General features: G+C 39.6%; 59 protein-coding genes. 23 read left to right on the top strand and 36 right to left on the bottom strand.

Features of this window, described 5'->3' with window-relative positions:
• Positions 1-73: 73 nt before the first annotated feature.
• A complete protein-coding gene (locus KQI58_RS10820) occupies positions 74-2,131 on the bottom strand; it encodes a heavy metal translocating P-type ATPase (protein WP_216409014.1) in 2,058 nt (685 codons plus the stop codon).
• A gap of 248 nt (positions 2,132-2,379) precedes the next feature.
• Between KQI58_RS10820 and KQI58_RS10815 the strand changes: the two genes are divergently transcribed.
• The 6 genes from KQI58_RS10815 to KQI58_RS10790 all read left to right on the top strand — a co-directional run bounded on the left by KQI58_RS10815 (position 2,380) and on the right by KQI58_RS10790 (position 4,239).
• Positions 2,380-3,018: a TetR/AcrR family transcriptional regulator gene (locus tag KQI58_RS10815; RefSeq protein ID WP_216409013.1), complete on the top strand. Its 639-nt coding sequence runs from the start codon at positions 2,380-2,382 to the stop codon at positions 3,016-3,018.
• Between the two features lie 74 nt (positions 3,019-3,092).
• Positions 3,093-3,341 carry a hypothetical protein gene (locus KQI58_RS10810; RefSeq protein ID WP_216409012.1) on the top strand — a complete coding sequence of 83 codons (249 nt, stop codon included), beginning with the start codon at positions 3,093-3,095 and terminating at the stop codon, positions 3,339-3,341.
• A 27-nt stretch (positions 3,342-3,368) separates the two neighbouring features.
• The gene (locus tag KQI58_RS10805) at positions 3,369-3,566 is read left to right on the top strand and encodes a hypothetical protein (RefSeq protein WP_216409011.1); all 198 of its coding nucleotides are present in this window, start codon (positions 3,369-3,371) and stop codon (positions 3,564-3,566) included.
• Between the two features lie 36 nt (positions 3,567-3,602).
• Positions 3,603-3,803: a hypothetical protein gene (locus KQI58_RS10800; protein ID WP_216409010.1), complete on the top strand. Its 201-nt coding sequence runs from the start codon at positions 3,603-3,605 to the stop codon at positions 3,801-3,803.
• Positions 3,804-3,820: 17 nt separating this feature from the next.
• Positions 3,821-4,021, top strand: a complete 201-nt coding sequence (locus KQI58_RS10795; protein ID WP_216409009.1) for a hypothetical protein — start codon at positions 3,821-3,823, stop codon at positions 4,019-4,021.
• Positions 4,022-4,038: 17 nt separating this feature from the next.
• The gene (locus KQI58_RS10790; protein WP_144325351.1) at positions 4,039-4,239 is read left to right on the top strand and encodes a hypothetical protein; all 201 of its coding nucleotides are present in this window, start codon (positions 4,039-4,041) and stop codon (positions 4,237-4,239) included.
• A 42-nt stretch (positions 4,240-4,281) separates the two neighbouring features.
• Here the strand turns inward: KQI58_RS10790 and asnS are convergent, their stop codons facing one another.
• The 6 genes from asnS to KQI58_RS10760 form a co-directional block, all read right to left on the bottom strand.
• Positions 4,282-5,580, bottom strand: a complete 1,299-nt coding sequence (gene asnS / locus KQI58_RS10785; RefSeq protein ID WP_216409008.1) for an asparagine--tRNA ligase — start codon at positions 5,578-5,580, stop codon at positions 4,282-4,284.
• A gap of 38 nt (positions 5,581-5,618) precedes the next feature.
• On the bottom strand, positions 5,619-6,806 hold the full coding sequence (locus KQI58_RS10780) for a pyridoxal phosphate-dependent aminotransferase (RefSeq protein ID WP_216409007.1): 1,188 nt from the start codon (positions 6,804-6,806) through the stop codon (positions 5,619-5,621).
• Between the two features lie 27 nt (positions 6,807-6,833).
• A complete protein-coding gene (locus KQI58_RS10775; RefSeq protein ID WP_216409006.1) occupies positions 6,834-7,337 on the bottom strand; it encodes a cell wall elongation regulator TseB-like domain-containing protein in 504 nt (167 codons plus the stop codon).
• Between the two features lie 54 nt (positions 7,338-7,391).
• Positions 7,392-10,145 carry a helicase C-terminal domain-containing protein gene (locus KQI58_RS10770; protein ID WP_216409005.1) on the bottom strand — a complete coding sequence of 918 codons (2,754 nt, stop codon included), beginning with the start codon at positions 10,143-10,145 and terminating at the stop codon, positions 7,392-7,394.
• A 262-nt stretch (positions 10,146-10,407) separates the two neighbouring features.
• Positions 10,408-10,608, bottom strand: a complete 201-nt coding sequence (locus KQI58_RS10765) for a cold-shock protein (RefSeq protein WP_010745638.1) — start codon at positions 10,606-10,608, stop codon at positions 10,408-10,410.
• Positions 10,609-10,799: 191 nt separating this feature from the next.
• Entirely contained in the window at positions 10,800-11,903 is a 1,104-nt protein-coding gene (locus KQI58_RS10760) for a baeRF6 domain-containing protein (protein WP_216409004.1), read from the bottom strand.
• A 514-nt stretch (positions 11,904-12,417) separates the two neighbouring features.
• On the opposite strand from KQI58_RS10760, the gene KQI58_RS10755 reads away from it, so the two are divergent.
• Positions 12,418-12,957 (top strand): PH domain-containing protein, encoded by a 540-nt coding sequence (locus tag KQI58_RS10755; RefSeq protein ID WP_216409003.1) that lies wholly within the window; start codon positions 12,418-12,420, stop codon positions 12,955-12,957.
• 45 nt (positions 12,958-13,002) lie between these two features.
• Here KQI58_RS10755 and KQI58_RS10750 read toward each other — a convergent pair whose 3' ends face one another.
• The 11 genes from KQI58_RS10750 to dnaX form a co-directional block, all read right to left on the bottom strand.
• Positions 13,003-13,347, bottom strand: a complete 345-nt coding sequence (locus KQI58_RS10750; RefSeq protein WP_216409002.1) for a P-II family nitrogen regulator — start codon at positions 13,345-13,347, stop codon at positions 13,003-13,005.
• Between the two features lie 21 nt (positions 13,348-13,368).
• Positions 13,369-14,583 (bottom strand): ammonium transporter, encoded by a 1,215-nt coding sequence (locus KQI58_RS10745; RefSeq protein ID WP_216409001.1) that lies wholly within the window; start codon positions 14,581-14,583, stop codon positions 13,369-13,371.
• A gap of 151 nt (positions 14,584-14,734) precedes the next feature.
• A complete protein-coding gene (gene rsmI, locus KQI58_RS10740; RefSeq protein WP_216409000.1) occupies positions 14,735-15,595 on the bottom strand; it encodes a 16S rRNA (cytidine(1402)-2'-O)-methyltransferase in 861 nt (286 codons plus the stop codon).
• A 160-nt stretch (positions 15,596-15,755) separates the two neighbouring features.
• On the bottom strand, positions 15,756-16,103 hold the full coding sequence (locus KQI58_RS10735; protein ID WP_034876619.1) for a DNA replication initiation control protein YabA: 348 nt from the start codon (positions 16,101-16,103) through the stop codon (positions 15,756-15,758).
• Positions 16,103-16,915, bottom strand: a complete 813-nt coding sequence (locus KQI58_RS10730) for a PSP1 domain-containing protein (protein ID WP_216408999.1) — start codon at positions 16,913-16,915, stop codon at positions 16,103-16,105. The genes KQI58_RS10735 and KQI58_RS10730 overlap by 1 nt, the downstream gene beginning before the upstream one ends.
• A 26-nt stretch (positions 16,916-16,941) precedes the next feature.
• Entirely contained in the window at positions 16,942-17,880 is a 939-nt protein-coding gene (gene holB / locus KQI58_RS10725; protein ID WP_216409047.1) for a DNA polymerase III subunit delta', read from the bottom strand.
• A 1-nt stretch (position 17,881) separates the two neighbouring features.
• Complete coding sequence (locus KQI58_RS10720) at positions 17,882-18,211, bottom strand: cyclic-di-AMP receptor (protein WP_010740793.1); 330 nt, start codon at positions 18,209-18,211, stop codon at positions 17,882-17,884.
• A gap of 12 nt (positions 18,212-18,223) precedes the next feature.
• A complete protein-coding gene (gene tmk, locus KQI58_RS10715; RefSeq protein ID WP_016180913.1) occupies positions 18,224-18,868 on the bottom strand; it encodes a dTMP kinase in 645 nt (214 codons plus the stop codon).
• 59 nt (positions 18,869-18,927) lie between these two features.
• Positions 18,928-19,524: a recombination mediator RecR gene (recR, locus tag KQI58_RS10710; RefSeq protein WP_207106848.1), complete on the bottom strand. Its 597-nt coding sequence runs from the start codon at positions 19,522-19,524 to the stop codon at positions 18,928-18,930.
• Positions 19,525-19,552: 28 nt separating this feature from the next.
• Positions 19,553-19,867 carry a YbaB/EbfC family nucleoid-associated protein gene (locus KQI58_RS10705; RefSeq protein WP_216408998.1) on the bottom strand — a complete coding sequence of 105 codons (315 nt, stop codon included), beginning with the start codon at positions 19,865-19,867 and terminating at the stop codon, positions 19,553-19,555.
• Between the two features lie 93 nt (positions 19,868-19,960).
• Positions 19,961-21,709 (bottom strand): DNA polymerase III subunit gamma/tau, encoded by a 1,749-nt coding sequence (gene dnaX / locus KQI58_RS10700; RefSeq protein ID WP_216408997.1) that lies wholly within the window; start codon positions 21,707-21,709, stop codon positions 19,961-19,963.
• Positions 21,710-21,891: 182 nt separating this feature from the next.
• On the opposite strand from dnaX, the gene KQI58_RS10695 reads away from it, so the two are divergent.
• The 4 genes from KQI58_RS10695 to KQI58_RS10680 all read left to right on the top strand — a co-directional run bounded on the left by KQI58_RS10695 (position 21,892) and on the right by KQI58_RS10680 (position 26,454).
• The gene (locus KQI58_RS10695) at positions 21,892-23,127 is read left to right on the top strand and encodes an SPFH domain-containing protein (protein ID WP_216408996.1); all 1,236 of its coding nucleotides are present in this window, start codon (positions 21,892-21,894) and stop codon (positions 23,125-23,127) included.
• Positions 23,128-23,156: 29 nt separating this feature from the next.
• Positions 23,157-24,227, top strand: a complete 1,071-nt coding sequence (locus KQI58_RS10690) for a TFIIB-type zinc ribbon-containing protein (protein ID WP_216408995.1) — start codon at positions 23,157-23,159, stop codon at positions 24,225-24,227.
• Positions 24,224-25,018, top strand: coding sequence for a TPM domain-containing protein (locus KQI58_RS10685; RefSeq protein WP_216408994.1), 795 nt, complete (start codon positions 24,224-24,226; stop codon positions 25,016-25,018). The genes KQI58_RS10690 and KQI58_RS10685 overlap by 4 nt, the downstream gene beginning before the upstream one ends.
• 143 nt (positions 25,019-25,161) lie before the next feature.
• A complete protein-coding gene (locus tag KQI58_RS10680) occupies positions 25,162-26,454 on the top strand; it encodes a serine hydrolase (RefSeq protein WP_216408993.1) in 1,293 nt (430 codons plus the stop codon).
• 32 nt (positions 26,455-26,486) lie between these two features.
• Here KQI58_RS10680 and KQI58_RS10675 read toward each other — a convergent pair whose 3' ends face one another.
• Positions 26,487-26,972: a GyrI-like domain-containing protein gene (locus tag KQI58_RS10675; RefSeq protein WP_216408992.1), complete on the bottom strand. Its 486-nt coding sequence runs from the start codon at positions 26,970-26,972 to the stop codon at positions 26,487-26,489.
• Positions 26,973-27,265: 293 nt separating this feature from the next.
• Between KQI58_RS10675 and KQI58_RS10670 the strand changes: the two genes are divergently transcribed.
• Positions 27,266-28,459 (top strand): YdcF family protein, encoded by a 1,194-nt coding sequence (locus KQI58_RS10670; protein WP_216408991.1) that lies wholly within the window; start codon positions 27,266-27,268, stop codon positions 28,457-28,459.
• Positions 28,460-28,531: 72 nt separating this feature from the next.
• On the opposite strand, the gene KQI58_RS10665 is transcribed toward KQI58_RS10670, so the two are convergent.
• Positions 28,532-30,880, bottom strand: a complete 2,349-nt coding sequence (locus KQI58_RS10665) for an ABC transporter ATP-binding protein/permease (protein ID WP_216408990.1) — start codon at positions 30,878-30,880, stop codon at positions 28,532-28,534.
• A gap of 129 nt (positions 30,881-31,009) precedes the next feature.
• Between KQI58_RS10665 and KQI58_RS10660 the strand changes: the two genes are divergently transcribed.
• The 3 genes from KQI58_RS10660 to KQI58_RS10650 all read left to right on the top strand — a co-directional run bounded on the left by KQI58_RS10660 (position 31,010) and on the right by KQI58_RS10650 (position 33,125).
• On the top strand, positions 31,010-31,684 hold the full coding sequence (locus KQI58_RS10660; protein WP_216408989.1) for a response regulator transcription factor: 675 nt from the start codon (positions 31,010-31,012) through the stop codon (positions 31,682-31,684).
• Positions 31,681-32,730 carry a sensor histidine kinase gene (locus KQI58_RS10655; protein WP_016180925.1) on the top strand — a complete coding sequence of 350 codons (1,050 nt, stop codon included), beginning with the start codon at positions 31,681-31,683 and terminating at the stop codon, positions 32,728-32,730. Before KQI58_RS10660 ends, KQI58_RS10655 begins: the two co-directional genes overlap by 4 nt.
• An 86-nt stretch (positions 32,731-32,816) precedes the next feature.
• Entirely contained in the window at positions 32,817-33,125 is a 309-nt protein-coding gene (locus KQI58_RS10650; RefSeq protein ID WP_102872371.1) for a hypothetical protein, read from the top strand.
• A 169-nt stretch (positions 33,126-33,294) separates the two neighbouring features.
• Here the strand turns inward: KQI58_RS10650 and KQI58_RS10645 are convergent, their stop codons facing one another.
• On the bottom strand, positions 33,295-33,612 hold the full coding sequence (locus KQI58_RS10645) for an AzlD domain-containing protein (protein ID WP_216408988.1): 318 nt from the start codon (positions 33,610-33,612) through the stop codon (positions 33,295-33,297).
• Positions 33,605-34,360: an AzlC family ABC transporter permease gene (locus KQI58_RS10640; protein WP_216408987.1), complete on the bottom strand. Its 756-nt coding sequence runs from the start codon at positions 34,358-34,360 to the stop codon at positions 33,605-33,607. The genes KQI58_RS10645 and KQI58_RS10640 overlap by 8 nt, the downstream gene beginning before the upstream one ends.
• 447 nt (positions 34,361-34,807) lie before the next feature.
• Between KQI58_RS10640 and KQI58_RS10635 the strand changes: the two genes are divergently transcribed.
• Entirely contained in the window at positions 34,808-35,497 is a 690-nt protein-coding gene (locus KQI58_RS10635) for a YoaK family protein (protein WP_216408986.1), read from the top strand.
• 35 nt (positions 35,498-35,532) lie between these two features.
• Here the strand turns inward: KQI58_RS10635 and KQI58_RS10630 are convergent, their stop codons facing one another.
• From KQI58_RS10630 to KQI58_RS10620, 3 genes are all read right to left on the bottom strand, one after another.
• Positions 35,533-36,048 (bottom strand): VanZ family protein, encoded by a 516-nt coding sequence (locus KQI58_RS10630; protein ID WP_216408985.1) that lies wholly within the window; start codon positions 36,046-36,048, stop codon positions 35,533-35,535.
• Between the two features lie 25 nt (positions 36,049-36,073).
• Positions 36,074-36,889 (bottom strand): DUF4097 family beta strand repeat-containing protein, encoded by an 816-nt coding sequence (locus KQI58_RS10625; RefSeq protein ID WP_216408984.1) that lies wholly within the window; start codon positions 36,887-36,889, stop codon positions 36,074-36,076.
• Between the two features lie 86 nt (positions 36,890-36,975).
• Positions 36,976-37,926: an aromatic acid exporter family protein gene (locus KQI58_RS10620; protein WP_216408983.1), complete on the bottom strand. Its 951-nt coding sequence runs from the start codon at positions 37,924-37,926 to the stop codon at positions 36,976-36,978.
• A gap of 152 nt (positions 37,927-38,078) precedes the next feature.
• Between KQI58_RS10620 and KQI58_RS10615 the strand changes: the two genes are divergently transcribed.
• The 5 genes from KQI58_RS10615 to KQI58_RS10595 all read left to right on the top strand — a co-directional run bounded on the left by KQI58_RS10615 (position 38,079) and on the right by KQI58_RS10595 (position 42,039).
• Positions 38,079-38,540 carry a DUF441 domain-containing protein gene (locus KQI58_RS10615; RefSeq protein WP_216408982.1) on the top strand — a complete coding sequence of 154 codons (462 nt, stop codon included), beginning with the start codon at positions 38,079-38,081 and terminating at the stop codon, positions 38,538-38,540.
• 142 nt (positions 38,541-38,682) lie between these two features.
• Complete coding sequence (locus tag KQI58_RS10610; protein WP_216408981.1) at positions 38,683-40,425, top strand: ABC1 kinase family protein; 1,743 nt, start codon at positions 38,683-38,685, stop codon at positions 40,423-40,425.
• A gap of 260 nt (positions 40,426-40,685) precedes the next feature.
• A complete protein-coding gene (amaP, locus tag KQI58_RS10605; protein WP_216408980.1) occupies positions 40,686-41,255 on the top strand; it encodes an alkaline shock response membrane anchor protein AmaP in 570 nt (189 codons plus the stop codon).
• Positions 41,256-41,266: 11 nt separating this feature from the next.
• A complete protein-coding gene (locus tag KQI58_RS10600) occupies positions 41,267-41,455 on the top strand; it encodes a DUF2273 domain-containing protein (protein WP_216408979.1) in 189 nt (62 codons plus the stop codon).
• A 47-nt stretch (positions 41,456-41,502) separates the two neighbouring features.
• Positions 41,503-42,039, top strand: a complete 537-nt coding sequence (locus KQI58_RS10595; protein ID WP_216408978.1) for an Asp23/Gls24 family envelope stress response protein — start codon at positions 41,503-41,505, stop codon at positions 42,037-42,039.
• Between the two features lie 141 nt (positions 42,040-42,180).
• Here the strand turns inward: KQI58_RS10595 and KQI58_RS10590 are convergent, their stop codons facing one another.
• From KQI58_RS10590 to KQI58_RS10575, 4 genes are all read right to left on the bottom strand, one after another.
• Complete coding sequence (locus tag KQI58_RS10590) at positions 42,181-43,131, bottom strand: P1 family peptidase (protein ID WP_216408977.1); 951 nt, start codon at positions 43,129-43,131, stop codon at positions 42,181-42,183.
• 62 nt (positions 43,132-43,193) lie between these two features.
• The gene (locus KQI58_RS10585; protein WP_216408976.1) at positions 43,194-44,198 is read right to left on the bottom strand and encodes a nucleoid-associated protein; all 1,005 of its coding nucleotides are present in this window, start codon (positions 44,196-44,198) and stop codon (positions 43,194-43,196) included.
• Between the two features lie 148 nt (positions 44,199-44,346).
• Entirely contained in the window at positions 44,347-45,018 is a 672-nt protein-coding gene (locus tag KQI58_RS10580; RefSeq protein ID WP_216408975.1) for an ABC transporter ATP-binding protein, read from the bottom strand.
• 1 nt (position 45,019) lies between these two features.
• Positions 45,020-46,090 carry an ABC transporter permease gene (locus KQI58_RS10575; RefSeq protein ID WP_216408974.1) on the bottom strand — a complete coding sequence of 357 codons (1,071 nt, stop codon included), beginning with the start codon at positions 46,088-46,090 and terminating at the stop codon, positions 45,020-45,022.
• Positions 46,091-46,201: 111 nt separating this feature from the next.
• On the opposite strand from KQI58_RS10575, the gene KQI58_RS10570 reads away from it, so the two are divergent.
• Positions 46,202-46,792: a TetR/AcrR family transcriptional regulator gene (locus KQI58_RS10570; protein WP_216408973.1), complete on the top strand. Its 591-nt coding sequence runs from the start codon at positions 46,202-46,204 to the stop codon at positions 46,790-46,792.
• A gap of 32 nt (positions 46,793-46,824) precedes the next feature.
• Here KQI58_RS10570 and thrS read toward each other — a convergent pair whose 3' ends face one another.
• From thrS to KQI58_RS10550, 4 genes are all read right to left on the bottom strand, one after another.
• On the bottom strand, positions 46,825-48,732 hold the full coding sequence (gene thrS, locus KQI58_RS10565; protein ID WP_216408972.1) for a threonine--tRNA ligase: 1,908 nt from the start codon (positions 48,730-48,732) through the stop codon (positions 46,825-46,827).
• A 375-nt stretch (positions 48,733-49,107) separates the two neighbouring features.
• Entirely contained in the window at positions 49,108-51,789 is a 2,682-nt protein-coding gene (locus tag KQI58_RS10560; RefSeq protein WP_216408971.1) for an ABC transporter permease, read from the bottom strand.
• A gap of 147 nt (positions 51,790-51,936) precedes the next feature.
• Positions 51,937-53,280, bottom strand: coding sequence for a PFL family protein (locus KQI58_RS10555; RefSeq protein ID WP_216408970.1), 1,344 nt, complete (start codon positions 53,278-53,280; stop codon positions 51,937-51,939).
• 12 nt (positions 53,281-53,292) lie between these two features.
• Positions 53,293-53,562 carry an ACT domain-containing protein gene (locus tag KQI58_RS10550; protein WP_216408969.1) on the bottom strand — a complete coding sequence of 90 codons (270 nt, stop codon included), beginning with the start codon at positions 53,560-53,562 and terminating at the stop codon, positions 53,293-53,295.
• A gap of 423 nt (positions 53,563-53,985) precedes the next feature.
• Here KQI58_RS10550 and KQI58_RS10545 point away from each other — a divergent pair, with 423 nt between their 5' ends.
• Positions 53,986-54,717 (top strand): NADPH-dependent oxidoreductase, encoded by a 732-nt coding sequence (locus KQI58_RS10545; protein WP_216408968.1) that lies wholly within the window; start codon positions 53,986-53,988, stop codon positions 54,715-54,717.
• 19 nt (positions 54,718-54,736) lie between these two features.
• Here KQI58_RS10545 and KQI58_RS10540 read toward each other — a convergent pair whose 3' ends face one another.
• The 3 genes from KQI58_RS10540 to KQI58_RS10530 form a co-directional block, all read right to left on the bottom strand.
• Positions 54,737-55,480 carry a cyclase family protein gene (locus KQI58_RS10540; RefSeq protein WP_216408967.1) on the bottom strand — a complete coding sequence of 248 codons (744 nt, stop codon included), beginning with the start codon at positions 55,478-55,480 and terminating at the stop codon, positions 54,737-54,739.
• A 287-nt stretch (positions 55,481-55,767) separates the two neighbouring features.
• On the bottom strand, positions 55,768-56,706 hold the full coding sequence (locus tag KQI58_RS10535) for an NADP-dependent oxidoreductase (RefSeq protein WP_216408966.1): 939 nt from the start codon (positions 56,704-56,706) through the stop codon (positions 55,768-55,770).
• 63 nt (positions 56,707-56,769) lie between these two features.
• Positions 56,770-57,132: a DUF1722 domain-containing protein gene (locus KQI58_RS10530; protein WP_216409046.1), complete on the bottom strand. Its 363-nt coding sequence runs from the start codon at positions 57,130-57,132 to the stop codon at positions 56,770-56,772.
• Positions 57,133-57,400 lie beyond the last annotated feature (268 nt).

Here is a 57,400-nt window from a genome sequence, read left to right as displayed (position 1 = left end):
ATGCGAAAGTTTTTTTACACAAGAAAAGCTCTGCAACTAAAAATAGTCGCAAAGCCTTTTCTTTTATATAATCTTATTTCACTCGCAAACAACGCATCGCATTCAGCACAGCGAGCACAGTTACACCAACATCGGCGAAGACTGCCGCGTACATAGTCGCAAAACCTAAAGCACCTAGCAATAGAACGATGACTTTCACTCCGATTGCAAAGACGATATTTTGTTTCACGATGCCCATCGTCTTGCGGGCGATTTGGATTGCAACCGGAATTTTAGCCGGCTGATCGTCCATGATCACGACATCCGCCGCTTCGATCGCTGCATCCGAACCAAGTCCGCCCATGGCGATCCCAATATCTGCTCGGGCTAATACCGGCGCATCGTTCATACCATCACCGACAAAAGCGGTCTTTTGTTCTCGTGACAATTCTGCTTCTAAATGATTGACTTTATCCTCCGGCAATAATTCACTGTAGACTTGATCAATTCCGACTTTTTTCCCAATCGCATCCGCGATCATCCGGTTATCACCTGTCAGCATCACCGTCCGTTTCACACCTAAGCTTTTCACTTCTGATAAGGCTTCTGAGACATTGTCCTTCAGTTCATCAGCGATTAATAGATGTCCAATGTATTTTCCATCCATTGCCACATAAACGATCGTGCCGATTTCATTAACTGCTTGGAAGGAAATATCGTATTTCGCTAACAGCTTTTCATTTCCGACTAAGAAATGATGCCCTTCGATCTCAACCGAAATCCCGAAGCCGGCAATTTCTTCCAGCTGACTAACGGGAGATAACGGTTGGTCGACATATTTGACGATCGATTGTGCGATCGGATGGCTGGAGCTTTGTTCGGCACTGGCAACATAGCGCAAGAAATCCTTTTGATCGATCGTCGTCTCAACATTTTGAACTTCGAAAACGCCTTTGGTCAAGGTTCCTGTTTTATCAAAGACCAGCGTTTCCACATTCGCTAATGTTTCAATGTAGTTACTTCCCTTAATCAAGATCCCGGCCTTACTTGCACCACCGATTCCGCCAAAGAAACTTAGCGGTACGGAGATCACCAAAGCACACGGACAAGAAATAACCAAGAAGGTCAAAGCTCGATACACCCAATCATAAAAAGGTTCGCCGGTAACTAATGGCGGTACTACCGCCAGCAATACAGCCAAACCAACAACGATCGGCGTATAATAGCGGGCAAAACTAGTAATAAAATTTTCCGCCGGTGCCTTTTTACTGCTGGCATTTTCAACTAAGTCTAAAATCTTGCTGACAGTCGATTCACCAAAAGTCGTCGTGACTTCCACTGTCAATTGTCCGCTTTGATTAATAAAGCCGCTAAGAATTTGTTCCCCCGCATTGATACTGCGTGGGACGGATTCACCAGTCAACGCCGAAGTATCCAGCATCGAACGTCCTTCTTTGACGATCCCATCTAATGGAACCTTCTCCCCAGGCTTAACTAAAATCTGATCACCAACACGAATTGTTTCCGGTGCAACCTTTCTTACCTCGCCATTTTGGATCAAGTTCGCTGAATCAGGTCGGATCGCCAATAAGGAGCTGATAGATTTCCTTGATTTTGCCACGGCGTAATCTTGGAAGAATTCCCCGACTTGATAAAACAGCATCACGGCCACAGCCTCAGGATATTCACCGATTGCGATCGCACCGACCGTCGCCACGGCCATCAAAAAGTTTTCATCGAAAATCTCACCATGAAAAATGTTCGTAATCGCGGTCTTCAAAACATCATAACCGATCCATAAGTATAAAATCAGATAAGCAACGAACTCCCAAGGCATTGCCGGCTTCACGATCGCCAGCACGCCTAATGCTAAAACGGCTGTTACGATCTGAATGATTTTCCCTTTAGAACTCTCTTCGACCTTCTCCGTTTGCACACTATTCACTTCAACGTCCGGTTCTAATTTGTTCACAACTTCTTTAGCTTCTTCGCAAACCCGAGCGATTTCCTTTTCAGGCGCATGGATCGTCAGCTTCGTACTCATAAAATCAACCTGTGCACTTTCGACCCCTTTGATTTGTTGGACGGAACGCTCGATTTTTGCTGCACAGTTCGCGCAATCCAATCCATCCAAACGATATACCTTTTCCATGAGATACCCTTCTCTCTAAACTACATATGAATGTTTCTTCATGTATATTATATATGAGTATTCATTCATGTGTCAAGTAGAAAAGAAAGCTTTTTCAAAAATATTTTTACAATATAAACATTGATATGACAGCCTTTCTAAAAATAATGAAAACTTTTTCTAAAAAAGAGTTGACTTCTAGACCCACGGTCGGTATTATTAAGTCAGAAAGAACGACCGACAGTCGGTTGGGAGAAAGGAGATCAGACATGCGTATCGTAAAAGAGCATGATGAACGAAGAAACGAGATCATCACCACCGCCGAAGAATTCTTCTTAACCAAAGGCTTCAACAAAACAACCGTCAATGACATTTTGAAACGAATCGGTATCGCGAAAGGAACCTTCTATCATTACTTCGTTTCAAAAGAAGAGGTTTTAGACGCCGTCATTGGTCAAATCATTGAACAAGAAATTTCAAGAGCAAAAGAAATCCAAGCTTCAAATGGATCAGCACTAGAAAAGCTCATCACCTTTCTTACACAAAATAGTCAAGAAGATGAACGAAAAGAAGAAATCGTCGACAAATTTCAAATGCCGGAGAATTCATTAATGAAACAGCGAGCACTAGCCGGAACCATCAATCAAGTTTGTCCCGTCTTAGCAGAAATCATTGAAGTTGGCAGACAGCAAGGAGAATTCAACACCGCTTACCCGCTTGAAAGCATTCAATTTTTAATCGCTGGAATTCAAACGATGTTTGACGAAATTGAAAAATTACCGCCTGAAACCATTCAAAACCGAGTTATTGCTGCAACGGATTTAATTTACAAAGCCTTGGATGTGAACCCAGAAATCCATCCTTACGATCAAACTACCGCACAATTACAAAAAATCTTTATCCCATAAGCTCAACAAAACCTGTTGAGTTTAACATTTAAAATGAAAATGACCGACAGTCGGTCAAGAAAGAGGAATTTACTATGAATAATACAGAAATGATCGAAACACTCGCTATCCAAACAAACGAAGCCGCTATGACAATCGAAAGTATCTTAAAAAGCTACGAACACTATTGCAACGAAAATATTACCCGCTACTCAAGCAAACACTTAACTGCAATCATCGACTTTATCGCTGCTGAAACTCATTTGCCAGAAGAAACCTGTTCAAAAGTAATGACCCAGTTCTTTGACACAGTAAAAAAACAAATCAAACATAAATTCTTTTAACCTAAAAAATGAAAAGAGGAAAATAAAATGAAAAAACTTACGATCATCGCATTGACACTTATCACTCTAGGAGCAACTTCGCAAATCGTTGAAAAGAATATCGACAAAGAAGAAGTGAAAACTGTCATCACCACTAACCTAAAAGAAAACGATGAAACGAACGAAGACCTTTATTTCCAACATGACGAACAAGAAAATTCTTTACTTGAAAAAATTGGATTCTAAACTAAAAAAAAAAACTCAAAAAAGGAGAAATTTAAAATGAAAAAACTTACTATTATTGCTTTGACACTCATCACTTTAGGGGCTACTTCTCAAATCGTTGAAAAAAACATCGACAAAGAAGAAGTAAAAACTGTTGTTACTGCGAATCTCAAAGAACACGACGAAAAAGACAGTGACATTGATTTTGGTCATGACAACGACGATGAAAATACATTAGCCGAAAAAATCGGATTTTAATTAGGAGGAGATTTACTATGAAAAAACTAACAATTATTGCTTTGACACTTATCACTTTGGGAGCCACTTCTCAGATCGTTGAAAAAAACATCGACAAAGAAGAAGTGAAAACTGTTGTTACTACGAATCTCAAAGAACACGACGAAAAAGACAGTGACATTGATTTTGGTCATGACAACGACGCTGAAAATACATTAGCTGAAAAAATCGGATTTTAATTAGGAGGAGATTTAACATGAAAAAACTTACTATTATCGCATTGACACTGATCACTCTAGGAGCCACTTCGCAAATCGTCGAAAAGAACATCGACAAAGAAGAGGTAAAAACCGTCGTTACTACGAACCTCAAAGAAAATGATTCTGAGAATGAATCAATCTACTTCCAGCATGAAGACGACAAACAAGGCTCATTAATAGAAAAAATTGGATTTTAAAAAAGCGTCGAGGACAGCCTCGACGCTTTTGCTCTATTTCAATTACGGATAAATCCGGTTCAACAAACGTGGGAATGGTATAGCCTCACGCACATGATCGATCCCAGCAATAAAGGTAATCGTTCGTTCAAGACCTAAACCAAAACCTGAGTGTGGAACAGTACCATATCTGCGTAAATCTAAATACCATGAGTATTCTTCTTCACTAAGATTATGCTCACGGATTTGTTCTAACAAGAAATCATAGTCCGTTGCACGCTCTGAACCGCCGATGATTTCACCGTAGCCTTCAGGCGCAATCAAGTCCGCACAGATGACAACATCTTCCCGAGTTGGATGTGGTTTCATGTAGAATGGTTTGATCGCCTTTGGATAATTCAAAATGAAAACAGGACGGTCAAAGGAGTTAGCGATAAAGGTTTCATGCGGTGAACCGAAATCATCGCCCCATTCAATATCGTCAAAACCATTTTTCTTCAATAATTCGATCGCGTCATCATAAGAGATTCGCGGATAAGGAAGTTTTGTATAGTTCTTCAAAATTTCTTTGTCACGGCCCAGTACATCTAACGCGTAATCGCAATTATCCAATACGTTTTGAACTAAGTAAGCAACGTACTGTTCTTGAACCTCTAGGCTATCTTCTTGATGCATGAAGGCCATTTCTGGTTCAATCATCCAAAACTCAATTAAGTGACGGCGTGTTTTTGATTTTTCTGCACGGAAAGTTGGACCAAATGAGAATACTTTGCCTAGTGCCATTGCAGCTGCTTCCATATACAATTGTCCACTTTGAGATAAATAAGCCTTATGGTCAAAATAGTTCGTTTCAAATAAGTCGCTGGTGCCTTCAGGAGCTGAACCTGTCAAAATCGGCGGATCAACTTTCACGAAGCCGTTGTTGTTAAAGAATTCATAGGTCGCACGAATCACTTCGTTACGAATTAGCATGATCGCATGCTGTTGTGACGAACGCAACCATAAGTGACGATGATCCATCAAGAAATCAACACCGTGTTCTTTTGGTGTAATTGGATAGTCATGACTTTCACCGATCACTTCGATCTCTTTCACACCTAGTTCATACCCGAATTTTGAACGAGTATCTTCCCGAATTTCTCCAGTTACGATGATTGATGTTTCTTGCGTCAATTCTTTGGCTAAATGAAAGACCTCTTCTGACACTTCACTTTTTACAACAACTGCTTGGAAATAAGCCGTTCCATCACGTAATTGTAAAAAAGAGATTTTTCCGCTTGAACGCTTATTAGCGACCCAAGCACCGATTTTTACTGTTTCGCCAACATGATTCTTGGCATCAATGATTTGAATTTGTTCCACAAATGTCTCTCCTAACTTATTTATCCCGAATTGATGTTTTACTTCTTACTATTTTCAATAAAGCGGCGAATCCGCACAACAGCTTCTTCTAAATCCTCCATGCTGGCTGAATAACTCATCCGTACACTATCATCAGATCCAAAGCCTTCACCAGTTACCAGCGCTACTTGTTCTTGCTCCAACAGATCGTTAACCCAAGTCGTTACATTATCGTAACCGCCCATCTCCATGGCTCCCTTGATATTTGGAAATAGATAAAATGCCCCTTGCGGTTTTTTTAACTTAAAGCCTGGCAAATCGGCCACCTTCGGATAGATCGTGTTTAAGCGCTCTTCAAAGGCTTGGCGCATTTTTTCTGCCGTTTCTTGTTCGCCAGTTAAAGCTTCAACAGCCGCTACCTGGCTGACAGAGGCTGGGTTACTTGTCGCTTGAGAGGCGATTGACGTCATTCCGCCAATGATCTCAGCATTCCCAATCGCATAACCGATTCGCCAACCGGTCATAGAATAGGTTTTTGATACCCCGTTGATGATCACTGTATGATGGAAAATCTCGTCAGATAAAGAAGCCATATGCGGCGCTTCGTTCCCATTATAAACAAGATGATCATAAATATCATCTGAGACAATCAACAGTTCATGACGGACTGCCCATTCACCAATTTCCCGCAGCTCCTCTTCTGTGTAGATCATACCTGTCGGATTTGACGGTGAATTGATGATAATCGCTTTTGTCTTCTCCGTCCGAGCTGCTTCAAGCTGATCAACCGTTATCTTGTAATCATTGTCCTGAACTCCAGTAACAAAAACTGGCAGCCCCTGCGCTAGTTTAACCTGTTCCCCGTAGCTGACCCAATAAGGCACTGGGATAATCACTTCATCCCCTGCATCCAAAATTGTTTGGAACAAGGTATACAACGCAAATTTCGCACCGCTGGTCACGATGATGTTTTTCGGTTCGATCGTTAAATCATAGTTTTCCTTAGTGAAGTCAACGATCGCGGACTTCAATTCCGGCGTACCGCCAGCTGCGGTGTAAAAGCTAACTTTCCCGCTCTTGATTCCTTCAATCGCAGCTTGCTCGATATTCTCCGGAGTCGTAAAATCTGGTTCTCCGACAGTTAAACTAATGACATCTAAGCCTTGAGCCTTCAACTCTTTGGCTTTGGCGGTGGCGGCTAAAGTGACGGACGGTTCTAGGTTTGTTACACGCTGTGACAATTTCATAACTGATAACTCCCTTACCAAGATTTTTTATATTTTTTTTATCTCTTTGATCGTCTTGCCGTCATTAAATGCCAGCAAGTAATAATAAATCGCGCCCTGTTCGTCTTTCGCAGTAATCTCCCAAGCAGTCTGATCGCGATAGATTCCCAGATTAGCCTTTTCAAAGATTAGCTCTGGGTGAGCACTTTCAAACCGTTTTTCAGCTTGCTGCTCTGTCAGACCATCCTTTTGATTAAGAACGCGGATTTTCTCCCCCGATTCTGGAACGATCACAATAATCGCTTCTCCAGAGTTGCTTTCACCAGTGACGGTGAAATACGTTTTGTCACGGTTAAACCAATAGAATTGATCTACCGTTTTTAAATCGGCATATTTTTCTGCCATTTGAACAGCTTCTCTTTTGGCTTGCTGCATCGGACGATTTGAACGAATGAAAATCATGATCGCCGCCACGATAATGATCAGTAAAAAAGTCACGATTCCTAACAGCCAACGATTGAGTCGCTGTTGTCCTGCACTATTCGTATCCAAAATCATACTCCTCTCAGACAAGCTACATTATACCAAAAGAAGAGCTTCGCCTCATTAATTCTCTGTACTTTTGTCAGAATTTAAAAATTGGTCGGTCTCAAGTAAGATTTCTTCCAACGGTAACTGTTTGATCGGCAACTCCTTTGGCAGTGCTTTGCGTAATTTTTCTCCATAACCTGCCGTGATAAAGCGTTGATCTAATAACAGCATCACACCCTTATCCTTTTCCGAGCGGATCAAGCGTCCCAATGCTTGCCGCAATCTCAGAGCAGCATGAGGAACCGCTTCTTGGAAAAAGGGATTGATTCCTTCTGATGCTAAAAAATCATTGCGCGCTTTTACTTGAAGCCGCTGCGGATTTTCAAATGGTAGACGTGTTACGATTAAAATCTGCAAAATATCTCCTGGTAAATCTATCCCTTCCCAAAAACTATCCGCACCGAACAGCAACGCGTCTTTAGACAATAAGAACCGCTTCAGCAATTTTTCACGACTGCCGCCGATACCTTGAGCTAAGACTTCTCTGCCTTCGTTTAGTAAAGGCACACGCACACGCTGATAAACACGATTCAAGATATCGTGTGAAGTAAACAGAACCAAGATCGGCCGTTTTTGATTTTCTGCCATCTTATATACGACGCTCGCTACGTAATTCGCGTACTGATCAGGCGAGGTCGACTGGATGCTGATACTGTTAGTCGGCAAATACAAACGCGCTTGTTCGGCATAATCATAGGGACTGCTAATAATTTTCAATGCAGTATATGGAATTCCCCAGCGCTTCGCAAAATAATGACGATCACTGCCGATTTTTAGCGTACCACCTAAATAAAGAATCTGTTGATATCGATCATACCATTTTGTCTGGCTGATCAATGAAGCATCTAAATCCTGTACTTGGAAGGTTTTACGTTTCGCATTAAACCAATGAATATAGCGAGCGTCCCATTTTTCGCTAAAGGTCTCAAACGCCTGCTGTTGCTGAGCCAAATTCTCTAACAATAATTGGAGGTCACTCCACTCCGCCTGTTCCTTGATACCAAACGTCTCTTTGTACATCGTAAAATACGTCTGCAACTGATCCCCTAGTGTCAAGGCGTCCTGATAAAGACGACCGATGCGCTGTAAAACTTGTTCTCCAGCTAGAGAAAGCTGATCGATCATATCTTTAGTAATCAACCGCTCATTTTCTGTGGGGTATTCGTCCTTGAAAATTTGATAAAAATCAGTCAAATCCTCGTTCAACTCCTGCAAGACATCTTGAAAAATTTCAAGTAGATGCTGCGTCTGTTGATCCTTTTGTACGAGTGCCTGCCAAACAGAAAATTGCTGATTATCGAACAAATGAGTGATCATACGTTGAATTGCTAAAAGATTAAAATGCTGGGTAGTAACTTTTTCCAACACCCGATTCAAATGATGTGCCTCATCGATGATCAAATAAGGACTCTTCGGCAGCTGAGGCTCTTTTCGTTGGTCTTCTTGCGCTAAGTATGCATGATTTGTCACGATTAGATTACTTTGAGCCAATTTTTCTTGACGGTGACGAATAAAATCAACCGCATAAAAGGGACTATTGGGGTTCAATGTATGCGTTCCTAAATGTGCCACTTCTTGCCAAAAAGGATGCTTTAAACTGGTCATATTCAGTTCATCAAAATCCCCAGTTTCGGTCTGGGTAAGCCAAACGAGCAAAGCCATTTGATAAAAGGTATATTGCTTTTGCTCTGATTTCTTTTCAAAACTTTGATAGAAACGTTCTAAATCAATATAATGTCGACTACTTTTCATTACCACCGCCTGCAAAGGCTGATCCAATAAACGATTGATCAGTGGCAGATCATGATTCAAAATCTGTTCCTGCAACAGTAAAGACACCGTACTAACAATTATCGGCTTTTCTGGTGTTGCTAAAAAACTCATGGGCAACAAGTAGCCCAGTGTCTTGCCGATTCCAGTTGCTGCCTCCACCAAAACATTTTTGTCATCCTTTTTATTAAAGAAATCGTACACCAGGTTCATCAAACGAGCCTGTTCTTTTCGAAAATCCAACTCTCCTTGATAAACCTTTTCCTTAGCCTTTCGTGAGCGTGGATAAGCCTTCGTACCAAAATAATTCTCAGAAAAGAGCGGCACTTGTTTCTTTCGCAAAGCCAAACCATGAATAATGGCTAAATCTTTTGATAATGGTTTAGGATTGGCCTGCATCTCTCTTAAGCAATTTTCCAAATATTTCTTTGTTTGAAAAGCCATCTGATCAGCAGTATCAATTATTTTTTCTAAAGTAATGATTGGCAGCTCTTTTATTTTCGCTTCTAAGTGTAGCAATAATTGCGCTGTCACATCCGCATCGCTGTCCGCCTGATGCGGATTTTCATGAACCAAATGCAATTCCTCTGCCAAATCCTTTAAGCGAAAACTTAAAGATGTTGGCATGAATACTTGCGCTAATTCTACAGTATCAATACCAGGAATCGTCAGCGGCGGCATCCCACAGCGTTCTAATTCATTACTTAAAAAGGGATAGTCAAAATGAATATTGTGAGCCACAAAGATCGTATCTGCTAATAAGTTCGTAATCGTTTGAGCCACATCTTCAAAATAAGGGGCCTTTTTAATTCGCTGATTCGTGATTCCAGTCAACGTCTGAATCTGCGCTGGAATTGATTGATCCGGATTGATATCGGTCGAAAAATGCGTGACGATCTTCCCTTCTTCAATCAGTACACAACCGAATTGAATGATTCGATCCGTCTTAGGGTCCGTTCCAGTCGTTTCAATATCAACAACTGCATAATTCTTTTTCACCTGCGCCCCTCCTTTCTCGGATTAGTGAGTAAATACAAAAAATATACGTAATCAACGGATATCTATGACATCCAGCTTGCTCGTACCTTCCTCACGCATTATATCTGAATAGTACCACTTTCTACAAGAAAGTTCTTTGTTTAAAACGATTCCACTCACTTTTATACTTACAACCAAGTCTTTCATTTGCAAAAAGCGGAGATAAAAAATCACGAAAAAAAAAGCCAGATGCATAAGCATCTGGCATAAAAGTCTACTAAAATTAAGCTTTGTTAACGTTTGTAGCTTGAGGTCCACGTTGGCCTTCTTCAACGTCGAAAGTCACTGCTTGACCTTCTTCTAAAGTTTTGAAGCCGTCGCCTTGGATAGCTGAGAAATGTACGAATACGTCATTTCCGTTTTCAGCAGTGATAAATCCGTAGCCTTTTTCTGAGTTGAACCATTTTACTGTACCTTGTTCCATGTTAAACATCCTCCTAGGATAAAAATTAATTTGTAATTACTTGAATGGTGAAATAGGAAAGATGTTGTCTGAAACAAACTTGCCAATATTACCGTACAAAAACTACAATTAGAAGTATAACATAGATAAAGCGATAACACTAGGTTATCGCTCAAAAATTTTTTTCTTAATATAATTGAAACATTTCTCCTCTAATAGCGTAGGATAGCCAATAAGCTTTTCTCATCCGGTGCATCCTTTTGGTCTAGAACAAAGACCTGTCCGCCATTTTTGATAACATCGTCAGCAATTTCATTCAACACTTGACGACGGTCGTATTCTACATCCGGATCTTCGCCAAAACCATCGACAAGATTAGCTGTCGCAATAAATAGCTGCGATACTTTCCCTTCTTTCGCAGCAGGAACAATATCCACTAATTGATCAATAAACTTGCGATTGATCAATTTTTGATACGTTTGTGTTTCCACTTCTGCTAGCTGATCCGCTATTTTCTGCGTTTCCTTTTTGATATCATTGATATTCATTTGTGCAGGAGACCCGCTGATTGCGGCTTTGTCTGAGTAATAAGGATTTTTCGCAATCTTTTTGAATTGTGATTGATTTTCTGGCAAAGCAAAAAGATACACAGGCAATTGTTCTGGGTTATTCAGTTCCTTCAGAAAGTTATCAACCGCTTGATAATAATTCACCCAATCGATCTCGACTTCCTCATCCTTTGTGCTGACACCGTGAACACTGCCGACTTCTCCACCTCTTGATGAAACGCTTAGATTACCTCCGGTCAATTCGTCGCCTAAGGCCGTTTCGATATCTTTTGGTGCACCTTCTGGAAGCTCAATCATTTCGATTTCTTTGTTGCGAACAAGATAAAGTTTCATAGAATCTCTATTCAAAGCCATTAAATAGTAAGAATAGTTAAATTGCGCGTTTTTTATGATTGCCAATAAATAAGGCAGTTCACTTACATAGTATTGGTCATCAACTGCGATACTTAGGCGATGAATATACGTTTCATCAGCCGTCAAGATGACTGCGACACTTTTTGTTCCGCTACGCCAAAAATCTCCATCTGCTAATAATTGATCGATTTTTTCTTGGAATGGTTCAAAGCTGTGATCAGTGTACTTCTTCTCAAAGCGTCGTTTCGCTTCTTTAGCAAAGTTTTTAAACATGATTTGGTCTTTTTCAACATCCTGATGCGCATGATGAGTATTCAACATAAATGTGATAAAAGGACCGGTTGCTTCTTCTGAAGTCAATTCAGTTAGTAACTTTTTACTGATATTTGCCATAAATGTACCCTCCTATTTAATCTTCCAACCCAAGTGTACCATAGCTCTCAATTTCCTTAAAACGAAACGCAACCCTTACATTATGAAATAATCATAAAAATTTCACTGTAATTTGCATAAGTCTTTTCTAATACATTTCTTAGCGATTAACAAACAGCCATTCATGATTTCATTGATTGAATGCTTTATCATGAACTCATACCAATTATCCCGAATTGGTTTTTCATACTTACTCCTACCAAGAGTAAATAACAACCTTCATTTCCACCATAGTGACGGCTATGGTGGTTTTTTTGCGAGTTCCACTTCGCGCTTTAGCGCGATTAGTGGAATCGTATGCGTGACGAAAATCTAATCCTTTTTCGCGGGCTTCGAAAAAGGATCACCTTTTTTGGAGGTAGCTGTCAGTTCTACTTCATTTGTAAAATCGACTACAAACAAATCACCTAAACAATAATTTGTTTACGTTTCCAAGTTTTGCTAAACTGAAACTAATAAAACAAGGGGGTGGATTATGAAAACTGCCGAGGAAATGTACCAATTCTGTCAAGATACCGGATTTTTCTCTGGTTCTGATCGTCAATGGAGTGTCAGACTTTTTTCTGTCTTAGAAAAGCAGCTTAGGCCGAATGAAGAAGTACTAATTTGCTTTATCGGACTGCACAATCGAACATCTGCTACAAAGAATGATGGTTTTTATGCATACGCCTTGACTGATCAACGTTTTATATTAGGGCAAAAGAAGTTCATCGGTGATGATTTCAAAGTCATCCCTTTAACAAATCTCCAAGATCTTCGATTAACAAAAGAAACCAGCTTAGATATATTAGAAGTTACTTCTTTGGAAGGAACAATTAAAATTGTCCTAACAGAAGAAGAGGCTCCAAAAGTACTGACACAATTAAAGGAAAATATTCAACTCGTCACTAAAGAAAATAACTCTGAGAATCAATTAAGCAAAGCCGAACAACTTCTAAAGATGAAGGAACTACTGGATCAAGGAATTTTAACAGAAGCAGAATTTACAAAAATTAAGGAAGATATTCTTAATTAAAAACACCTGTCTAAGAAAGAACCAAATTCTTAGACAGGTGTTTTATTATTGAATCGCTGCTTTGCCTGTTTCGCGTGTACGAATACGAATTGCTTCTTCAATCGGATAAACAAATATTTTACCTGTTCCGCATTCCTCCGATTGACACATTTCTAAAATCAAGTCAATCACTCGCTCGACATCTTCATCCGCTAAGATGAAACTCACCGACACTTTAGGTAACAATGTGGTAATAACTTCCTGACCGCGAACATGACTTTTTTGACCCTTTTGAAGCCCACAGCCTAATACTTGACTGACTGTCATCCCGTTCACTTCTATTTCTTGATCAAGCGCTGCTTTGATCGTCTCTAATTTTTCTTGTCTAATAATCGCTTCGACTTTTTTCATTGCGTCCTCCTCAGGCTATTTTTAAGAATCCATTCCCATAAATGTCGGATATGCATTTTCATCATGCTCGATTTTATCCAGCCCCAATGCTTCTTCCTGTTGTGATACTCGAATAGGCATAAATGCTCTAATTAATGAAATAATCAAGTAGCTTGCTGCTCCAGCAAATACTAGCGTAAACAGCACACTTTCAATTTGTGCGATGAATAAATGAGTCTCGCCATAAATTAGCCCGACTCTTCCTCCCACAGAAGGATCAGCGAAAATCCCTGTTACGATTCCGCCAAAAATTCCACCGACACCATGACAACCGAAAGCATCCAAAGCATCATCAAACCCAAGCTTTTGCTTAATGACTGAAATGAAGAAGAAACAAAATGGACTTACCAAAGCACCAATTAACAGACTAGACCAAATCGAAACAAATCCAGCCCCAGGTGTAATGGCGACTAAACCTACAACAGCACCTGTACATGCGCCAACAACAGTTGGTTTGCCATTTAAAACTTTCTCAATCAACATCCAAGACAACATTGCACAGGCGGCCGCTGTATTTGTAGTAATTATTGCATGAATCGCCAAGCCATCCGCCGCTAACGCTGACCCGCCATTAAATCCAAACCAGCCAAACCATAAAAGGCCTGTTCCCAAAACAACAAAAGGAACATTATGTGGTCGATAGTCACCAAGATGATACTCGCGACGACGACCTAATACGATTGCTAAAACCAACCCCGAGATTCCTGAACTAATGTGTACAACATTTCCGCCGGCGAAATCGATTGAGCCGATCTTATCGAGGAAGCCGCCGCCCCAAACCATATGCGCCATTGGGAAGTAAACGACGACCAACCAAATCGCGATAAATAGAAAAATCGCAGAAAACCGCATCCGTCCAGCAACTGATCCTGTTAAAATCGCTGTCGTAATCAAAGCAAACATCATTTGAAAGAAAGCGAATAATCCTTCTGGAATTCCATCACCTTTAGTCATAGAGACACCGTTAAAAAGTACTTTGTCCAAATTCCCGATAAAGTCTCCACCACCACTGAAAGATAGCGAGTAGCCAAACACTATCCAGATCAAGGATGCTAATCCCATTGTACAAATAACCATCATCATCGTGTTCAAAATATTTTTCCGTCGTTCTAACCCACCATAGAAAAATGCTAATGCGGGTGTCATGAGAAAAACTAATCCTGAACAAATCAAAATAAATGCAATATTCGCTGCCATCAAACCACTCCATTTCTTTTTATGTTAAGTATTCTAACATCATTTTCGAATAAAAAAAGAGTTTCCACTCATTTTTTTCATATTTTTCTAATTTAATCACTTTCTATGTTAGAAAAACTCACATAAAAAGAGCAGGAATGTAATCCTGCTCTTATAGCTCGTGGTATTCTCTGTAAACATCTTGTTTCTTCAATCCATGTCGTTTGGCTACCGACTTGATCGCTTCTTTAGCAAGCTGTCCTTCTTCAACCAATGCTTCAACCTGTTCTTTCAACGTTCCCTCGAATACTTCCTCTTCCACTACCTCTGTTGTACCAGAAACTAACAAGCAGCACTCTCCTTTTAAGGAATGCTCTGATAGATACTCCATTAATTCCGTTGCCGTCCCTCGCAGGTACTCCTCATAAAGTTTAGTTAATTCCCGACAAATCACCACATCACGGTTGCCAAGAATTTCAGAAATATTTTTGAGTGTTTCTTTTACACGATGAGGCGATTCATAGAAAATCAATGTTGCTGTCTGATTTTTCAACTCTTCTAATTCTTTCTTCTGAGTACTTTTCTTTCGTTGTAAAAATCCATAAAAATAAAAGGGTTGAGGCAACAATCCAGACGCAATCAGAGCTGTCATGCCGGCAGTGGCTCCTGGTAAGGCAACCACTGGAATATCCTCTTCTATACAAGCTACGACTAACTCATGTCCCGGATCACTGATTGAAGGCATTCCAGCATCGCTGACCTGAGCAATTGATTGACCCTTTTTTAAAAAGTCCAATAACTCAGGGATTCTTTCGTTATAGTTATGTTCATGTAGGCTCTTTTGTGGAACCTTCACCTCAAAGTGATTCAGCAGCTTCTGAGTATTCCTTGTATCCTCACTGGCGATCAAATCAACGGATTGTAGTGTCTTGACCGCACGGAAAGTCATATCCTCCAAATTACCGATGGGTGTCGGAACTAAATACAGTGTACCAACTTCCTGTGCGAAACTTTTTTGGATCTTCACGATCATTCTCCTAACTCATCTTCATCATTTTTTCTGGAAAACTTACTATTTCAAATTCTCTCGAAAATTCAATCTATTACCTAGAAAACTAAAGCTATCTCATATCCAAAACTGACCAAAAAAGCGGGTGTGACGAACAGCGTCATACCCACTATTTCAACTCATTTTATTTTTGTTTGCTTTCACGATAGATGACGTCCAAACAAAAAGCACAGGGCTCATCTGCTTCACGCCTTGATCCGTAAAGTAAGTTACAGACGTGAAAGCCATCTTCATAAATTTTTTCAAGATTTAAACGAGATTCTGATAACTCTTGGCGTTCATCCAAAACCGGGGACTTCTTCTCATCAATCTCACGAATCCGTTCGCGTAAGCGTTCATTTTCCATCTCTAATTTAGCATTTTTTTCAACGAGCTCCAGCAAGGTCTCCTTCATCGAAACTAAATCTTCGAGATTCTTTTGCATATCCAGCTCCAATTGATTCAACCCATCATACAAGGAACGTCGATCCATCATGACAGCTCACCCGCTTCAACTAGTTCTTGATAATCAAAATCAATCGTCGCATCACGACCAAACAAACGAACTTTAACTACTTTACTAAGTAAATTCAAGCCGATTACTTTTCCCCGACCTTCTGGCGTATTAATTTCCTTGCCGTAATCAGGCATTTCTTTTTTCGCGGCTTCATATTCACCGTTTTCATATTTCAAACAGCACATCAAACGACCGCAAAGTCCAGAGATTTTCGTTGGATTCAACGACAATCCTTGATCTTTGGCCATTTTGATTGAAACCGGAATAAAGTCACCTAAGAAGGTCGAACAACATAGCGGTCGCCCACATGGCCCGATTCCACCTAGAATCTTCGCTTCATCACGAACACCGATCTGCCGTAATTCGATTCGCGTGCGAAAAACACCTGCTAAATCTTTGACCAGCTCACGAAAATCAATCCGTCCGTCTGCAGTAAAATAAAAAATCATTTTACTGCGATCAAACGTATATTCTACTTGGATCAATTTCATTTCCAACTCATGAGCGCGAATCTTTTCCTTGGCAGTCTTGAAGGCTGCTTCTGCATCCGCTTCGTTTTGAGCTACTTTCTTTAATTCCTTGTCTGATGCTTTATGTAAAATTGTTTTTAAATCATCGGACAAATCTTTTTTTTCAATCTCTATTTTTGGAATTGCCACTGTCGCAATCTGGTGCGCCTGCTGTGACTCGACCAAGACTTTATCATTATAAAAATATTCGTTTTTACCTGGCGCGTAATAATAAATATGCCCTGCATCCCTAAAACGAACACCCACAACTTCAACCATGGTTCTCCCTACTCTCTTAAATAACGTTAAGCAAAAACGATGTGTAACGTTATTTGTTCTGCGATATTTTGAAATGATACGTTTGCTTCTAGTTTCTGACTGGCGGATAAAACGTCTTCTAATAGGTAATTGTATTTTTCTACGTCTATTTGATTTTGTCTCATCACTTGATCGCGTTTTTCTTTCACAAAATACGCCAACATCTCAAAGGCGAGCTGTTGCTGTGACTTGTCTTTAAACGTCCTGACCATTTTTTTCTGAACATAGATAAACGCTTGCGGATCATTTTTTTCGAGATAATTAAACCATTGAATAACAACATCTCTAGCTTCATTAAACCATTCATCTTTTGAGATTTCAACAGCTTTTGTATAACTATTTGTTAAATTTACTAAGAGTTTTGCAGTTTTTTCAGGGATTTGATCTGCCTCTAAACGGGACTGCAAGCGTTCTGTGGACAACGCTTGGAAGTGGATGATCTGACATCGAGAGCGAATCGTAGGTAAAATTTTCCCTAACGATTGAGTCTCTAAAATAATCATAAAGTTGGCTGGTGGTTCTTCCAAAAACTTTAATAGGCTATTCGCCGAGTTCAAATTCATTTTCTCCGCTTGGTGAATAATCACGACTTTTTTCGCAGATTCAAAGCCGCTCTTGGTCAATTCACTTTGTAGCGCTCGAATTTGATCAACTTTAATAGATTGACCATCTGGTTCAATTTCAACTACATCGGGATGATCTTTACTGGTGATTCGCAGACAATTATTACAGTTTTCGCAAGGCATTCCTTCTTGCAAATTTAAACAGAACTGATGCTTGGCAAACCATAGTGCCAATTCTGCTTTGCCTGTTCCTTGGTCGCCTTCAAAAAGATAAGCATGGGCCAAACGCCCATGCTCAAAACTGTTTTGTAATTGGCGAAAAACAATGGGCTGAATTGTCTGGAGTTTTTTCGCTTCTTCCATCTTAATACTGGTGGAAGCCTTCGACTGGTAAGACAAATACTGTCGCACCGCCGACTTCAACTTCAACAGGATAAGGAACTTGTCCATCTAACGAAATATCTAAAGTTACTGGTGTTGTGACGTATTGTGTCCGCGCTTGACAAGTTTCTTTGATTAGAGCCAAAGCATCCTCTACTCGTTCGTCTTCAATCCCAATGATAAAGGTACTATTACCGGCCTTTAAGAAGCCTCCAGTAGAAGAAAGTTTAGTTGCTCGAATGTTCGCATCAATAAATTCATTGGCCAAACGGTTTGAGTCTTTGTCTTGAACGATCGCTAAAATAAGTTTCATAGTTTACACCTCTCATGATTGGAAATAGTCTGGATAGCGTGTCAACAATTCGTAAAAACAAGCTCTCACGACTTCGTCTAAACGCTTCCGAGCATCGATTTTTATGATCCGATCTGGATTTTCTTCTGCTAATTTTAGATAAGCATGACGGACCCTCTGATGAAATTGTAACCCTTCCGAGTCCAAACGGTCAATTTGATTGGTTCGGTTCTTCATGATTCGTTGCAAGCCAGTATCAGAATCAACATCCAGATACAGCGTGATGTCGGGCGTTGTACCTTCAATCGCAAATTCATTGATCTTAGCAACTTCTTCTATACCGATACCACGACCGGCACCCTGATAAGCTAATGAACTATCAACAAAGCGATCACATAAAACAATCTTATCTTCATCAAGCGCAGGCCAGACCTTTTCAATCAGATGCTGACGGCGTGCTGCGGCATAAAGCAGAGCCTCCGTTCGATCATCCATTCGATCATTGCTAGGGTCAAGGATCACGTGGCGAATTTTTTCTGCGATCGGGATGCCTCCAGGTTCTCTTGTTTTGACGATGGATCTTTTCGCCGTTAATTGTAATCTAGGATAGAGTTCATTCAGAACACTGGTTTTCCCAGCGCCGTCTGGCCCCTCAATCGTAATAAATAATCCGTTCACGTTCTAGTCCCCCAAAATAATTATGATCTTCTGTCTCTTAAAAAAACACCGCGAAATCTTTATAATTCACGGCGTCCTTCCACTGCTTTCAATAAAGTGATCTCATCAGCATACTCGATATCGCTGCCGACTGACAAACCATGAGCGAGTCGCGTAACTTTGATTCCGGCTGGTTTGATCAGACGCGATAGATACATTGCAGTTGCTTCGCCTTCTGTCGTTGCATTCGTTGCGATGATGACTTCCTTGATTTCGTCATCATGCAGTCGTTTGATTAAAGGTGCAATATTGATATCTTCAGGACCAGTCCCTTCCATCGGTGATAAAACACCGTGAAGGACATGATAAAGACCGTGATATTCACGAACCTTTTCCATCGACATCACATCTTTTGGCTCTTCTACAACTAGAATCGTGCTACGGTCTCGAGTTGTATCCGAACAAATCTCACAAGGATCTTCTTCCGTGATGTTCCCACAAACACTGCAAAAACGCAAATCTCTCTTAACACTGATCAACGAACGTGCAAACTCATTCACTGACTCATCTTTCATATCAATCGTAAAAAAGGCTAAGCGAGTTGCTGTCTTTTGGCCGATCCCCGGCAGCTTCATATAGCTTTCAATCAACTTGGCAATTGGTTCTGGATATTGCATTCTGTCCTTCCTCTCTGAACAAAGTCGCTTACATTCCAGGAAGTCCCTTTGTATATTTACCCATCGTTTGATCGGTTTCTTTTGTAATCTTAGTGATCGCATCATTTACTGCTAAAACAATCATGTCCTGCAGCATGTCAGGATCTTCTGGATCAATCAACTCAGGATTAATTGTCATTGCTTTCATCGTTTTATCCCCGTTAAAGGTAACTGTGACTAAATCGTTGGTTGAACTTCCAGTGAATTCTTTGGCGTTTAACTCATCTTGAGCCTTCACCATTTCTTTTTGCATTTTTTGCATTTGTTTCATCATGCCTTGCATGTTTCCCATTCCGCGCATCATTTTATTTATTCGCTCCCTTATTCTAATTAATAAAATTACTTCATAAAACTGCTTACCAATGATTCCCAAGGTATAGAGAAAAACTAGCTGCCCTTAATCATCTTTAATTGTTACCAGATCACCAAACAGGCTCTTTGCTTGTTCTACGACTTCATTGTTTTCTTCAGGTATCAGAGTAATGTCATCCTCTGACTCATTCGTCTCAGCTGCTACTGGTCGATCATGATGCTGACTGACAAAAGCTTGTCGTAAACGTGGCCAGCTTTCACGAGTAATAAAGACAAACTCTGGTGTATATTCCTTGATCATCATACTCAAAGTGTTTTGCATATTCAAGCGAAGCTCATCGCTGCTATCTGCTCGTTGACAAACAATTTCATAATCAAAAGCGATCAACATCAAGCCGGGACCTGCTGCCATAGGTTCGCTGGCTTTCAGCATCGCCCGTTGAGTAACTGGCAATGCCATTAACAAATCTTCCCAAACATTCTTCACATTGACTAAATGATCTTTGGTTGCCTCACTTAACACTTGGTACACACGTTCTGTCGGAACACGATAGGTACTGGCGGTTTTCTTCGGCGCCACCTTACGCTCTTCTTTTTCAACTGTTGGATTAGCTTTTAATTGTTGAACTTCATTTTGAAGCTGCTGTATTTGATTCTTTAATGCCGTTAACTCTGCTTGATCTGCTGGTTGTGCCCCAGACGCTATTGCCACTTGATTGCTTGGAGAGTTGGCAATCACACTATCGGCAGTCGTTTGTGGTGTTGCTAATTTCACCGTCGCTACTTCTAAATAAACATTGGCATGATTGGTAAAACGAATCTCGTTTTGCGTCTCGCTCAAAATTTTAATCATGGCATACAAACGGTCAGAAGGCGTAGAACCCGCTAATTGTTTGAACGTTTCAGTTAAATAAGCTGCACGACTTTCCAATAGCTTGGGTGCTTGCTGATAGATCAACAAATCCCGACAATACAGTAACAAATCTTCCGTTAAGCGTCGAGCTTCTTTCCCCTCAGCTAAAATATTTTCCAGAACCTCTAGTGCCCCGCTAACATTTTGCTGCAGGCAAGCACCGATAAAGCTGTCCATCATTTCAGTAGTCAAGCTGCCCGTCACGGCTAGTGCATCTTCTAAAGTAATTTTCTCATTGCTAAAGGAAATCGCTTGGTCCAAAATACTTAACGCATCCCGCATCCCACCTTCAGCCGCTCGTGCAATCACAGACAACGCCTGTTCTTCATAAGGTTGATTGCTTTGTTCAAGAATATAAGCCATCCGTCCAATAATTGCTTGGACATCAATACGTTTAAAATCAAATCGTTGCGTTCGCGAAATGATCGTAGCTGGAATCTTATGTGGTTCAGTCGTTGCTAAGACAAAGATCACATGCTCCTTTGGTTCTTCTAATGTTTTTAATAAGGCATTGAAGGCGCCCGTAGAAAGCATGTGGACTTCATCGATAATATAGACTTTATACTTCGCTGTTGTCGGCGCGTAGTTCGCTCGGTCACGAATAAAACGAATTTCTTCCACACCGTTGTTACTGGCCGCATCAATCTCGATCACGTCTTCTTGTCGTCCATCGGTGATCGAACGGCACATCTCACACTCGTTGCAAGGTTCCCCATCCACACTATTCGGACAATTGATGGCTTTGGCAAAAATTTTCGCCGCACTGGTCTTCCCTGTTCCGCGGGGACCGGTAAATAAATAGGCATGGGAAGTTTTCTGTTGTTGGATTGCATTTTTCAGCGTTTTGGTGATCGCTTCTTGTCCAACAAGGTCATCAAACCGTTGCGACCGCCAAACGCGGTAAAGTGCTTGATACGCCATAATTCTCCTCTTTTCTTTCAAAATCACTGCTTTTTATTATACGTGATTTCGAGTAAAAAAACTATAGAAACCAATTCTCTAATGCAATTGTTTAGTGTCTTTTAATCTGTCGGATGGCTTCCTTTCTATTTCAAAATTGCCCTGTGTTATAATGAAAAAAACGTTTTTATGGAGGTATACTCATGGGATTATTTAAAGCAGCAACAAGTAGTATCGGTGGCGGACTAGCCGATCAATGGTTAGAGATTATCGAACCAGCCGATATGGGACAAACAACAGTGATGTCAAAAGGCGTTGCCGTTCGAAAAGATGATAAACGCGGCAGCAATAAAAAAGGAACCAGCGATGTGATCACAGACGGTTCTGTGATTCATGTCTATCCAAATATGATGATGCTCTTAGTAGATGGCGGCAAAATTATTGATTACACCGCCGAAGAAGGCTATTACACAGTTGAAAACAATTCTGCTCCATCCATGTTTAATGGTTCATTAAAAGAGGCAGTTGCAGAAACATTCAGTCGTTTCAAGTTTGGCGGTGTGACCCCACAGAAACAGCAAGTCTTTTATATTAACTTGCAAGAAATCAAAGGAATCAAATTCGGCACCAGTACCCCGTTGAATTATTTTGATAATTTCTACAACGCGGAACTGTTCTTGCGGGCGCACGGAACCTATTCCATCAAAGTAACGGATCCGATTCTGTTCTTTGCCAACGCGATTCCAAGAAATATGGATCAAGTTGACATTAGCGATATCAATGAACAATATTTACAAGAATTCCTGACTGGTTTACAAGCGTCGATCAATCAAATGTCTGCCGATGGACAACGGATTTCCTATGTGCCATCAAAAAGCTTGGAACTAAGTAAATATCTTTCTGACGCTCTAGATGATAGCTGGAGAGAATTGCGCGGTATGGAGATTGTCTCAGTCGCAGTTGCCAGCATTTCTTATACTGATGACTCAACAAAATTGATCAACATGCGAAACGAAGGCGCCATGCTGGGCGATCCTAACGTGCGCGAAGGCTACGTCCAAGGCTCAGTTGCTCGCGGTATGGAAGCTGCTGGTAAAAATGATGCAGGTGCTGCCACGGGATTCTTCGGAATGGGCATGGGCATGAATACTGGCGGAGATTATCTCAACCAAGCTTCGCAAAATAATAATCAACAAATGCAGCAGAATCAACAGGCCCAACAAAAATCTACTGGCGATCAATGGACTTGCCCGAAATGTGGCGAAGAAAATTCTGGTAAATTCTGCAGCAATTGCGGAGAACCAAAACCAGCTCCAGCAGTCGCAGCAAAAATCCAAATGAAGTGCAGCGACTGTGGTGAAACAGTTGATTTAAGCAATGGCGTTCCGAAATTCTGTCCACATTGCGGTAAGCCCTTCAAAGGTGTTCCGATCGACTAAACTATTACTAACCATAGGAGGACCTGCAAATGGCAGATGTATTGACACATCATTGTCCCAACTGTGGCGGTCCCTTGACCTTTAATCCAAGTGATCAAAAATTCCATTGTGATTATTGCTTAAGCATTTTTACAGTGGAGGATATCGAAAAATTTGAAGCTAAAGAAGCTGTCCCAGATGCGGATGGAGTAACAGAAGCTACTACCGCTGAAAAAGCGAGTACTGGCGATGTCGATCTCTTTCTCTGTCCCAGCTGTGGCGCTCAAATTGTCACTGATCACACTACCGCCGCAACCTACTGTTACTTTTGTCATAATCCCGTCGTATTATCAGGACGTTTGACAGGAGAATTTTTACCGAATAAAGTTTTACCTTTTAAAATCGACCGCGAAAAGGCTATCGCAGATTTTTTAGCTTGGACACAAAAGAAACGCTTTATTCCAAAAGATTTTTTCAACAAAGAACAAATCGATAAAATGACCGGTGTTTATTTTCCCTATTGGGTAGTTGACGCTGAGACTGCTGGTAATTTGACGGGCAAAGGGACCTCTTTGCGGGTCTGGATCGTCGGTGAAATTGAATACACTGAAACAAAAGTCTATCAGATTTTCCGAAAAGGCAAAGCGAAGATTCGTCATTTAACCAAGAATGCCTTGCAAAAAAATCTGCAGCAAAAAATGGTCGAAGGTGTCCAACCTTTTCCGATTGATCAAGCAATCGATTTTCACACTGAGTACTTATCAGGCTTCCAAGCGGAAAAACGGGATATTGAAATCAAAGACTTAGCTGATCAGATTGATCATGAATTAACCGAGTACACAGAAGACTTGTTACGAGATACGGTTTCGGGTTATACCACCTTTACAGCCGGCAATAAATCCGTAAATATAGAGAAACAAGACAATCACTACATGTTACTACCTGTCTGGCTTGTGACTTATCAAGATGCCTCGAAGAAAACCTATTATTACGCGATGAACGGACAAACAGGCAAAGTCAGTGGGATTTTGCCGATCAGCAATAAACGTTTAGGGCTGTTCTCAGGCGGAATTTTCGCTGCGATTATGATAATTGCGATGATCGTGGGGTATTTCCTATGAAAAAATTCCTATTATTAATTGGCTTTTTAGCATTCTTAAGCCCTCTGAAGGTCTTTGCCGCTTCTAATACGGTAAATGATCAGGCAAATCTGCTAACACCAGAAGAACGAACCGAATTGTCTAATCAAGCTGATGCCATAAACGAAAAAATCAAAGGCGAAGTGTTTATTTTGACTACTGACACCAATACTGAGGATCCTGAAACATTCGCAGATAATCAGTTGAGAGATCGGGTTGGTAATAATCACAATGGTGCTCTACTACTGTTAGATATGAATCAGCGGAAAATCCATCTCTCAACTTCAGGGAATATGATCGACTACATCAATGATAAACGGCGTGATAAGCTTTTAGATGATGTCGAGGGAGCAATGAGAGACGGCGATTATTATCAAGCAAGTAAAAATTTCTTGTTTAATGCACAAGAATTCGTTGACGATGGCGTTCCTGGTGGGGCTTATCGTATTGATGAAAAAACCGGAAAAATCACCCGTTATAAATCCATCAGACCAATTGAATTCATTATCGGTTTTGTCATTGCAGCAGTGGCGGCAATCGCCTTTTTTGTTTCTGTACGCTTGCGTTATCAATTAAAAGCTGGGACTTATCGTTACCCATATCGTCAAAATGCGCAATTAGACTTGACTGAACGTCAAGACCAATTAGTGAATTCCTTTGTTACCACTCGGCGGATTCCTAAACCCTCTAACAACAATGGAGGCGGTGGTGGCGGCAGTACCACTCACTCTAGCGGTGGTGGAACCTTTGGCGGTGGCGGACGCAGTTTTTAATCAAATAAAATAAAAAATGTTATCACTACACACCAGAGTCTTTCAAAACTAATGAAAAACTCTGGCGTTTTCATGTATTTTCTTGAATTCACCCTATGATTTTGCTAAACTTTTGGGGTCAATAGAAATAAAGGAGCCCTTCAATGAAAAATAAGAAAAGTTTCCCCCTTGTTTTGGTTGCCCTAGTCCTTTTCTTCCAAAGCCTCATAGGAATCCCCGTCCATGCGGCAGATGAATTTTCGGTCAATGCGAATGCTGGATACGCCATTGATGCTGATTCAGGAAAAGTCTTTTTCAACCAGGACGGCGACTCTCCCAAGGGCATAGCCTCTATCACTAAAACGATCACGGCATACCTCGTTTTAGACGCAATTAAACAACAGAAAATCTCTTGGGAGCAAGAAGTACCAATCTCTGAATATGCTGCAGAATTAAGCACTGTCCCTGAATTGTCAAATGTTACGTTGGTTCGTGATCAAAAATATACAGTCAAAGATCTTTTCGAGGCCATGATCGTTCAATCAGCCAATGCCTGTGCGGTTGCTCTAGCTGAACTCATTGCCGGCAATGAGCACACATTTGTAAATCAAATGCGCGAACAACTCACAGAATGGGGCATCAAAGACGCGACGATTATTAATGCTTCTGGTTTGAGTAATGTTTATCTAGGCGAACACATCTATCCTGGAACCGAAGAAAACGACGAGAATCTAATGTCTGCTAGAGATGTAGCAATCGTAGCCCAGCACCTAATCAAAGATTTCCCAGAAATTTTGGAAACCTCTAAGATCAAGGAAAAAACATTCGCTCCAAATTCATCTCAACCAACTGAAATGGAAAATTGGAATGTTATGCTATTTGACGGCCCGAATTATAAAGAAGGCGTGGATGGCTTAAAAACTGGTACTACTGATTTAGCTGGTGCTTGTTTTGTCGGTACGATCCAAAAAGACGGACGCCGTGTCATCACAGTCATCTTGAATGCACTAAATCAACCAAATGACGAGAATGCTCGATACGTCGAAACAAGCAACTTGATGGATTATTGCTTAAATAATTGGAGTCAGCAAGATGTGACTGTTGCTGGACAGACACCTACTGATAAAAAAGAACTAAAAGTCACAGATGGCAAGAAAAAAACAGTCGCTTTAGCCATGGAAAAACCTGTTAAGCTTTGGATTCGAAGCGATATGGATCCTAAAAACTTAACGATTAAAACAACCTTAGATCATTCATTGCTGGACAATAATGCAATCATCGCACCGGTCCACAAGAATGAAAAAATTGGTACCGTAAGTGTTGCTTTAGCACAAGATAACTTAGGCTATGTTCAAGAAAATGAAGGTGCCAAAACAGATTTAGTAACCAAAAATGAAGTGGAAAAAGCCAGTACTTTCGAGTTAATCTGGCAAAAGATCACTGGCATATTTGCATAAAATAAAAAACTTTCGACGGGGTCGAAAGTTTTTTATTTTGCTTTAAAGGGAAAATACAACTCGACTTCCCCTTCTGCGAAATGTGGTAAATAATGTTCATGGATCGCACCGACAAGCTCCAGATTTTCCATAGGGAAGATTTCTCCCAACATCAAATTTGTCGCATCTTCAATTTTTTCCGCACTCGCCTTAACTGTCAAATAGCTCATTGGCGGTATTTCCCAACGAACCCAGCCTTCAGGTGCCTGAGCTTTTTCCGACACTTGAACCCCTGCTAAGTAACGTCCTTCATTTTTCCATGGCTCTAACCAATGCCCTACATCACTCATCAGCCCCCATAGCTGCAAATCCTTCATTTCTTGTCCTGCCAAAAGGTCAATTAATTCTTCAAAATGAGTGTTCATTTGGTCCCATAGCAATGGTACCCAAGACTGCCCGTCCTCAGCTAAACCTTGACCTTCTTTGCCAACAACGAAAATGGTGGGCAGATCCACGCGATCAATTCCTTTAATCTTCATCAAGATCCCTCCTAGATCGATTTACTTTTTTGAAATTTTTATTCTTACCACAAGTATCATCTTATTAAATTGCTGATATCTCTATAGCTAACTCATTAAAAATAAAATGGCTGACTGTAAAAAGAAAAGCCGACACCCTTCACTTAAGTTTACTAATCTTCCTAAATAAAACCAACTAATACTTCTTAACTGCGCATTTTTACTTTTCTTTGATATACTGACATATAAAGTATTTCCTATTCACAAGAATAGGATGATTAAAAAAATTTCCCGATTTTCAAAGGAGTGATGGGATGGATTTTCAACGAGATTTACTTGCTTTAGCCATTTATTTTATCGTTTTGATCAGTGTAATGATTCGTTTCAAACAAAACAAGTTTAGTAATTTTACATTGTGGACAGGCATTTTTATTGTCTTATATTTTTGTGTGATTGAAATTCAAAAGAAAACCTTTTATATTTTGATCCCGCTTTTCTTCTTTTTATTGTTCCGCTATTTTTATATTAAAGAAAAATGTCGTTTACGAAATGGCTGGCTATTGAATCTTGCACTGATAAGTTTTATGGGCTACGTAGCTTTGGTGACACTTACCGCGAGCTCTTTGATTGGTGCAGGTATCTTAGGGCTATTAGCACTCTTATTCTTGATGACCATTCTGTTTGGCATCTATGCAGCCGTCATTTTCTTGATTGGCAATAGTTTCATTGTTCTACGACACGAATCACGCAAATTGCCGAACTTATTGACCTTGATTCTAGGTTTAGCGATTGTGGCATTGATTGTCTTACAAACGGTTGGCCCTCGAATACTACCTGATTGGTCAGTCATTTTGCTCTCAATTCCGACAACGATTGCGTTTTACTTCTTTGTCGTCTTTTGGAATTTCTTATCGATCTCATTGATTTATCAACTCAATAAACCAAAATACGATCAGGATTTTGTGATTGTTTTAGGTGCCGGATTAATCGGTGGTGAAAAAGTCACGCCCTTATTGGCAAAACGGATTGATCGTGCAATCCAATTTTATCGCGAACAAAGCGAAAAAACATTGTCACCACCTCAGCTTTTAATGTCTGGCGGACAAGGACCTGATGAAAAAGTTCCTGAATCGCAGGCAATGAGAGAGTATGCTTTGGAACAGGGGATTCCAGCCGAAAATATCCTTATGGAAGCTCAATCCACCAATACTCTTGAAAACATGAAGTTTAGTAAAGAAATCATGGAACGGGAAAAACCAAGTGGTTATCACGCTATTTTTACTTCAAACAATTACCATATTTTTAGAGCTGGAATGTATGCCGAAGATGTTGGATTAAAAATTGACGGCATTGGCTCAAAGACTGCACGCTACTATTTACCGAATGCTTTTCTTAGAGAGTTTATAGCAGTAGCTTTGATGAATAAACGTCTTCATCTGATTGTTTGTGGATTGATTACCTTTGGTTTTGTAGCCTTGGCTATCCTTAACTTTCTTTTTGTCCGATAAGTATTATGCTTTTAACCTACTAGAATTACAAAAAGGCAGCTTCTCCTTAACTTAAGGAAGCTGCCTTTATTTTTATTCTGCTCGCAATGCAATCGCAGCATCTTTCTTCGCTGCCATTCTTGCTGGAATATGTCCACCAATCATAGTCAACACCGTTGAGACAACGATCAAAATGACACCATGAACTGGATTTAATTGTGCGACATTTTCTAGTTCAGTCATATTGTACAAAATCGCATTGATTGGGAATGTTGCCAAGTAGGCAATCAATACACCAAGTGTTCCAGAAGCTACCCCTAAGATACATGTTTCTGCATCAAATACACGAGTGATATCTTTCTTACGCGCTCCTAAGGCCTTCAAGACACCGATTTCCTTCGTCCGTTCAATGACTGACGTATAGGTAATGATACCGATCATAATCATACTAGTCACTAATGAGATTCCCGCGAAGGCAATCAATACATAAGTGATGGCATCCATTAAGCCGCCGGTCAATTCAGTCATCGTTCCCGCCAAATCAGTGTAGATGATCTTATCTTCCTTTTTCTTGCCCTTATTGTAATCATCCAAATAGCTCAAGATTTGTTCTTTATCTTTGTAGTTATTTGGGTAAATCATAATACTGCTAGGAATACTGTCTCCGCCTAAGTAAGCCAAAGTACTTTCTTTGGTCGCATCATCTAATTTTTCGTTCGTCATGACATTTGTATCGGTCTCTTTTTGTGCTTTGACAATCTCAGAATTTTCATTGTCCTTCACGATTTTAGAAGTCAACTCATTACTATAAGCAATCCCAGGCGCTAAAAGATTCATCGTTGACGATTGTTTTACCCGCAGGATTCCTGAAATTTTCAACGTGTCATTATTGGCATTGTCGTACATCGCCTTGTAATCATTGTTCGGGATAAAGTTGCCCGTTGGTATTTTTGAATAGTATTCATTGTTGTTGATCAGCTTAAATTCAGTCCCGACGATTTTGTCGAAATCGACCTTTTCGTCATCTTTGACATCAAAGCCCAGGTTTTTCAACGAATTGATATTCGTACTATTATTCGCATCAACGATCAATACAACGTCTGTATTGGCTTTTGGATAAGCGCCAGCCAACAATTTATAATTGTCCTCTAAGAAATTACCTGAATTCTTATCAAGCTGTGTTGGAAACGAAGAAACTCCCATTCCTGTCATACTAGACATTGCACTCATCATGGAAGGTCCACTATCCGGTGCATCGTTTGATAATTTCACAGGTTTTACATCACCATCTACATCCCGTAAAAGATTCATGCCAACAACTCTGGTAAAACCAATATTATTACTTAGCTTAGGATCGATATCATTAATGTAATCGACATACTCTTGATTGATTTTATTGGTATGCTGAGCTTTATCCTCATCACTGATTTTTGCTACAACACTATTTTTCGTATCCTTACTGGAGCCACTGGCTTTTTCTGAACCGAGTGCCCGATCGCGATTAGCCGATTGATCGGTTGTTGTTTTTGAGATCGTGATTGGATACTTCGCCATAGTCTCGGCTTGAGTGTTATCAATTTGTTTCTGGAAGCCGCTGGATAGTGAAAGAACGATTCCGATACTGATGATTCCAATACTTGAAGCAAAAGCCGTTAAAAATGTCCGCCCTTTTTTCGTCCGTAAGTTATTAAAGGAAAGCTTCAACGCGGTTACGAATTTCATTTTCGTGCGTTTTAGTTGAAATTGTTCTCCTTTTTTCCCTTCAATATGGGGATGCGAATCATCCATGATTCGACCGTCAGAAAACCGGATTGTCCGATCAGCATATTTATTTGCTAATTCAGGGTTATGAGTCACCATGATGACTAATTTTTCTTTCGACAATTCTTGAATTAGATTCATGATTTGCACACTGGTTTCAGTGTCTAGCGCCCCAGTCGGTTCATCACAAAGTAAAATGTCAGGATCGTTCGCTAATGCTCGTGCAATTGCGACTCGTTGCATTTGCCCACCAGAAAGCTGATTAGGCTTCTTATGCATATGATCTGCTAATCCGACTCGACGTAAAGCATCCTCTGCTCTTTGGTTTTTCTCTTCTTTTGAAACACCACTCAACGTCATACCAAGTTCTACGTTGTCGATGATTCCTAAATGACCGATCAAATTATAGCTTTGGAAAACAAATCCGATCGAATTATTTCGATAGGCATCCCAATCGGCATCCTTAAAGGTTTTTGTCGATTTCCCATCGATGACCATATCACCAGAATCGTAGTTATCTAAGCCGCCAATCACATTTAACATGGTCGTCTTACCTGATCCGCTGGCACCTAAAATTGCGACAAATTCTTGTCGCCGAAATGCGACCGATACGCCATCTAAAGCCTTGGTTGTCGTATCCCCCACATGATAATATTTTTTGATGTCTTTTAATTCTAACATTGCGTCACCCTTTTCTTTCTGTTTACATCGTAAAGATAGCATGGCATTATTAACTCAAAATGAACAAGAATTCATACTAGGTTCACAGTGATTTGTTACTATTATTAAGCAAAAAGGAAGGTGACGCAAATGAATCGAATACTTATTGTAGAAGATGATGAAAACTTATCATTACTTTATCAATCTGCATTGAAAAATGAACGCTTCGAGGTATTTCGTGCGATGAACGGTATCGAAGCCTTAGATATTTTGGATAAACAATTCATCGATTTGATCATCAGCGACATCATGATGCCGGATATGGACGGCTATGAGTTAGCCGAAAGTTTACGAGAAGCAGGCTATGAGTTACCTATTTTATTTATCACAGCTAAGGACTCTTTCGAAGATAAAAAACGTGGCTTTACAATAGGTGTAGATGATTATATGGTTAAGCCAATTGATGTAAACGAGATGATACTGCGGGTGGATGCTTTATTGCGTCGAGCACAAATTGTCCACACAAAAGAATTAGTAGTAGGAAAAACTCGGCTGGACCAAGAAACCTACCAGATCAAAACAACCGACCAAACGGAAACCTTGCCGCAAAAAGAATTTTTATTACTATATAAATTACTGGCTTATCCTAACAAAATTTTTACCCGTCAGCAATTAATGGACGAGATATGGGGCTTGGACTCTGATACTGATGAGCGAACCATCGATGTTCATATCAAACGACTGCGTACTCGCTTGGAAAAAAATTCGGATTTTTCGATTGAAACAATTCGCGGATTAGGCTACAAGGCGGTCATTCACTCATGAGAAAAAAATTATTTCCACAATTGTGGATGTACTTCGTTGCGATCACGTTTTTAATGATGGTCGTTGTATTAGCGGTTTTTGTCGGCCTGCTTTTTATAGTCAATCACTACCAGCTGCTGGCACCCGAAAAAGAAGGGCACCTTTTCCCTTTTTATTTCATTATTTTCTTAAGCCTAGTGATTGGTGCTACCCTTTCATTTTTTGTAGGAAAGCGAATCCTTTTACCAATCGGCAATCTAAGGCAAGCGATGAGCAAAGTCTCAAAAGGCGATTTCACTGTACAATTAGACGAACAACAGCAAATGGAAGACGTTGAAGAGCTTTACCATGATTTCAATGTTATGGTAAAAGAATTAAGTAGTATCGAAACATTACGAAATGACTTTGTTTCGACGGTCTCTCATGAATTTAAAACACCGATTGCTACAATCAAGGGTTATGTACAATTATTACAAAATGAGGAATTATCAAAAGAGGAACGGCAAATTTACTTAGAACGAATGCTGGATGGTACACATCAGCTAACACATCTTACCGATAATATTCTAAAACTAAGCAAACTGGAAAACCAAGGCATCGGACTGGATTTCCAATACTTTCGTTTAGATGAACAAATTCGTGAGGTCATTTTATTTCTACAACCAAAATGGGAGCAGCTAAACTTGTCGCTAGATTTGGATCTTCCCTGGACGGAGTATTATGGCAACGAGGAATTTCTTTATCAAGTCTGGCTGAATTTAATGGACAATGCAATTAAATACAGTCGTAAGAACAGCAACATCCGTGTTTATCTAAAAAATGATAACGCTGGGCAAACCATTATGATCAGCGACGAAGGTATCGGCATGACTGAAGATGTCGCCGATCGTATTTTCGACAAATTTTATCAAAGCGATACAAGTCGTAAAACGAAAGGCAACGGCTTAGGTCTAGCTTTAGCAAAGCAAATCATTGAACTACACCATGGAACGATCAAAGTCAACAGTTCACCAAATAAAGGCAGTAATTTTAAAATATTTTTGCCAAGCAACCTAAAAAATTCATAATTAATTGACGTAAAAAACGAATTAATTCATCATTAGTTAATATTTGTCTTGTAAGCTATGAGTAACTTAAAGAAAGGGTGACTCATATGGTGGAGAAACAAAAGGTTACCAAATCCGTGTACTTTGTAGAAGAAACCCAAAATATCGAGGGCGCGTATGTTGAAGTCAATACACTTTTTGTCGCAGATAACCAAGAGCAAGCAACCGAGGTTTACGAAAAATTAGTCAAAGAGCAGCCAAAAAAATCCTTTGGCCTATTATTAAACGAATATATCATCAATGCAGATGGCGGCTTTTTCCATAACCTTCTGCAATCATGGAAAAATCTACCAGCTGAATTTTATCGAAAAATGCAGGTCTTAACTTATCGACCTATCGCTGAATACCAAAACTAACAATTAAACAGGAAAAAGAGACACTCTAAAAAAGATTCTTTCTCACATTTGGGTATGTCTGAAAAACTTAGCAATGTATTTGACTCTTATTGAAGATAAGAACAAACACGTCACTAGATTTTTTCGATACTCAATGTTGAAAAAGAATCCTAAAAAGAGTGTCTCATTTTTAAATCATGGACAATAAAAAAACAGCCGCCAATCCAGTAATTACTGAAATAGCCATTGAGCGAGTCTTAAAAGCTACCTCAGCGACTAAAAACATTGCGATGATCCGTACATTGCCGATCACATCAAGCTGATTACCACTAATAAATACATCCTTAAAGACTAAAGCTGCAAATAATGAGATCGGCACATATTTCATCCAATCACTAAACCACTGCGGCACTTGCCGTTGCGAAAAATACAGCATCGGAAAAAGACGTGGTAAATAAGAGGCGCCGAATAGGCAAAGGATCAGCAATAGCAAAGAAGTATTACTCATGATGAACCTCCCCACCCGTCAGATCATAATGGTCTGGTCCGTCATTTTTCTTATGGGCAGTTTTCCAAAAACGTTCAACTAAATAGCCGGTTAAAGAAGCTAATAAAGTCGCTAAAATCAAGCCAAAGGTATTCTTGAAAAGCAACATAAAAATTACTGCTAATACACCAGACAATAGGCCAGTAGCTAATAATAGACCATTGCTCAGCTGCATCATGAACATAAAGATGAACATGGCTGTTAAAGCAAAATGAACCAACTCAGTATCGACATGGATCACAGAACCGAAAATGGTTCCTAAAACTGTACTCCCTGTCCAAGATGCCATCGAAAACCAATTAACATATAACGCTTTCTTACGGTTCCATTCAGGATCAGTAGAATATTTCAAATAATTGACTGCGTAATTTTCATCATTCATAGATTGTGAAAACAGCGCGATAAATGATCGTTTTTCTTTTTTAAAAAATTGCGACAAACTGGAACCCAGTAAAGCATAACGTAGCTCCAAGAAGAAAACCATTAGGATAGTAGACACAAAAGATGCATGCACGCTAATCATTGAGACGACTAAAAATTGTGCGCCTCCTGAAAAAACAAGCATCGAAAGCAAGGCTGTTAAGAAGATGTTAAATCCCGCTTTTTGTAAAAGCATACCACATGCCAAACCAACCGGAATGTAACTAAAACAGAGCGGCATCGCCGCATATAACGCCTCTAACCATGGTGTCCTTTTTTTTACAGGCATGGTAAGTTCTCAATTCCCTTCACGTTCACAGGATAAAAAGCATTTTCATTCTAACACATTCTTTCGAAAAAAGTAGCACATTGCGAATATCTTCCCCTTCTATGTTTTTTCTTTCAATCATTCGTAAAACAAGAAAATATTCTCAATATATTTTTCCTTACTCCCTCATTTAAGTTATCAATCCGAATTATATTTCTATTAAAAATAAAATCATTTGTTTTCTCCTTTTAAAAAGAGGAAACTTTTAAATGATTCTTATGAAAAATTCATGTACGTTTTCTGCTAAAGCAGCTTTTCACTAGGAAATTCAAAAGCGAGTAGTGAAACTCATAAAACTTTAGCTTAATCTTTGAAAGGATTTTAATAAATGAAAACAGCACATGATATTGATTATCATTTTTCTGAAAAAATGTGGTAAGATAGTCAGCGAAAAGAGATGAGTAACAAATGACTACTAGTTTTCATGAGAATCGTTCGGTCGGATTGCTATTGACCTTTATTGGCGGAATGATGGATAGTTATACCTATATTCGTTACAGCGCCTTTGCTTCAGCCCAAACGGGGAATATAATTTTAGCAATCATTCAAGCCTACGATCGGCAGTGGAGCATGGTTGGAAAAAAATTGCTTTCCACCCTATTCTTCTTTATCGGAATTCTTTTAGCAAAATTTATGATTGATTATTTCAAAAAGAAGGAAATGCATTTCTGGCGATTATTTCTGCTTTATTTCGAAGCGGTTGTCTTTTTTATAATCAGCCTAGATTTTATACAACCACATCCGGCAATTATTACTATTATGATTGCCTTTACTGCAGCAATTCAATGGGTTTCCTTTGATAAAATTAACGGGCTTGCTTATACAAATTTATTTACAACTGGTAATTTAAAAGGGGTCGCAACAAATCTTTATGATTATTTGGCTACAAAAAACTCCGAGGCAAAATCTCGCTTTATACATTTTCTTTTAGTAGTTTTGGCTTTCATTGCCGGTGCGATTGTCTCAGTTTTTTCTTATCGAATGATTGGTACCGATGCGGTCTTGATCATTGCGGGATTATTCCTATATTTAGCCGTTTCTGAATCATTCTTGGTTTGGCGATTCCAACGAAATACGAATGCTTTTCAAAAAAAATAACTCTTCAGCAACCTTGCTGAAGAGTTTCTTTGTCTTTAACGATTAATAAAAATGATAAACAGTACCATTCCTAAACATAGGACTCCCATTACGGTACCGATGGCAATGAGACGCTTATCTAATTTTGCTTCGGGAACAATCCGCCGCAACCCTTGATAAATGCAAATTCCTAAGAAACCACCGATAAAATTCATCAGAATATCCGTTACATCGGTCGCCCCTATTCCTAAGACAAATTGCATCCCTTCAATGAATAGCGAGAATAAAAAGAGAAACGCCAACTTCTTCATGAATGACAAACCCTTTGCTGAAATTCCTAAAAGAACTCCTAAAGGTACAAAAACTATTCCATTCATAATTATTTCATTAAGTGCAATTTTACCATTTACTATCATTGAACCTTGAAACGGTATAAGATTGATAGATCTCATAGGATGCTCTAAACTCGCGGCTAAATCAGTAAAAGAAAGTGACAATTTGAATAGTAAAATCCAGATCAAGAGCAGCGAGTAAATTCCAAGTAGCAACTTACTTAGTTTCTTACTGACCATGAGTTTGTCCCTCCTAAAGAATCAATTATCGGACAAAGGCAATCTCGATATCTGCATTACTAGTCCTAACTTCTAACTCTTTTGAACCATTCTTTTGATTGCCTAAATTGTTTGAGGCATTACTTGTTTTTGACGTAATCGAAAAATCTTCTTTATTACCAATAATGGTTCCATTAACCTCTGAATTACTGGTTTCAAGAGAAAGCGATTCTTTCGGTTTCACATTCATTAGATTCATCTTCCCATTTGACGTTTGGAATTCTCCCTCATTAAAATTCAAATCTGAAAGATCCATTTTACTATTGCTCGTTTCAAAGGACCCATCATCAAATTTGAGATGTGAAAGCTCCACTTTTCCATTGCTAGTCTCTGCATCCACGCTGTTGGAATCGACATCATTGATGATCATTTTGCTGTTGCTAGTTTCCAAATTTAAATTATCCAACACTAAATTTTCTGCTGACAGCTTTCCATTTGACGTTTCAACCTGCAAATCTTTCAGCTTAGCTTTAGGAACTTCAATTGTTACTCTGGGACTGCTGTTCCCGAAATTAAAGAAGTCAAAATTAAAACCAATACTTCTTTTGCGCTCCAAAGTTAAGGTATTACTTGTTTGTTTGATATTGTATTTAATGTCTCTGCTCTTTTTATATTTGATTCGCGTTCGATTCCCAGACACACCCACAATATCGACCGGCATATTCCGATCATCTACAACCAATTCCCGAACTGGCTTTGTCGTCGTGAATGTCTCATTACTCATACGATTGTGAACAAACATACTGCTGATACACACTAACGCTGCACCAATTAAAATCAACCCTAAAACTATCTTTTTCATATTTATACCCCTTACCTGTTTTTCTTATCTTTATCATAAAGAAGTTTTCAACCGTTTACATGGGACAAAAGTCTGATTCTTTCTCATCACTTGTTCCGATTAAATCCAGCTTTGATCTCAATGAAGTCTTGAAATAGTTGAAAAAGCTGGAAAAGCATAGCTCGTTCTTCGAAGGACTGACGACTTTCTGGTAACTTTTTTTGTTGATATCGCTGATCTGTTTCAGCAATCTTCGTTAAAATCTCTGCACCATCGTTGTCCTCTGCTAAAGTCTGAGCAGTAAACTCAAACAGCTCTCGTAGTTCCTGCACATCTTCTGGTTCTGCATCCAGGCGATTTAATATCTGCAACATATCAGATAGGACTTTTAATTGTAAGCGGCGCATCGCAAAATACTCAAAATAGTAGCTATTGCCAGAAAGGAATCGATTCTCTTCATATTCTTGAGCGCGAACTTGAGCTTCTCGAACAAAGTCGCGTAACGATAAACACTCTTGCCGCAAAAGCTCTTCCTTAGCTGGTTGATTCAGATAGGCGGACATTTGTCCCAGCATTTTTTTCATGGAAACCTCAACAACTGCTTGATCTTCCTGAATTTTTTTCTCCGTATTTGGCATGTAAAGATTGGCGGCCAACGCACAGCCCACCCCGATGATCATCAGTAGGTATTCATTAATGATCAACGGCACAGGCATCTCACCTGCTGCTAAGTAATGTGTGATCAAAACAGAACTAACTGCAATTCCCTCTGCCAAATCAAACTGAATCGACAAGGGAATGAAGAATAATAGATACAAACCAAAGACAATTGGATGAAATCCCAAGAGTGAAAAACAGATAGCTGCAATACTCGTTGCTAATGTTAATGAAAAAAGTCTATTCATTGCAGTCTTTGCTGTAGAGCGTTTAGTATTGGTGACAGTCAAGATCGTTATGATAGCAGCTGATGCGGCCGACTCTAAGCTTAAACCTCCAGCTAATAATAAAGCGATAGGCGCAGCCACCGCGGTCTTGATCGTACGTAATCCTATTTTCATCTGTACCCTCCCTTCTTAAAAGCTTACACTAAAGTCACTCAGGAAAAAAGTCGCAACTTGACGAATTATCTTGTATAGTAGATACGTTGTGAAAGTCCAAATGATTTATAGAAGAAAAATTAGCTTATATATACAAAGAAGGAGTGAATAAAATGGAGAGTTGGATTTTTTTAGGTGTCATTTTACTGATCGCCCTTATTGCAAAAAATCAAAGTTTAATGATCGCGACACTTGCGATACTAATTTTAAAATTAATTCCCCATTCAGATAAATTTTTATCAATCTTAAATAAGCAAGGAATCAATTGGGGTGTTACGCTGATATCAGCAACGATTCTCGTTCCTATCGCTACTGGTGATATTGTCTTAAAAGATTTATTAAACACCTTAAAATCACCGTTGGGCTGGGTTGCAACACTCTGTGGTGTTTTGGTTGCGGTCTTATCTTCAAAAGGGGTTGGATTGATTAACCAATCTCCTGAAGTTACCGTTGCTTTAGTGTTTGGTACGATTATGGGTGTTGTCTTTCTAAAAGGGATAGCAGCTGGACCCGTAATTGCTGCAGGTATCACCTACTGCATCATGCAGGTCATTCAAGTAGTGACAAATCGTTAATTTCTTGGACCCCCTAATTCTTTTCTAGCGAAATAATTAGGGGTTGTTTGTATCTCATAAAAATCTTTTGTAAGATAGAAACAAATGATATTCATCATACTCTTCATAATAGTTGCTTTAATACCTACTAGGGGGTGTAATAATGCGAGAAAAATCCAAAGCTGCTCGTTTGCGTCAAATCGTGAAAATCGTTAACCACTACAGCGTCGTTAAAAATATTACTCAACAAAAGAATCCAGAGGAAGTTCGTAAGGCCTTCGAGGAATTAGGACCCACCTTCATCAAAGTGGGGCAAATGATGTCAGTCAGGACAGATATTTTTACCTTAGACTTCACTAAAGAGCTGCGAAAATTACAAGATGACGTAAAAACAGATGATTTTGCCTCTGTTAAATCCTTAGTTGAAAAAGAACTGGAACTGCCTTTATCAGAAATCTTCGAGAGCTTTGATGAACAGCCTTTTGCCTCTGCATCAATTGCACAAGCGCATCATGCACGGCTTAAAAATGGGCAAAAAGTTGTCGCTAAAGTTCAACATCCTGGGATCGCTTCCGAAATCGAGTTGGATCTATCTTTGTTTGAAAAGGCCATCCCAATCGCCAATTGGGTTCCAGAAAGCAAAGTCATTGATCTCAAAAATATTTTAAAAGAGATTCGTGTATCCTTACAAAATGAATTGGATTTCCAAAAAGAACTAGAATTAGCGGAAGAATTTTATCGATTGAACAATGATTGGAAAGAGATTCGAGTACCTAGAATGGAGCCAGCTTACTCCTCTAAAAAAGTCATCGTAATGGAGTTAATGCCTGGGACAAATTTGAAGGAACTAATCAATACCAAGGATGAAAAAATCGTCCAAGGTGAAACAACCTACAAAGAGTTGAAAAAAACGATCAGTCAATTATTAATCGAGCATTTTATGAAAGAAGTTTTTGAAGATGGCTTCTTCCATGCTGACCCCCATCCAGGTAACCTTCTATTGCAGCTGATGAGCGAAGAAGAAAATCGAAAAGATCAACAATTGAAAACAAAGGAACGTCAAGGGAAAATCGGCAATGTTCCCTATGAGATCACCCTTTCTCGCAAAGAGCAGCTACGTCCTTTTCGTCTAAACGTAATTGATTTTGGAATGATGGGCACAATCAATCACGAGATGCAGGCCAAGATGAGTAACACGATCATTGCCATTTACAGTAAGGATAATCAACGAATTACGAATGCTGTTCACGCTATTTGCAAACAAGTCGGCAGCTTTGATGAGGAAAAATTTACTTATGAGCTGGACGATTTCTTAAATCGTTATTTGAATTTACCCGTCAAAGAGATCGACCTGCAAAAAGTCTTTTCTCAAGTTGTGATTATCTGTCACGATAACAACTTGCAGATTGATGACTCAGTCACCATGTTGATTAAAGCTTTCGGTACCCTAGAAGGAGTCATCGAGGATCTTAATCCAGATCTCTCTTTATTTGAAGTCGTTGCCCCCTTTGCACAAAAATATTTTCTTCAACAATTAAACCTGAAAGATGAATTACAAGAGACTGGTTTAGATTACTTAACTTCTCTAAAGGCCTTGCCGAAAATACCTAGTCGTACATTAAATGTTCTTGATACGTTTGCTAAAGGTAAAGGCAAGTTAAATTTGGAGCTTAAAAATCAACACAATTTCTTAGAACGAGCGGAGGCAATGGTCAATCGGCTGGTGATTGGTTTGATTCTTTCTGCTTTGGTTATCGGATCATCTATTTTAGTTCAAACATCCCCTGAAGGAGATACCTTGATTTCTGACCTTGGTGTCTTTGGTTATTCTGTAGCGGCTCTTTCAATTCTTTTCTTAGTCATTGAAAGTCTTTATCGGCGATATCGTAAATGGAAAGAACGATAATTTGATTAATTATGTAAGGAGTGTGCCGTATAGCACGCTTCTTTTTCTTTTCAAAAATATTGCTCCCTCATTTTTTTCCCTATCAATAAAAAAAATGAAAATTTGCAAAAAAAGTTATTATCTCCTTATTAATATTACTTTTATCCATAGATAGGGCGGCTTTTCCCTATAAAAACAGGCAAATTCTTTTACATAAAAGGGGTATCATTTTACTATTTGAGTGTAAACAATTTAAAAATATTGAAGTAAGGAGGTGCGGTATGAACAAATTTCTCAAAACCATCTTGATTATCTTTTCTTTGGTTTTACTTTCTATTTTTCTATCCGTCGTAGCAATCTATTACTTCATCGCTTCAAATCCGTTGGACTTTAGCTCACTGCAACAATTTGTACTAACGAATCAATATGCTCAGCTCTATTTATTTTGGGTAGCAGCAGCTTTGGCGATCTTAACGGTAATCGGTATCTTCGTAATCATATTCTATCCAAAGAGAGTAACCAAATTCTCCTTGAAAGAAGATCGAGGCGAATTAGCTTTAGATAAGCGAGCGATTGAAGGGTATGTTCGGACAAGTATCAAACAGGAAGACTTTATGAATAACCCTAAGGTCAATGTAACAGCGACGAAAAATAGAATTAAAGTTAATGTTCATGGTCAGTTGAAGAAAACTTCTGGTTTAATTGGGCAAACAGATCAATGGGCTAAAAACGTGGAAACAAAACTTCGAGAATTATTAGGTCCAGAAGAAAAAGTCTCAATTAAAGTAAAACTTCAGGCAATTGAGCCAACATCACCAGAAACAACGGTAACACGGCCGCGAGTAGAATAGGAGGAACAGCGATGCAAGAATTTTTAACACGAGACAAACTGCCTGTGATCTTTGGTATCCTCGGTTTTATTTTAGCTGTGCTATTCTTTACAATCGGCTTTTTTAAAACAATTTTACTGATTCTGATCACGATCATCGGCGTAGCAATCGGTATCTATTTAAAAAATAATCATATTTTAGATGACTATTTAAAAAAATAGTCACCCACAATCAGATTCAAACATTAACAAATTAGGAGGACGAAGGAATGGAAAACGCAACAATCAAACCAACAGAACCAAGAAAAGACGTTAAAGGTGAATTAACCTATGAAGACAAAGTTATTCAAAAAATCATCGGTATTGCTTTAGAAAATGTAGATGGCTTATTAACCGTAGACGGTGGTTTCTTCTCTAACATCAAGGATAAATTAGTCAACAGTGACGATGTCACTTCTGGAATCAGTACTGAAGTCGGTAAACAACAAGTTGCTGTCGATATGGATGTCGTTGTGGAATATGGCAAAGACATCGAAAATATCTATGATCAAATGAAAAAATTGATCTCTGAAGAAGTCGACAAAATGACTCACTTAGATGTTATCGAAGTTAATGTTAACGTTGTGGATATCAAAACTCGTGCAGAATACGAAGAAGACAGTGAAACGGTTCAAGATAAAGTTACTAGTGCCGCTCAAACAACTGGAAGATTTGCTTCAAAACAAACAAACCGTGCAAAAGACGCTTTGAGCAATCAAACAGACAAAATCAGCGACAACTTAGAATCAGAACCACGAGTTAAATAAAACTTCCCCACTGACTAGCTGAACCTTGGCTAGTCTTTTTTGCGAGTTCCACTTCTTGCTTTTAGCAAGTTAGTGGAATCGTAGACAGGGTTAAAATCATTAAAACAAACGGCCAAGACATTGTTAGTCTTGACCGTTTGTTTATCTATCCTGATATCCTAAATAGTCACCATAGGTCGCTGCAGCTTTAGTTCCTTTTACAATTGCCTGACGAACAGCTTCGACTGCTAAAATCGAGACTGCTTCAAAACTAGCATTGATTTGATTTGCCCCTAAAACAAATAAGGTATCACCATCATAGGTTGTATGCGAAGGACGTATCGCACGCGCAATCCCATTATGACTGATGTCCGCCAATTTATTCATCTTAGCCTTTGGGAAAGTCGCGTTAGTCATCACACAGCCAATCACTGTATTCCCATCAAACAAAGCTGCTTCATTTTGATAATACTCGAGGAACAATTCCTCCGAGAAGCCGATTCGCTGCTCATCTGGTTTACGGGCACCAGCGATAATCCTTCCGACTTCTTCGTCAAAAACATCTCCTACAGCATTGACAGCAATCACTGCGGTTACCCATAAATTTCCATGTGCAATCGTATGAAGTCCGATCCCGCCTTTCATAGCGTTTTTCGCACCATTGATCGTTCCAACACTGCAGCCTGTTCCAGCACCATAATTTCCTGCTTGAAATTGTTGACCGGCAAACGCTGCTTCACACGCTTTGCGACCAGCTTGATAATCAGGGCGAACATCTGCCTGTCCAATGCGTAAATCAAATAAACTCGCACCAACGACATTGGGAACAAAGGTAATTCCCATATCTCGTCCAATTTTATTTTCTTCCAAGTAATCTACGACTCCAGCGTTTGCTGCTAGACCAAAAGCACTTCCGCCAGATAGCGTTACTCCATGGACAAATTTTCGATTGTTTTCTGATTTTAATGCATCTGTATCTCGGGTATTCGGTGAGCCACCGCGAACTGAGACACCACCGGTCACGCCGTCTTCACAAAGAATCACTGTACAGCCGGTCATTGCTTCTAGATCCGTGTACTGTCCAATACGAAAAAATTCTTGATATGCTTCCATCTTTTTCCTCCAAAGACATTTTCTTCATTCTAGCCATTCCCATAAAAGAAAACAACCGCCTATTAAAGACGGTTGATTACTTCATCGACATTTTTGATCGTCACAGAGATTGTACCATCAGGATTGTTAATAAATTCGATTAACTCTGGATTGCGATAAACATCCAATGGTACGATTAATTCGATTCCATTGGATAATTTTAATTTTTGTTTACCATATTTCTTTTCAGTAATCTCACGAACTTCTCTTAACAAAGGGGCTTGATCCACATAGCCTTTTTCAACGACTTCTTCTTGGAACGCAACTTGTGCTGAAACATTGTCTTTGAAAACCTTTTGCGCCACAACTTTCGCATCGATCTGCCCGCTTTCTTCTACGATATCGTAAACAGCTTCCTTTACATCAGCAATTACATCATGTTTTTGATTTTCAAACTTGGCTCCAATTTTTTCCGCGACTTTTTTGATCACTCGAACATTTTCTTCTAATGACGGAGCGGGACGACTTTCGATTACCTGCGTTGAAAAGTATAAGCGTTTTTCGCCGGAAAATGGGTATTTTTTTTCGATCATTTCATAACTTAGATTGCTCAAATTAACCACAATGCCTTCATCTGCTTTTTGTGTCTTACCCGAAAGCAACGCACGATGAATGATCAATTCATTTTTCAAGCCAGTATCGTCTGAATCTACGATATGAGTATAACCTTCATGGTAATTCACTTTTAGAAAGGCCAAATATAGTTGAGTGTCTTCTTCATATAACACGACAAAGGCATCTGCACTTGGGGCTTCTTCACTTTCTTTATAAGCATCATACCAACGCGTCACAATTTTTTCACTAGCAGATAAAAAATCGTGTTCTGCTTGTTGGCTCAATAATGCAAATGTCGAATCTTCTGCTAGCGTTCCTGTTTTGGTTTGGGCGGAAGATAACTTTTGAATTTTTTTTGTCAAATACTCTCGAACGTATTCTTTTGTTAAATCTAATTCACTCTGACTATAAATCGGATCGCCTGATTCACGATCCACAATGTGAAGCGCAGCTTTTTTTAAATAAATATCCATAAGTTCCCTGCTTTCTAAAAATTAAGATTTCTAAATCTGTCTATGATCTTTCTGCTAAGCTGAAAAGAGCTAGCTCAGTTTTAAGGTAACTGCGAAAAGCAGTATTGCCAACCTGACTATCATACACAGGAAACAGGGAAAATGGCAACTATTGTTTTAATAAAAGTTCGCCATCTTTCATTTGATAGACTTTGTCACTCCATTTGGTCATTCGTTCATCATGTGTAACCATGACGATTGCCTTACTACGCTCATGCGCTTCCTTGGATAAGAGTTTTACCACATCATACGCGTGATCAGAATCAAGACTGGCAGTGGGTTCATCCGCTAAAATCAATTGCGGATTATTAAACAAGGAACGAGCAATAGCCACTCGTTGTCTTTCACCGCCAGACAAAGCTTTAGGATACTGTTCCCGCAGCTCCCAAATATCTAAAGATTTTAGTAGCTCTTCAATTTTTGCTGCATTTTTTTCCTTCTCAATTTTTTCTACCAATTGAAATTGTTCTTGAACTTTTAAAAATGGGATTAGATTAGAACTTTGTAGAATAAAACCAATCTCTTTGAAGCGAGCTTTTGATCGTTCCTTCTCATTCATTTGTCCAAAATCTGCCCCATTGATTGTTATTTTCCCTTCCGTCGGCGTCTGTAAGCCACCGGCGATTGTTAAAAAGGTACTTTTTCCTGAGCCAGAAGGTCCGATGATGCTGACAAATTCACCTGCCGCAACATGGAAGTCGACATTTTTCAGTGCCGTCACTTCTGTATGGCCTTGTCCAAATCGTTTCACTACTTTTTCCATCATTAAAACATCACTCATCTTATTCTCCTCCAATCGCGGTTACTGGATCAACCTTAGTTACAGTACGAATCGAGAATAACCCGCCGAGCATAGCCACTAATACTAGAATCAGACTGTACAATGCCCATTCCATCCAATGAACTGCAAATGGCATCGCACTTGGTAAAATCAAACTTGTCAGTACACTTAACCCAACAGCAATCGCAACACCTATCACCCCTACTAGAAAAGCCTGTGCTAGAATCGAACGCACTAAGTAACCTGTTGCTACTCCTTGTGCTTTCATCACCCCGAAAATCGCTGTTTTTTGTAAGGTAATCACATACATAAAAATACCGATGATCGCAGCTGCTACGACAAACAAGAAATAAATCATTGTATTCAACGTTAATTTCTCTGGTGTGTAGCCAGGAATATTTTCAATAAACGTCTCAGGTGTCATTTTCTCTAATGTTGTTTGCCCCTTTGGATTATCTACCGTCGTCTTTCCCTTTGTCGCAATTAAATTAATCGGTTCATTATTTATTGGCTGAGAGCCATACTTCAGCGTTTTAAAGGTTGAAGGATTCAAATAGATAACCGGAGCAAGTGTATAGGTCGTTTCTTTCGTCACGCCGACAAGCTTTAGTGTCTGGTCATTGACTTTTATTTTTTGGTTCAGTTTATATCCTTCTGATAAAAGATTTTCTGAGGCAATCACTTCATTATTATTTTTGAATAATCGACCTTTGATTACTTTCGGTACAATAAATGCGTTATTAGCCGTGCCAAAAATTGACACATTCGTCTTATCGCCACCAGACTTTTTCTCCACAGCTGTAGAATAAATACCGACTCCGGCTTTTTCTTTGGCAGATACTCGGTCTAGATCTTTTTTTTGCAGCTGGGATGCATTAGCAATTTTATTGCTGTCCTCAGACAGGATAATTGCTGAGGACTCCCAATCGTCGATCGCAGTCCTATTTCCGTCCGCCAAGCCATTGGCTAACCCTGATAACATGAGGACCACATAAGCCACCAGAATCATAATTCCCACAATCAATCCATATCTTAATTTCGCATAGCGAATTTCTTTCCAAGCTAAAAACATTTCGCTCACCCTTTCTGAAAAAAGAATACTCCTTCGGTGACAAAATGTCACCGATTTTGCTTCTATGCTATACTATATGTGATGGATTAATTATTTATTGGGGGTGCACCCATGCCAAAAAAAACTTTTTTAAATTTACCAGAAACAAGACAAGCAGAGATTCGCGACTTGTTATTGACGATTTTTTATGAGAAACCGGTTAGTCAAGTCAAAGTCAGCGAAATTGTCACGGCACTGCAAATGTCACGGGGAATTTTTTATAAATATTTTGAAGACTTGAATGATGCCTATGACTATTTGATTCATTATTACGCGGGAAGAATTCATGGCGAGATTATTGATTATATGACGCAGCAGGAAGGAGATTTTTTTCAAGGAATCGAAGCCTTTCTACTGCTGTATGTTGGATTAAGCCAAGAGTCTGATCGGTACCGTCAACTAGTCCTCTTAGCACAAAACAGCTACCTGTTTTCTTACCGACCGGAAGCAGATCATGGTGTGGCCGCTTGGGAAGAACTTTTAGAAAAAAATAATTTTGCCATGCCTACTAATGAAGAGCAAATTAGTTTCTTGTATTTTTCTATGAAGCTGGTAATCGACTCATTAACTGATATGTTGGCGAATAATTGGGGAGAAAAAGAGCTACTAAAGGATTTTCGCTTTAAATCTCACTGGCTGCTTGAAGGCATCAAAAAACGCTGAAGTGCGCTTCAGCGTTTTTTCGTCTATTGATTTTAGTAGTACTGATGATTTTTCTCTTGTACTTGCTGTTTAAGCAGGTTCATAAATTCCCTCTTGGACATTTGCTTGACTGTGTCGCTGCCGTGTTTACGAACTGAAAATACTTCCTCATTCATTTCTTTATCACCGATCACCAAAATGTAAGGAATTTTCCGTAATTCAGCATCACGAATTTTTTTGCCCAATTTTTCATTTCGTAAATCTTTCTCTACGCGAATTCCCGCCGCATGAAATTCCTGGAACAATTTTTCTACCTCAGCTTCATGAGGCTGAGCAACATTGATCAGCGCTACCTGCTTTGGTGCTAACCACAGCGGAAATGCTCCAGCATAATGCTCGATCAAAATCCCTAAGAAACGGTCTAAGGAACCAAAAACGGCGCGATGGATCATTACCGGTTGCGCTTCCTGATTATTTTCGTCCACATAGGTTAAATCAAACTTCTCCGGCATTTGAAAATCTAACTGAACAGTCGCACATTGATGGCTGCGATTCAATGCATCCTTGATATGAATGTCGATCTTCGGTCCATAAAAGGCGCCATCGCCTTCATTGATATTGTACTTATAGCCAAGGTCGGTCAATACTTTCCCTAGCGAAGCTTCTGCCTCATCCCACAATTCAATTTCACCCATAAAGTCATCTGGACGTGTCGACAGCTCTACTCCGTATTCAAACCCAAAAATTTTGTAAACCTCATCAATGATTTTTAAGGCCAAAGCGATTTCCTGCTCGATCTGATTCCGACGCACAAAAATATGTGCATCGTCTTGACAGAAGGTCCGAACTCTCAGCAATCCATTCAGCGCCCCGCTAAATTCATGCCGATGGACTTGTCCAAACTCCGCCATCCGCATTGGCAGATCACGGTAGGAACGTTTACGATCCTTGAAGATCAAACAGTGACCCGGACAATTCATTGGCTTCAACGCATAATCCTCGTCCGCAACCTTAGTAAAGTACATATTATTTTTATAATGATCCCAGTGACCGGAACGTTCCCACAAGCGTTGATTCAAAATCAGTGGTGTCTTAACTTCCTTATAATCGTATTTTGCCTGCAATTCTCGTAAAAACTTTTGCAATTCATTCCGAATGATCAGACCATTTTCCAAGTAAAAAGGCATTCCCGGTGCTTCTTCAGAGAACATAAATAAGTCGAGTTCTTTGCCCAATTTTTGATGACTGCGCTTCTCAGATTCTTCTAGGTAATCCAGATGAGCAAGCAGCTGTGTCTTTTCAGCGAAGACGACCCCCATAACCCGCTGCAGCATTTCATTTTCCGGTTTTCCCTGCCAATAAGCGCCAGAAACCTTTAATAATGAAAAATAGTGGGCTTTTGCTAATTCAAGCGCCATTGGTTCGAGGAAAAACTCGGTTACATTACCAAAGGAGTAGACGAACACCTGCTGATCCGCTGCCAACTCGGCTAACGCAACGAGCTTTAACTCATTGTCTTTGAAAATTTCTCTTGCTTCTGCCACACTCACCGCTGCACTTTCAATCGAAGCATCTGCTTTAATTTGTTTTTTGATATGATGCTCTAAATCTTTTAAAATCAATGCACTCAATGGCTGCTTCACGCGCAAATCGACCCAGATTGTTTGATCCTCTTGCTGAGCCTTTGCAAAAAGAGCTTCAGGATAAAGCGTTTTGATCGCCTCTTCTAACAAAAGGCTAACTAACTGACAAATCGCGGTAGCACCTTCCGGAGAAGAGCAATCATAAAAAGCGATCTCGGCATTTGCTTTTACTGGAGTTGCTAAATCAACGAGCTCGCCATCAATGCTGCCGACGACTGCCTCTTCCATCAATTGATCTTTTATCTCGAACAGAGTGGTATATTTTTCCACCCTTTGCTTACTTCCATCTGGTAAAACAATTTCGATTTCTTTTGACATCCAACTCAACTCCGATCCGCTTTTTCAAAACATTTTTTCCTGCGTACCTTTTCCTACTAATTTTAACAAAAGGCTTGAAGGGTTTTCAATAAAAAAACGTCCCTATAAAAAATAGGGACGTGAATAAACGTGTTACCACCCAAGTTCCCAAAAAGTGTCGACTTTCTGGCTTGTAAGATAGATAACGGGTATCACCCGGACCGTTTTGCGGTCGCTCAAAGGGAGTAATCTGTTTTTCTCAATCAGAAGCTTCCAGCCATGACTTCTTTCTCTAGTGACGAGGAACAAAATCAGATCTTGTCCTTCTCATTGCATTATATTATTGAGTAAAGCATAGCCCCACAAAAAATATTTGTCAACGCTTTTCTTCCAAGGCTATTCATTTGATTTCAAGGCATCAATCATATTGATATGCCGCAAACGAAAATGTGTCGCGACCATTACAATAACGGAAAAAAGAATCGTCAATCCACCAGATGAAAGGTAGGCTCCCGAGCGAATCACTAACGGAAACGTGATTGTCTCCATTGACGCTTGGTCCAAAATAAATTTGGTCAAAATAATTCCCAAACCATAACCGAATAAAATTCCTAGAATAGTAAAAACAAAATTCTCGCGGAATATATAGGCTGTGACCTCTCGATCATAGAAGCCCAATACTTTGATCGTGGATAACTCGCGTACTCGTTCTGACACATTTATGTTCGTTAAATTGTACAACACAATGAAAGCCAATAATCCTGACAAGACGACGAATATCCAAACAATTCCATCAAGATTATCCATTGAGTGTTCTTGTGTTTCGATTTGCGTAGACACAAAAGAAGTATTCGTCACTTGGTCCGTACTCAACAGCTTCCGTGATAACTCGTTTTCTTCTGAGTCAGTCAACTTTTTACTTTTGAGCAAATAGCTATTCACTATGAAATCTTTTCCACGAACTTGCTGATAGTATTCTTTTGATAAATACAGAAAGTTTCCTAAGTAATTATCAGTAATAGCAGAAATTTTAACCTCAAATGTTTGCTGGTCATCATCATAGACTGTCAACCTGTCACCTTTTTTCAAGTCAAACAGCTCTGCTAATTTCTGTGTAATCACTCCACCATCATCTGACAGCTTGAATGGTTCACCCTGATTCTTCAAATGCAGGTAATCTTTAAATTTCTGACGGTTTTCCGGCACCATCATTGTCAATTTTTGATTAGCTTGGCCTTTTTGCTTCAACTCAATCGTTTGATTCATCATAGGTAATTCGCTGACCAGTTTTTTATTCTCAGAAAAAATTGTTTCAACTGCTGCTTTATCTGGCTGATCCTTGAGTGTGACAATCGCATCATAATCAATGATCGGTCCAAACTGCTTCTCTCCAACTGAACCTAATGAATCCTTCAATCCTACTCCGGCAACCATTAACGCAGAACACCCAGCAATCCCGATCACCGCCATAATCATTCGTGATTTATAACGAAATAGATTGCGATAACTAACTTTCGAATTAAAACTCATACGCGACCAAATCGGCGTAATACGTTCCAAGAAAATTCGTTTCCCAGGTTTTGGCGCCTTCGGTTGGAGCAACTCGGAAGGTTTTTCATGCAGCTCCCGCATCAATACAAGCATAGCTGCTCCCAGACTAGCAAACAAGAAGGCGATCGTCGCTTGAATGATTGGGCGAGATAAATAGAAAGCCTCCACCCCTGGGAAATTGTAACGATCGCTGGAAAGCTCAAAAACTAAACGCGGCAGCGTATTTACACCAATTACACTACCTAAAACGATGCCAATCGTTGCCGCTGACAACGCATAAATAATGTATTTGATCGAAATTTCAAAACGTGAATAGCCGAGTGCCTTTAAAGTACCGATTTCACGTCGATTTTCCTCCACCATCCGAGTCATTGTCGTAAAGGTGATCAATGCAGCAATGAAAAAGAAAAAGACAGGAAATACATTAGCAATGGCTGCTATTCGGTCAGACAAATCACCATATTCTTGGAAGCCTGGATTGTCTGCACGCTGATCATAAGAATAGCTAGGTGTCTTTAGCTCACTGATTTCTTTCTCACTATCACTGATTTTTTGCTGAGCAGACATTAATTTCTCACGATTGCTGCTGAGTTCCTTTTGTTGTGCCGCAAGCTCTGCTTGAGCCTGTTCTAATTGCGGATTTCCAGCAGGCATTACAGCTGCCTGCTGCTCTAATTGGGCTTTCGCTTGATCTAATTCTTTTTGTCCAGCATCCACCTTGGCTAAGTTCTCAGTCACCTCGGCTTTTCTTGGCAGCAATTCCTTTTCTGCTGCATTTTTGATTTCTGCCGCCCGCTCTTGTGGTCGATCTGCGAAAAGTTTTTCGACTTTGTCGATATTTTGTTCCATCTTTTTCTCGTAGGCTTTGCCATACGTTTCTTTTCCATCGACATTTGAAAAGCGAACATAGATGACTGATTTTATCTCGTTGGAAAAATTACTCTCAGGTACATATGCGAAGAAATCAACATTACCATTTCCCACATTCGACAGCCCACGCTCTTCTGTGCTTATATACATGGGTGACTGAACAAACCCAACAATTTTAAAGCTCTTGCGTTTCAACTGATCTGGCTGATCAATTTTATATGTTTGATTTAGTCGATATCCTTCTTCTTTGGCTTTTTCATCCAAAACAATCTCGTCAGCTTTTTTGGGCAAATGCCCCGATTTTACGATCAATTGATTCTGTTGATTTCTTTGGTCATAAGAATAAAGCTTAACCACTTGGTTCTTATCACTATCAGCATAAAACAATTGATGTCCGCTTTCGACTTCCGCTCCAGAAATGTCTTCGGCAAGCTTCTCATCCGCTTTTGTCAGCCCACCAGTGGAGATAATTTGCAGATTCGATAACTCCTGCTTATCCACAAACTGACTAGCCGAATGATTTAAGATTGGGCCAGTTGCTTTGATTCCTACGTACAATAATGTGCCTAATAAAATAATTAAAACGATTGAAATGAAACGGCCTTTTGAGTAAATGATTTCTCGTAAACTCGCCTTTAGGTATGTTTTATTTTTCATCTGTCTACTCCTGTTTTTTCGTCCATTTCATTCTAACACAAAACGTTTTCATGTCTGGTACAAAAAAATTCTAACTAGAATAAAAAAGAACACTACAAAAGTATCCACTCTTGTAGCGTTCTATTAAAAAAATCAATTTTATTGTATTTAGTTTTTAAATGAGTGAATCGGAGCTGGAATTCGTCCACCGCGAGCGATGAAATCCTCAGAACCGGCTGCGTTGACAGCCATCACTGGAGCTCTACCTAATAATCCACCAAATTCTACCATATCACCAATTTTTTTGTCTTTCGCTGGAATGATCCGAACAGCGGTAGTTTTATGATTGATCACACCGATCGCTGCTTCATCGGCGATCATTGCTCCGATAGTACTAGCAGGGGTATCGCCAGGAATAGCAATCATATCCAGTCCTACCGAACAAATCGCTGTCATAGCTTCCAATTTTTCAATTGATAAAGAACCATTATTCACCGCATCAATCATCCCGGCATCCTCTGAAACAGGAATAAATGCGCCTGATAATCCGCCAACATGATTACATGCCATGACACCGCCTTTTTTCACTGCGTCATTTAACAATGCTAGTGCGGCAGTTGTTCCATGGGTTCCGACTGTTTCTAGACCCATTTCTTCCAAAACATGGGCAACTGAATCGCCCACTGCTGGTGTTGGTGCTAATGATAGATCGACAATTCCGAAAGGTACATCTAAACGTTCGGACGCGATTTTCCCAACCATTTGCCCCATCCGAGTAATTTTGAAGGCGGTTTGCTTCACCGTTTCTGCAACAACATCAAAGGATTCGCCTTTGACTTTTTCTAATGCCCGCTTCACAACACCTGGTCCGCTGACTCCAACATTGATGACGCAATCAGCTTCACCCACACCGTGGAAAGCGCCGGCCATGAAGGGATTATCTTCAACCGCATTCGCAAAGATCACTAATTTTGCACAGCCCATGTCAGAAGCTTCAGCGGTTTCTTTAACGATCCGTCCAGTATGAGCAACAGCATCCATATTGATCCCTGCTCTTGTTGAACCGATATTTACAGAAGCACAAACAAAGTCCGTTTCTGCTAAAGCTTGAGGAATCGAATCAATTAGAATTCGATCGCCATGCTGATAGCCTTTTTCAACTAAAGCTGAAAAGCCACCTAAGAAATTGATCCCGACATCTTTCGCTGCTTTATCTAATGTTTTAGCAAATTTCACATAGTCTGTATCAGGAGTTGCCGCTGCGACGATTCCGATCGGTGTCACAGAGATACGCTTATTAATAATAGGAATCCCATATTCAGCTTCAATCGACTCACCAACTTTGACTAAGTCTTTCGCTTTGGTAGTGATTTTTTTATAAATTTTTTCACAGGCACGATCACTGTCGCTATCAATACAATCTAGCAATGATATCCCCATGGTAATCGTTCGAATATCCAAATTTTCCTCTTCGATCATTCGAATTGTTTCCATTATTTGATTGATTTCCACAAAGAGCCCTCCCTATAATTTATGCATCGTGTCAAAAATTTCTTGATTTTGAATACTGATCTTCACGCCTAGCGTTTTCCCTAATTCATGAAGCTGTTCTCTTGCCCCTTCAAAATCTTCTGTAGCATTGGTTAGGTCCACTAACATCATCATTGTGAAATAGTCCCCCATGATAGTTTGAGAAACATCTAAAATATTAATTTGTAATTCCGCTAATTTTTGACTAGTACCTGCTACGATACCAACCTTGTCTTTTCCAATAACCGTTACTACGCCACGCATTTGCATAACTCCCTTCAGATAATTGTTTCTCATTATAGCACAGTGATGGCAAAACGATGAGATTTTTATGAATTAAATCAAACCTTTTTATCAAAATGTTCGGATTTTGCTAGTTCCACTACTCGTATGCGTACGAAAGTAGCGGCTTTTTTGCTCTTTGAAAAAAGTATCCTCAGCTATTAGCTAGCTGTCAGTCCAATTTTTCGCAGTTTGTTAAATATTATGTTGAATCAAGTATGTCTAAACTAGGTCATAAGGCAAGAAGTCTAGTTGCATGAGAGGCATACGAAAATCGTTTATTTTTTCTGTTGGTTACTCCTGCACGTCCACAAGCCCTCCAATATCGCTTTACTTCCTATTGTCTTTTTCCTGTGATATATTCAATTTGACAAGTAAATCACTATAGAAAGAGGAGGCTTTTTGATGGAACTTTTTGAAACGATGCTCCAACACTCATCGGTCCGCTCATTTACCCAACAAAAACTATCTAACGAACTTAAGGAACAATTGATCCTAGCCGCCCAAAGTGCCAGCAGCTCTAATTTTTTACAAGCCTTCTCAATAATTGAGATCACCGATGCAAAAAAAAGAAAAATGATTGAACAAATCGCAAATTTCCCTATCGATAATGGTGATAAAGGTTCGCTTTACATTTTTATCGCTGACCTGAATAAACACGCACAGGTTCAAGCCTTGGCTAATGATTCAATGGAACATTTGCGTACAATGGAATCATTAGTGGTGTCAATCGTCGATGCAACCTTGGCTGCTCAGTCGATGGCTGTCTATGCCGAATCGGTCGATCTGGGAATTTGTTATATTGGTGGTATTCGGAATAATTTGTTTCAAATGAAAGAAATTCTCGAACTTCCTGAGCTAACGTATCCAGTATTTGGTATGTTTGTTGGCTACCCCGCTGAGAAAAATGAGGTAAAACCAAGACTGCCAATCACCTCTATACTTGGAACGAATACCTATCAATCCTTAACCCCTGAGATGATCAACGACTATAACGCAAAAACAGCTGCTTATTACCAAGCTCGCAGCACAAACATTCAGAGTACCAATTGGTCAGAAAAGGTCCGACAACATTTTGAGTATCCACGCCGGAAAAACACGGTGGAATTTCTTAAAAAGCAAGGTTTCGTTTTTTAAACGAGACCTTGCTTTTCTCTTACTCTGTTGGAATTATTGCGATTGCACGAACGTTAAATCCAGGTGCATCTTTGACTTTTGGAACGCCAATCGAAATGGCGCCGCCAACTGGCGGAAGTTCCGTTAAACGATTCAGCACCTCAACTTGGAACTTATCCTGCTCCAACCAGTACAATTCCCCGATTAACCCTCCGTTTTTGGTGCAATTCACTGCCGAATCAGTATCCAACGTCTCATGACCGATCGCAGTTACATTACGTTCTTCATGTAAGAACTTCAAGGCTTCCAAAGACCAACCAGGCGTGTGAGCTTGTCCGTCTTGATCAACATTATAGAATGCCTCCAGATCCTCCCAGGGTTTAGACCATCCACTGGCAAATGCGACAAAACTTTCTGCTGGGATTTCTCCATACTCCGCTTCAAAAGCAAAAATATCTTCTACTGTCAGGGAATAATCAGGATTTTCGTTGACTTCCTTTTCTTTGTTGATGACAATCAACGGCAACAGGAAATCTTTGATTGGTAACTGATCGACGGACACGCGATTCTCTACGAAATGCACCGGAGCATCAATGTGGGTACCATACTGCGTCACTAGCTGATACTCTTTGGCAAAAAAACCGTCTTTCTTAACTGTGACTAGTGTTTTCTCCTGCATTGGTTGAAACGATTGAAAATAAGGAATGCCGCCATAAATACTGTGACTTAAATCAACCCATTTTTGCTGCTTTAAAAAATTTATACTATTCGTAATTTCACTCATACTACTCCTCCTTAAATCGCTTTCATTTTTACTTAACGATACCGATAAATAAATTCGCTGTCAAATTACGATTTATCTTCAGTTACTGAACATACGATTGTGAAAAACGGTATAGAAAAAAGGAGCTGTGACAAAAGTCTTGTCACAGCTCCTCTTTCCGAACAAACGGTGTGACAGAAGTAGCTTCTTCGGAAATAAGCCGAAATTTCACAAAAATTTGAGAAGCAATTTTCGGAAATTCCTTCTTATTTCTTGAAGCTGACCACTTCTGTCACAACCTCTTTTAACTATTCATTGACTAAGACAATTTTTCCTTTGGCATGATGCGTTTCGCTTAATTCATGTGCTTCCTTCACACCTTCTGCTGTTAACGGATACGTATGTCCGACAACACTTTTAACTTTTCCATCCGTCATTAGATCAGCGATCACTTGTAGTTGTTCCCCATCCGGTTGAAGCCAGATACTTTCCGCTACAGCAACATTTTTAGCTAGCTCTTCATCTGGTTGGCTAACGATTGAGATCAGACGTCCATTTTCATTCAATACTTTGAAGCTGTCTCGTTGAACATCCCCGCCCATTGTATCAAAAACCAAATCTACGTTTTCCAACACTTCTGAAAAATCGGTCGTGTGGTAATCAATGACTTGATCAGCACCTAGCTCTTTTAACAGCGCATGATTTTTTTGACTTGCTGTAGTGATAACTGTTGCTCCAGCATTTTTCGCTAATTGAATCGCATAAATACCAACGCCACCCGCACCGGCATGGATCAAGACCTTTTCACCAGCCTTTAGTTTCCCATGCGTAAATAATGCTTGATAGGCGGTTAATCCTGCTAAAGGAACTGCCGCTACCTCTTCAAAAGAAGCAGACTCAGGCTTGTGTGCTAATAAATGATCGTCAACAATCGTATAGTCTGCATATGTACCGAAGCGAGTAGTCTCTGGACGAGCAAAAACAGCTTGTCCTACTTGCCAATCTGCGACTGCTGGACCAACTTCTACAATTTCACCAGCGACATCCCAACCTAAAATAATTGGAAAATCCCAAGGCATCATTTGTGCTAAATATCCTTCACGTAATTTCCAATCAATCGGATTGACTGACGTAGCCTTTACTTTCACCAAAACTTGATGCTCGCCCAACTCAGGCAATGTTACCTTACTTTCTTTTAATTGGTCCGCATGACCATATTCTTCTATTACAACTGCGCGTGTTTCCATTCGTGCATCCCTCCATATCGATCCATTATAAAAGTCCTATTAGAAATTCGGAAACGATTTGCTTCAATCGAATAAATGAGATTCTAAAAGATACATTGTTTGATACTTTTCTGCCAGCTTTTTCAAATAAGGAAGTGCTTCATTTTGGGTTTCTGTCATCTGATCCAGAAAAACAAAAAATTGTTGCCGTTCCTCTGGGGTTGCTATTTTTTTGAAATAGCCCCAAACATGTTCATAAGCATTTCTTTGTGCTTTTACATCAATCGGTAATTTTTTTACCTCTACCAAGTGTTGATAAAATTGCTCGGTCTTTTTCTCTGACCATTGATTACCAGAAAAAAGCCGACGCAAAAATAGGTATTCTTTTTGCGATCGCGCCATAACAAAATACTTCCACTGTGCCCATTCTTTTTGAATCTCATGCATCATTTCCACCTCCTCTTTAGCTTAACATCTGACGATCTTCTTTTTGAAGAAAACGGCTCACGGACTTCTTTGATAGCTGCTGTCCTCGAAAGGAAAACTACAAAAAGACTGTAGGCTTTGTCTGCCTACAGTCTGTAAAAATGTTTTTTGGTTCTATAATATTTTGTGTTGGTGAAAAATCGACTTCGATTTTCTACCAACACTTTTTCTTCGTTTCAACTCAAAAAGAGACTCACTTTTGGTAAAATTTAGTCGACCAAAACATCAC

The organism is Enterococcus raffinosus (genome assembly GCF_018917525.1).
In the GTDB taxonomy this organism is placed as follows: domain Bacteria; phylum Bacillota; class Bacilli; order Lactobacillales; family Enterococcaceae; genus Enterococcus_A; species Enterococcus_A raffinosus_A.
Note: the sequence above shows the minus strand (reverse complement) of the source record. Positions and strands in the feature narration are given on the sequence as shown.

Excerpts from the sequence above, each read along its gene's own strand:
- KQI58_RS10680 (WP_216408993.1), top strand. The coding sequence starts at position 25,162 with ATGAAAAATAAGAAAAGTTTCCCCCTTGTTTTGGTTGCCCTAGTCCTT.
- KQI58_RS10590 (WP_216408977.1), bottom strand. The coding sequence starts at position 43,131 with ATGGAAGCATATCAAGAATTTTTTCGTATTGGACAGTACACGGATCTA.
- KQI58_RS10795 (WP_216409009.1), top strand. The coding sequence starts at position 3,821 with ATGAAAAAACTAACAATTATTGCTTTGACACTTATCACTTTGGGAGCC.
- KQI58_RS10720 (WP_010740793.1), bottom strand. The coding sequence starts at position 18,211 with ATGAAACTTATTTTAGCGATCGTTCAAGACAAAGACTCAAACCGTTTG.
- KQI58_RS10675 (WP_216408992.1), bottom strand. The coding sequence starts at position 26,972 with ATGAAGATTAAAGGAATTGATCGCGTGGATCTGCCCACCATTTTCGTT.
- KQI58_RS10780 (WP_216409007.1), bottom strand. The coding sequence starts at position 6,806 with ATGAAATTGTCACAGCGTGTAACAAACCTAGAACCGTCCGTCACTTTA.
- KQI58_RS10765 (WP_010745638.1), bottom strand. The coding sequence starts at position 10,608 with ATGGAACAAGGTACAGTAAAATGGTTCAACTCAGAAAAAGGCTACGGA.
- amaP (WP_216408980.1), top strand. The coding sequence starts at position 40,686 with ATGAACAAATTTCTCAAAACCATCTTGATTATCTTTTCTTTGGTTTTA.
- KQI58_RS10750 (WP_216409002.1), bottom strand. The coding sequence starts at position 13,347 with ATGAAAAAAGTCGAAGCGATTATTAGACAAGAAAAATTAGAGACGATC.
- KQI58_RS10625 (WP_216408984.1), bottom strand. The coding sequence starts at position 36,889 with ATGAAAAAGATAGTTTTAGGGTTGATTTTAATTGGTGCAGCGTTAGTG.
- KQI58_RS10660 (WP_216408989.1), top strand. The coding sequence starts at position 31,010 with ATGAATCGAATACTTATTGTAGAAGATGATGAAAACTTATCATTACTT.
- KQI58_RS10735 (WP_034876619.1), bottom strand. The coding sequence starts at position 16,103 with ATGGATCGACGTTCCTTGTATGATGGGTTGAATCAATTGGAGCTGGAT.
- KQI58_RS10810 (WP_216409012.1), top strand. The coding sequence starts at position 3,093 with ATGAATAATACAGAAATGATCGAAACACTCGCTATCCAAACAAACGAA.
- KQI58_RS10820 (WP_216409014.1), bottom strand. The coding sequence starts at position 2,131 with ATGGAAAAGGTATATCGTTTGGATGGATTGGATTGCGCGAACTGTGCA.
- rsmI (WP_216409000.1), bottom strand. The coding sequence starts at position 15,595 with ATGATCGTGAAGATCCAAAAAAGTTTCGCACAGGAAGTTGGTACACTG.
- thrS (WP_216408972.1), bottom strand. The coding sequence starts at position 48,732 with ATGTCAAAAGAAATCGAAATTGTTTTACCAGATGGAAGTAAGCAAAGG.
- KQI58_RS10630 (WP_216408985.1), bottom strand. The coding sequence starts at position 36,048 with ATGGTCAGTAAGAAACTAAGTAAGTTGCTACTTGGAATTTACTCGCTG.
- KQI58_RS10690 (WP_216408995.1), top strand. The coding sequence starts at position 23,157 with ATGGCAGATGTATTGACACATCATTGTCCCAACTGTGGCGGTCCCTTG.
- KQI58_RS10620 (WP_216408983.1), bottom strand. The coding sequence starts at position 37,926 with ATGAAAATAGGATTACGTACGATCAAGACCGCGGTGGCTGCGCCTATC.
- KQI58_RS10570 (WP_216408973.1), top strand. The coding sequence starts at position 46,202 with ATGCCAAAAAAAACTTTTTTAAATTTACCAGAAACAAGACAAGCAGAG.
- KQI58_RS10615 (WP_216408982.1), top strand. The coding sequence starts at position 38,079 with ATGGAGAGTTGGATTTTTTTAGGTGTCATTTTACTGATCGCCCTTATT.
- KQI58_RS10530 (WP_216409046.1), bottom strand. The coding sequence starts at position 57,132 with ATGCATGAGATTCAAAAAGAATGGGCACAGTGGAAGTATTTTGTTATG.
- KQI58_RS10550 (WP_216408969.1), bottom strand. The coding sequence starts at position 53,562 with ATGCGTGGCGTAGTAACGGTTATTGGAAAAGACAAGGTTGGTATCGTA.
- KQI58_RS10600 (WP_216408979.1), top strand. The coding sequence starts at position 41,267 with ATGCAAGAATTTTTAACACGAGACAAACTGCCTGTGATCTTTGGTATC.
- KQI58_RS10790 (WP_144325351.1), top strand. The coding sequence starts at position 4,039 with ATGAAAAAACTTACTATTATCGCATTGACACTGATCACTCTAGGAGCC.
- KQI58_RS10695 (WP_216408996.1), top strand. The coding sequence starts at position 21,892 with ATGGGATTATTTAAAGCAGCAACAAGTAGTATCGGTGGCGGACTAGCC.
- KQI58_RS10540 (WP_216408967.1), bottom strand. The coding sequence starts at position 55,480 with ATGAGTGAAATTACGAATAGTATAAATTTTTTAAAGCAGCAAAAATGG.
- KQI58_RS10640 (WP_216408987.1), bottom strand. The coding sequence starts at position 34,360 with ATGCCTGTAAAAAAAAGGACACCATGGTTAGAGGCGTTATATGCGGCG.
- KQI58_RS10545 (WP_216408968.1), top strand. The coding sequence starts at position 53,986 with ATGGAACTTTTTGAAACGATGCTCCAACACTCATCGGTCCGCTCATTT.
- KQI58_RS10655 (WP_016180925.1), top strand. The coding sequence starts at position 31,681 with ATGAGAAAAAAATTATTTCCACAATTGTGGATGTACTTCGTTGCGATC.
- recR (WP_207106848.1), bottom strand. The coding sequence starts at position 19,524 with ATGCAATATCCAGAACCAATTGCCAAGTTGATTGAAAGCTATATGAAG.
- KQI58_RS10585 (WP_216408976.1), bottom strand. The coding sequence starts at position 44,198 with ATGGATATTTATTTAAAAAAAGCTGCGCTTCACATTGTGGATCGTGAA.
- KQI58_RS10575 (WP_216408974.1), bottom strand. The coding sequence starts at position 46,090 with ATGTTTTTAGCTTGGAAAGAAATTCGCTATGCGAAATTAAGATATGGA.
- KQI58_RS10560 (WP_216408971.1), bottom strand. The coding sequence starts at position 51,789 with ATGAAAAATAAAACATACCTAAAGGCGAGTTTACGAGAAATCATTTAC.
- KQI58_RS10745 (WP_216409001.1), bottom strand. The coding sequence starts at position 14,583 with ATGGCAGCGAATATTGCATTTATTTTGATTTGTTCAGGATTAGTTTTT.
- holB (WP_216409047.1), bottom strand. The coding sequence starts at position 17,880 with ATGGAAGAAGCGAAAAAACTCCAGACAATTCAGCCCATTGTTTTTCGC.
- dnaX (WP_216408997.1), bottom strand. The coding sequence starts at position 21,709 with ATGGCGTATCAAGCACTTTACCGCGTTTGGCGGTCGCAACGGTTTGAT.
- KQI58_RS10800 (WP_216409010.1), top strand. The coding sequence starts at position 3,603 with ATGAAAAAACTTACTATTATTGCTTTGACACTCATCACTTTAGGGGCT.
- KQI58_RS10815 (WP_216409013.1), top strand. The coding sequence starts at position 2,380 with ATGCGTATCGTAAAAGAGCATGATGAACGAAGAAACGAGATCATCACC.
- KQI58_RS10650 (WP_102872371.1), top strand. The coding sequence starts at position 32,817 with ATGGTGGAGAAACAAAAGGTTACCAAATCCGTGTACTTTGTAGAAGAA.
- KQI58_RS10635 (WP_216408986.1), top strand. The coding sequence starts at position 34,808 with ATGACTACTAGTTTTCATGAGAATCGTTCGGTCGGATTGCTATTGACC.
- KQI58_RS10755 (WP_216409003.1), top strand. The coding sequence starts at position 12,418 with ATGAAAACTGCCGAGGAAATGTACCAATTCTGTCAAGATACCGGATTT.
- KQI58_RS10670 (WP_216408991.1), top strand. The coding sequence starts at position 27,266 with ATGGATTTTCAACGAGATTTACTTGCTTTAGCCATTTATTTTATCGTT.
- KQI58_RS10535 (WP_216408966.1), bottom strand. The coding sequence starts at position 56,706 with ATGGAAACACGCGCAGTTGTAATAGAAGAATATGGTCATGCGGACCAA.
- KQI58_RS10595 (WP_216408978.1), top strand. The coding sequence starts at position 41,503 with ATGGAAAACGCAACAATCAAACCAACAGAACCAAGAAAAGACGTTAAA.
- KQI58_RS10805 (WP_216409011.1), top strand. The coding sequence starts at position 3,369 with ATGAAAAAACTTACGATCATCGCATTGACACTTATCACTCTAGGAGCA.
- KQI58_RS10730 (WP_216408999.1), bottom strand. The coding sequence starts at position 16,915 with ATGGTTGAAGTTGTGGGTGTTCGTTTTAGGGATGCAGGGCATATTTAT.
- KQI58_RS10645 (WP_216408988.1), bottom strand. The coding sequence starts at position 33,612 with ATGAGTAATACTTCTTTGCTATTGCTGATCCTTTGCCTATTCGGCGCC.
- KQI58_RS10705 (WP_216408998.1), bottom strand. The coding sequence starts at position 19,867 with ATGATGCGCGGAATGGGAAACATGCAAGGCATGATGAAACAAATGCAA.
- KQI58_RS10665 (WP_216408990.1), bottom strand. The coding sequence starts at position 30,880 with ATGTTAGAATTAAAAGACATCAAAAAATATTATCATGTGGGGGATACG.
- KQI58_RS10760 (WP_216409004.1), bottom strand. The coding sequence starts at position 11,903 with ATGGCAAATATCAGTAAAAAGTTACTAACTGAATTGACTTCAGAAGAA.
- KQI58_RS10610 (WP_216408981.1), top strand. The coding sequence starts at position 38,683 with ATGCGAGAAAAATCCAAAGCTGCTCGTTTGCGTCAAATCGTGAAAATC.
- KQI58_RS10580 (WP_216408975.1), bottom strand. The coding sequence starts at position 45,018 with ATGAGTGATGTTTTAATGATGGAAAAAGTAGTGAAACGATTTGGACAA.
- KQI58_RS10685 (WP_216408994.1), top strand. The coding sequence starts at position 24,224 with ATGAAAAAATTCCTATTATTAATTGGCTTTTTAGCATTCTTAAGCCCT.